Below are 55983 nucleotides of genomic sequence, written 5' to 3' on the forward strand. Positions count from 1 at the left end.
CCCGCGGCGCGGGCGTACCGGGCGCAGACGTCGGCGGCGAGGAACGGGCCGGCCAGGTGGCCGAGGTGCAGATCCCCGTTGGCGGTCGGGCCGGGGGCGATGACCAGTGTCCGCTCCATCAGGCGCTCCTGGATTCGGTGGCGCCGGCGCGGCGGGCGAGCAGGTCGGTGAGGATGTCCCGGGAGCGGTGGGCGAGGACGCTGATGAGGGAGTCCGCGATGCCGTGCGTCTCCTCGTTGACGCCCTGGAGGTAGACGGCGCCCCAGGCCGACTCGCCGAGCTCCACCCGGTGGGCCCGGCTGACCTCGACCTCGTCGACGCCGACGCGCGCCGCCAGCTCCCGTACGAGGGCGGGCTTGCGCGGGTCGTAGCCGGTGCCGAGGAGTACGAGGTCGCAGCGCAGGGGCTCGGTCTTGCCGTGCGCCCTGACTTCTGCCGGACTGTCGTAGAACTCGTCCACGAAGGAGGGGAAGAACAATTCGTTCACGAACTTGCTCGTCTGGTAGGTCTGCAGGCCGATCGACCGCACCAGCATCGTCACCCGGCTCTGCGGAAGGTTCTCGTGCAGCGCGTAGAACATCTCCGCCGCGCTCTGCGCCCCGCCGACCACCACGGCCCGCACCGGCTCGTCCCGTGAAATCCCCGCGATCCGGGTCCGGTACTGCGCACTGTGGATCAGCCGGTCGTCCGGAAGACCGGAGAACACTTCCGGTACGCGCGGATCGCGGCCGCCGCCGACGACGAGGTCCCGGCAGCGGATCTCGTCCCCGTCGGTCAGCAGCACGCTCCACCCGGACACCGAACCGTCCGCCCCGCACACCGGATCCACCTGCGCCGCCCGCGCGCCGTAGCGGATCTCCACCCGCTCCAACGACTTCGCGACCCACTGGAGATAGTCCGAGAACTCCCACCGGAACGGGTGGAAGGTTCCCAGGTTCACGAACTCGTCCAACCGCCCCTGCTCGTGGAGGAAATTGAGGAACGTGAACCTGCTCGACGGATTCCGCAACGTCACCAGGTCCTTCAGGAAGGACACCTGGCTGCGCGCCCACGGCATCAGCAGATCGCGCTGCCATGTGACGTCCGGACTCTGCTCCAACAACAGGGTTCCGTCCGCCAATTCGGCCGAACCCGACTCCTCGATGGCCACTGCGAGCGCCAAATTCGCCGGACCGGCACCGATCGCCAGAACACCGACCTCCCGAACAGCCACACTTCCCCCTCGAACGCAGTGATCCCAGTCGCGGACAGGCAGTTGCGAGGCTAGATTTCCGCCGTTCCCGAGAGATAGGGGAACTTGTCCCGTCGAGCGGGGAATCTGGGTGGGGAAGGGGTGAGCGGGGAGACCGGGGTGTCGGGTCAGGCCACCGGCGCGGGATCACTCCCCGTCGCGGTACGGGAGCCGGCCGGCGCGGCGCCCGTGGCCTCCGCCCGCTCCATGGAGTCCAACCGCCGCAGAGCGGTCCGCCGCTGGACGAGCGAGACCCCCGCGACGGCCGCCCCGAGCACCAGCCAGCCCGCCGGCCCGGCCGCCATCACCACGCCGGTCAGCAGCAGTGGCCCGGCCGACTTCTGGATGGACTGGGACATGCCCGCCACCCCCAGGTACGAGGCCCTCGCCTCCCGGGGTGCGAGGGAGACGGCCAGCTCCCAGGAGCCCACCGAGCGCAGCAGCTCCGCGGCCGTGGCCAGCACGGCGGCGGCCAGCAGGGCGATCGAGGCGGCCCAGGCCCCGTGTTCGGGGGTGAGGGCCAGGAGCGTGCAGCATCCGAGCAGGGTCAGCCCGTACAGCCGGGCCGCTCCGGCGGCCTGGCGCGGCCGCCGGACCCTCGCCGACACGGTCATCTGGAGGGCGACGACGAGCACGGTGTTGACGAAGAGGAAGGCCGGGACCACGGCGTGCGGGGCGTCGGTGTGCCCGACCAGCCACAGCGGCAGCCCGACCCCCAGGATCGAGTCGTCCAGGCACAGCGGGATGTCGAGGAGGACGAACCGGAGGTAGCCGCGGTCCCGCCACGGGTTCGCGACGCCCGGGCGGCCCGCTTCGGGCATGTCCGCGCGCTCCGCGGCGCCCGCCCGGTCCCCGCTCCCGAGCCCTTGCCCGAGCCCTTGCCCGGCCCCGTCCCCGTCTCCGGCCCCGTGTCCGTGCCGCTGTTCCCGGGTACGCCACACCAGCGCCGCGGCCAGGACGAACGACAGCGCGTTGCCGAGGATCAGGACCTGGTACGCCCCGCGCGTGCCCACCGCGAGGCCGATGGCGGCGAGTCCCGCGCCGAGCGCGTACCCGGCGTTCGCCACGCTGCGCGACAGCGCCTGGTACGTGCCGCGCTGCTCGCCCGCCGCCCGCGTGGCGAAGAGCATCTCCAGCATCTTGGCCGCCCGGTCGCCGAGCGAGGTGACGGCGACCACGAGCAGCAGCACCTCGAAGCGGGTGAACACGAGCAGCGCGCAGATCGCGGCCAGGCGCAGCAGGTGACAGCCGATCAGCAGCGTGCGTACGGGGAACCGGGCGGCCAGATGGCCCGCCAGCGGCGAGCCCGCGATGCCCGCCACACCCGCCGCGCCCAGCAGCAGGCCCAGCTGCCGCCCGTCCAGGCCGACCACGAAGGTGAAGAACAGGACGCAGGAGGCGGCCCACACCCCGGTCCCGGTGCGGTCCAGCAGCTGGGCGAAGAGCATGATCCGGGCGTCCCGCCCGCCGGGCGGACGGCGCAACTGCGCCAGCAGCCCGGTCCCGCCGTTCCGGACCCCCCGAGCCCCCCGGTCCCCCCGGTCCTCCCGCTCCCCCCGGTCCTTCCGCTTGCCCATGCCGCGCCGCCAGGTCATTCCGGGCCTCCGCATCCCCCGCCAAAGTATCTCGATGTCGAGATACCTCGCGGTAGCCTGCCCGAAATCAATCTTGACGTCAAGATAAATCCGCGGCCCCCGCCACATAGGCTGAGCGCACAGACGAGAGGAGCAGTCGTGACCGACCGCAAGCCACCGGGCGTCAGCTTCGAGTCCTGGGTGGACCGGCAGATCAGGGAGGCCGCCGAACGCGGCGAGTTCGAGCAGCTCCCGGGCTACGGCAAGCCCTTGGCCTCGATCGACGCCCCGTACGACGAGCTGTGGTGGATCAAGGGCAAGATGCACCGCGAGGGGTTCGCCGCCCTGCCGCCCGCGCTCGCCCTGCGCAAGGAGGCCGAGGACGCCCTGGAGGCGGTCCGCGCCGCCCGCTCGGAGCGCCAGGCGCGGTCCATCCTCGCCGCGATCAACGAAAAGATCCGCACGGCCCTGCGCCGCCCGCCGCCGGGACCGCCCCTCCACCTCACCGAATTCGACGTCGACGAGGTGCTCAGGACCTGGCGGGAGAGCCGGACCGACTGACGGCGCGCCCCGACGGCGCTCGCGGCTCTCCCGGCTGCGAACCACCGACAGTGCTACAAATGGTCTCGTGACCCATCCTTGCAACCCGTGCCGGGGACGTCGGTGCGGTCACTGAGCCAAAAGCGCCCGCGCAGCGTCGCCCGACAGGTATTCGTCCTTCAGGTGGCGATCGTGGTGCTGCTCGCCGCCGGTGCGGTACTGGCCCTCGTACTCCAGTCCCGGCACGACGTGGACCGGGAGGCCCGGACCCGCTCGGTGGCGGTCGCGCAGACCTTCGCCCATTCGCTCGGGCTGCGCCAGGCCCTCCTGACCCCCGACCCCTCCGCGATCCTCCAGCCGCTCACCGAGGTGACGCGCAAGGACGCCGGGGTGGACTTCATCGTCGTGATGAACGACCAGGGGATCCGCTACACCCATCCGCTCCCCGACCGCATCGGCAAACAGTTCGTGGGCACCATCGCGCCCTCACTGGCCGGCCAGGTGTACACCGAGAGCGTGAAGGGACCCCTGGGCCAGGAGATCCAGGCCGTGGTGCCCGTCTTCGCCGACCCCTACAAGGACGGCGGCCCGGTCGTGGCCCTGGTGTCGGCCGGCCTCACGGTGAAGAACGTCACCGGTGTGTTCCAGCGGCAGCTGCCCCTCATCCTCGGCACCAGCGCGGCCGGCCTCGCCCTGGCCACCGCCGGCGCCGCGCTGATCAGCCGGCGCCTGCGCCGCCAGACCCGCGGGCTCGGCCCCCTCGAGATGACCCGCATGTACGAGCACCACGACGCGGTGCTGCACTCCGTACGCGAAGGGGTGCTGATCACCGACGGCAGCGGCCGGCTCCTCCTCGCCAACGACGAGGCGAAACGTCTGCTCAGGCTGCCGCCCGATGCCGAGGGACAGCACATCCGGGAGCTGTCGGGGCTCGACAAGCAGATGGCCGACCTCCTGCTGTCCGGCCGGGAGGCCACCGACGAGGTGCACGAGGCCGGGGACCGGCTGCTGGTCGTCAACCAGCGTCCGACCCGTACCCGCGGCAGGTCCGAGGGCACGGCCGTCACCATCCGGGACTCCACCGAGATGCAGGTGCTCAGCACCCGGGCCGAGGCGGCCCGCAAACGGCTCCGGCTGCTGTACGACGCGGGGGTCGGCGTCGGTACCACCCTGGACGTGGAGCAGACGGCCCAGGAGCTCGCGGACGTGGCCGTACCGCGCTTCGCGGACTACGTCACCGTCGACCTGGCGGAACAGGTCCTCCTCGGCGACGAGCCCACCGCGGTCAAGGCCGACCTGCGGCGCACCGGGGTCAGCGGCATCCGGGACGACGTCCCGCTCTACCCGCGCGGCCGGCTGATCGACTTCGTGCCCTCCACGCCGCAGGCGCGCGGGCTCAACAGCGGCCGCGCCGAGATGGTGACCGATCTGGCCGACGCTCCGGGGTGGCACGCGCAGGACCCGCCCCGGGCCCGGGCCATCGTCGAGTTCGGCGTGCACTCCCTGATCACTGCTCCGGTCAAAGCCCGTGGGGTCGTCCTCGGTCTGGTCAACTTCTGGCGCTCCGAGAAGGAGCCCTTCGACGAGGAGGACCTGTCGCTGGCGGAGGAGCTCGTCGCCCGCGCCGGGGTCAGCATCGACAACGCGCGCCGCTACACGCGCGAGCACGCCCTGGCCGTGACCCTCCAGCGCAGCCTGCTGCCGCGCGATCTGCCCGAGCAGAGCGCCGTGGAGGTGGCGCACTACTACCTGCCCGCGCAGTCGGGGGTGGGCGGCGACTGGTTCGACGTGATCCCGCTCCCGGGCGCCCGCGTCGCCCTCGTCGTCGGCGACGTCGTCGGGCACGGCCTGCACGCCGCCGCGGCCATGGGCCGGCTCCGTACGGCCGTACTGAACTTCTCCTCCCTGGACCTGCCACCCGACGAGCTCCTGGCCCGCCTCGACGACCTCGTCCAGTACATCGACCAGAGCGTGGCGGGCGGCGACGGAGCCGAGGGCGGCCTGATCGGGGCCACCTGCCTGTACGCCGTGTACGACGCGGTGACCCAGCGCTGCACGGTGGCACGGGCCGGCCACATGCCGCCGGCGGTGGTGCGCCCGGACGGCACGGTGGAGATCCCGGAGCTGCCCGCGGGCGCGCCGCTGGGGCTCGGCGGGTTCCCCTTCGAGTCGGCGGAGCTGGACCTGAGCGAGGGCACCCAGCTGGTGCTGTACACCGACGGGCTGATCGAGGACCGGGCCCGCGACATCGACGAGGGGCTCGCACTGCTCCGCTCGGCCCTGGCGCACGCGGACCGCAGCCCGGAGGAGACCTGCCGGGAGGTCCTGGCGGAGCTGCTGCCGGTGCGTCCGCGCGACGACGTGGCGCTGCTGGTCGCGCGGACGTCGGCGCTGCCGGCGGACCGCATCGCCGAGTGGGAGGTCCCGTTCGAGCCGAGTGCGGTCGGGGCCATGCGGGCCGTCGCCATGGAGAAGCTGGAGGAGTGGGGCCTGTCGGAGCTCACCTTCGGTACGGAGCTGGTGCTGAGCGAGCTGATCACGAACGCGATCCGGCACGGCGCCGAGCCGGTCCGCGTACGGCTCCTGCACGACCGGGTGCTGACCTGCGAGGTCTTCGACGGCAGCAGCAGCTCGCCGCGGCTGCACTACGCCAAGACCACGGACGAGGGGGGCCGCGGCCTCTTCCTGGTGGCGCAGCTCAGCCGCCGCTGGGGAGCCCGCTACACGCCGGAGGGCAAGGTCATCTGGTCGGAGCAGTCGCTGCCGGACCCGGAGGAGACCGACCCGGCGTGACCGGGCCCGGCCCCCGGTCCGCCGGACACCCCTTCGGAGTCAGGCCAGGTCCAGGAGCTGCTCGTGGAAACCGCCGAATCCGTGCGGCCCGTCGACCAGATGGATCTCCAGGATCCAGTGGCAGCGCCACCCGGCCCGGTCGGTGCGGCGCAGCGGGGTGTCGTTGTCCGGAGCGATGTACGACTCCGCCCGGGCGCCGTCGATCGTCTCGTGCGGGAACTCCCCGACGAGGTGACCGGCGTGCCACCCGCCCAGCGTCCAGCCCGCCTCGGCGGCGAGCCGCTCCACCTGCGCGTACAGCTGCTTGCCGGTGATGTGCGGGTCGGCGCGGAAGGCGGCGCGCCCCGCCGCGAACACCGTGGCCAGGTCCTCCCTCAGCCGGTGCTTGACGGGGTCCGCCCCGAAGACGAAGGTGCGGCCGAAGTCCGCCTCGTACTCCTCGAAGATCGGACCGAAGTCGGCGAACGCGATGTCGTCCTCGCCGATGACCCGGTCCGGCGGGTTCTCCCGGTACGGGAGCAAGGTGTTCGGGCCGGAGCGGACGATCCGCTTGTGCCAGTGCTTCGTGGTCCCGAACATCTCGTTGGCCAGGTCCCGGATCCGGTCGCTGACCTCCCGCTCCGCGGCGCCGGGCGCCACCAGCCCGCGCGCCTCGATCTCGGCGAACAGGGCCTCGGCCTTGCGCTGGGCCTCGACCAGACCCAGGACGCGCAGTTGTTCGTCCATACGGTCAGGTACCTCCATCGTGGTGCTCCTCTGTCCGGTGCTCGGGTATCGCGCGCACGATGACGAGCGACCCCTCGTAGAACGGCCGGCTGCGCAGGTGGCCGAAGCGCTCGTCCCAGGCACCGGAGTCGAGGTCGTCCCGCAGCCGGGTGGTGAACCGCTCGCGCACTCCGTCGTCGACGAAGCTCCAGGCGGAGCAGGCCTGCCGGGCCGCGGGGTCCAGCAGCATCTCGGGGCGGCCGTAGTAGGCCTCGTTGAACCCGTCGGTGCAGTCCAGCGGGATCGGTACGGTCCGCACCGTCCCGGTGCCGCCGAGGGCCGCTGCCATCTTCTCGAGCGGCGGGTAGCGGCGGGCCTCGGTGTCGAGGACCTCGGGGGCGTACTCGTACAGCCAGAAGTCGCGTACGCGGTCGGGGTCGCAGGTCAGCACGACCGCCGGGCCGCGGGTCACCCGGCGCATCTCGCGCAGGCCCGCCTCGACGTCGCTCCACTGGTGCACGCTGAACAGGGTCATCGCCCCGTCGAACTCCCCGTCCGCGAACGGCAGGTCCTCCGCGACGGCGTCCACCGCCCGCGGCAGGGCCTCCGAGCGCTGGGCCCGCATCGACCGGGAGGGCTCCACGGGAGTCACCGCGGTGGCGGCGGACTCGTACGATCCGGACCCGGCGCCGATGTTGACCACGGTGCGGGCCCCTTCGAGCGCGTCGGCGATGACGCGGGCAATGCGGGGGTCGGGGCGGCGGAAGTCCGCGTAGCCGGAGCCGATGGCGCCGTAGTCGACATCGCCTGCGCTGCCGTCCCAGCTGCGTACATCCATGGATCCATACCTCGCCTCGTGAGCAGGAGTCGGGAGCGTTGCCGCCCGGGCGGTGGCCTCCCCCATAGTGCATCTGCAAGGTCACTCACGTAAATCGGTTGGCAGATGCCTGGCAAAACAAACAAGAGCCCCGCACATGTGGACATGGAGATCTGCTCAGCGGATCCGGTGCACCCGCTGGCTGGTGAGTTCGTACCGTGCTCCGACCACGGCCAGCCTGCCGGCCGCGACCCGGGCGGCGAGATCGGGTTCCGCCGCCAGCCGGGAGCGGACGAGCCGGACGTTCTGGGTGACCGCCGCATCGACGCGCGCGTCCCGGCTCAGCGAGCGGTCGACGGCCGGACGGATCTGCTCCGCCAGGTAGCGCAGGTGTCCGGGCAGCTGCTCCAGCCCCTCGGCGGCGCGGACCGCGGCGGTCACGGCCCCGCAGGACTGGTGCCCGAGGACCACCACCAGCGGAATGGCCAGCTCCACGACCCCGAACGCGATGCTTCCGAGCACGGCGTCGTCCAGCACCTCACCGGCCGACCGTACGGTCATCAGATCGCCCAGCCCCTGGTCGAAGACCAGCTCCGGCGGGACGCGGGAGTCGACGCAGCCCAGGATGACGGCGAACGGATGCTGTCCCCCGACCAGCGCCTGCCGTACGGTCCGGGTGGCGTCGGGATGCCGCTCGTGGAAGGTCCGCCAGCGGGCGTTCCCGGCCGACAGCTCCCGCAGCGCCGCCTCGGGCGTGCCGGGCCGCGGACCGTTCGGCCCGGTCCGGGCGGAACCGCCGGTGGAGCCGCCGCCGGCCGCCAGTCCGGCACCCAGGGCCAGGGCCCCGGTGAGGGCGCCCCGTACCAGGCGACGCCGCCCAGGAGTCCCGTCGGCCCGGTGCTGCTCGGCAAGGACGCTCATGCGGGCCCAAGCTAGGCCCCGCACGGCCGGGGACCCGGAGGCGGGCCCGCCCTTGGGGAACTCTTGGGCAAATGCCGGGGCCGGCGTGGCGGTTCAACGGCCCCACGACGTGCCCTGGCCCTGGTCGAAGTAGGCCGACAGGGCCGGATCGAGCGACGGTACCCGTCGGGGGGTGCCCCCGTCGCGCAGGGATTCCGTCGCCATGCAGCCCACCGCGACCGCCATCCGGGCGGCGACGGGCGAGGTGTCCGTCGCTCCCCCGTGGCGTACGAAGCGCAGGAACTCGTCGATCAGCAGCGGGTCGGCGCCCCCGTGCCCGCCCGTGCCCTCCGTATCGGGGACGGTGTACGAGGCGTCCGGCGCGGCCCGGTAGCCGGAGCGCCGGGCGTTCCAGACCCGGACCTCGGCGCCCGGGCCGTCGCCGAAGTTCTCCAGGCGGCCGGCGTCGCCGATGACGGTGTAGTTGCGCCAGTAGTCGGGGGTGAAATGGCACTGCTGATAGGCGGCGAGCACCCCGCCCGCGAGGCGGAGGTTGAGCAGCGAGACGTCCTCGACGTCGATGACGGGGTTGAGTCCGCGCTGGGTGTGCGGGGGCCAGTGGCCGTCCTGCGTGTACCAGTCGTCGGTCTTGGGTTCCCCGGGAGCGCGCCGGTGCGGGTTGTCCCCGTAGACGAGCAGGTCGCCCATCGCCTGGACGTCGTCGGTGTAGGCGCCGGCCAGCCAGTGCAGTACGTCGATGTCGTGCGCGGCCTTCTGGAGCAGCAGACTCGTGGTGTGGCGGCGCTCGGCGTGCCAGTCCTTGAAGTACCAGTCGCCGCCGTAGCCGACGAAGTGCCGGACCCAGACGGTCCTGACCCGCCCGATCGCACCGGCCGCGATCAGCTCGCGCATCGTCCGCACGACGGGCATGTGCCGCATGTTGTGCCCGACGTACAGGCGGGTGCCCGTCGCACGGGCGGTGCGCAGGATCTCGTCGCAGCCGTCGACGGTGATGGCGAGCGGCTTCTCGACGAAGACGGGCTTGCGGGCGACGAGCGTCCGGCGGGCCAGGTCGGCGTGGGTGTGGTCGGGGGTCAGGACGAGGACGGCGTCGACGTCCGGATCCTCGATCACGGCGGCGGGATCGGGGGTGGCGTACGCGCCCGGGAAGGCCGCGGCGGCCTCCGCCCGGGCCCGCGGATCGGGATCCGCGACGGCGGTGACGGTCGCGCCGCGGCCGGGCCGGTGTGCCGTCCGCGCGATGCTGCCGCGCAGCCCGTATCCGAGGACGCCGATGCGAAGGTCGGTGGTCATGGCGGAGTCCCTTCCCGGCGCGGCCGCGTTCATCCGCCCGGCCGAGCACCGGATGCCGCCCGCGCCCGGCCGGGGCAGGCTGTGGGCAAGGCAGTCACCACCGCACAGACGAGGACCGCGCCATGTCCCAGAGCCGGCGTATCGGCGTCATCACCGCGGCCGCAGCTCTGCTGCTGACCGCCACCGCCTGCTCGGGCCTGGGCCGGAGCACCGTCGGCATGCTGACGTTCCGCAGCCACGACTCGCCGGCGGAGCTGAGTTACTCGAACACCTCGGTGAACGGATGTCACAGGATCGCCCTCCCGAAGGGCGCCACCCACGTGGAGAACAACACCCTCGTCGACGTCGTGCTGTACAGGACGGCGGACTGCAGCACGCCCTTGGGGAACGAAGGCATCTACGTCGCCACCACGCTCTCGAACGTCACGGCCCCGGTCAGCCTCCCCTGGCGCAGCTTCAGCGTCATCCACTGACCCGGGATCCACGCCTCGGGAGGCCCCGGACCGACCGGTTCGGGGCTCTCCCGCGTTCCGGGGCGTCAGGCCGGGAGGGACTCGACCGTGGGGGCCACCGGGGCGAAGAGGTCGGCGATCGTGGTGAGGCTCGCCGACTGGAGGGTGGCGGCGGGGATCAGCGTGCCGTCGGGCGCCGTGAGGGTGCGCGTCGCGGTGGCCTCGGCGACGACGGTCGGGCGGTAGCCCAGGTTGAAGGCTCCCTGGGCCGTGAACGTGACGCACATGTGCGTCATGAACCCGGCGATCACCAGGTCGGGTCCGGCGCCCAGCTCCCCCAGGGTCTTCTCCAGCTCCGTGGCGTGGAAGGCGTTCGGGAACTGCTTGACCACGACCGGTTCGCCCTCGCGCGGCGCGACCTCGGCGCTGATGGCCCCGATCTCGGCCCGGATGTCGTACGGGGTTCCCTCGCCGCCGTCGTTGACGACGTGCACGACCGGCGTGCCGGCGGCGCGGGCCGCGGCCAGCAGGCGGGCGCCCGCCGCCAGGGCCGGTTCGGCGCCGTCCAGGGCCATCACACCGGAGCGGTAGGTGTTCTGGAAGTCGACCATGATCAGGACGGACTCGGCCAGGCGGGGCAGGGTGCCGGGCAGGCCGATGACATCGCGCAGGGTCTTGGGCGCGTTGGATGCGTTGGATGCGGTGGGTGCAGACATGGTGAAGGCGTCCTTCTCTTGGGAAATGGGCACGGCGAAGCCGTCGCCCGGCGTTCGATCGCGCCGGGCGGTCAGTGGGCGGTGCGGAAGCGGCGGCGGTATGCGGCCGGGGTCGTCGCGATCTGCTTGCGGAAGGCCCGGTGCAGGGTTTCCACCGAGCCCAGGCCCGCCGCCGCGGCGACCTGTTCCAGCGGCTGGTCGGTGGTCTCCAGCAGCCGGCGGGCGGCTTCCACCCGTACGGCCTCCACGTAGGCGGCGGGGCTGGTGCCCAGCTCCTTGCGGAACGTACGGGCGAAATGGCGCTCGCTCAGGCTCATCCGGGCCGCGAGCGCGGCCGCCGACAGGTCCGCGCCGAGGTGTTCGGTGATGTGGGCGCGCAGGGCGTCGATGTCCCTGCGGGAGGCCGCCGGGCGGCTGAGCGGCACGCTGAACTGGCTCTGGCCGCCCTGCCGCTTGAGGTACATGACCAGCTGCCTGGCCACCGCGAGGGCCAGTTCCTCGCCGTGGTCCTCGGCCACCAGAGCCAGCGTCAGGTCCATGCAGGCGCTGATCCCCGCCCCGGTCCACACCCGGCCGGACCGGACGAAGATCGGGTCCGGGTCGACCTCGACCCGCGGGTGCTCGGCGGCCAGTTGGCCGGCAGTGGACCAGTGGGTGGTGGCCCGGCGCCCGTCCAGCAGGCCGGCCGCCGCCAGCAGGTGGGCGCCGACGCACACCGAGGCCACGCGCCCTGCGTGCGGGGCGGTGGCGGCGATCCACCGCACCACCGCCTCGTCCACACGCGCGACCGGGCCTTCCCCCGCGAGTTCGACGGCGCCGGGCACCACGAGGGTGTCCACGGCGGCGCCGACCTCGGCGAAGGTGAGGTCGGTGACCAGCCGGACGCCGGCCGAGGTGGTGACCTGGCCGCCGTCCGGGCCCGCCAGGCGTACGTCGTACAGCCGACGCCCGGCCTCCCGGCTCGCGAGGGCGAAGACCTCGGCGGGGCCGGTGACGTCGAGCAGGTCGACGTCGGGGAAGACCGCGATCACGACGCGGTGGGGCGTGGACATGTGTCCATCCTGGCCGGACGGGCAGATGTCCGCAATGACGGTTGTCTGTCACATCCGGACACCACACCCCGTGGGCGCCGACTGGAGCCCGCCGCGTGCGGCGCGGATGATGGAGGGGCACAAGGTCCGGGGCCCGACGACGCCGGACACGGGACGGTGACGCAATCATGTCCGCGAACGCTTCCTACCACCGCTCGGTCAGGGTGAACGCCGACCTCGACAGCCCGCTGTCGCGCTGGCTCTGGCTGGTGAAGTGGATCCTCGCGATCCCCCACTACATCGTGCTGTTCTTCCTCTGGATCGCCTTCCTCGTGGTCAGCGTGATCGCCTTCTTCGCGATCCTGTTCACCGAGCGCTACCCGCGCGGCCTGTTCGACTTCAACGTCGGCGTGCTCCGCTGGTCGTGGCGGGTCTCGTTCTACGCGTACGGCGCCCTCGGCACCGACCGGTACCCGCCCTTCAGCCTGGGCCCGGAGCCCGGCTACCCGGCACGCCTGGAGATCGCCTACCCGGAGCGCCTGTCCCGGCCGCTGGTCCTGGTGAAGTGGTGGCTGCTGGCCATCCCGCACTACCTGATCATCGCCTTCTTCATCGGCGGCGGCATGCGCCACGGCTGGTGCGGAGGCGGCGGTCTGATCGCGCTGCTGACCCTGATCGCGGCGGTGGCGCTCGCCTTCACGGCGACGTACCCGCGTGGCCTGTTCGACCTGATCGTGGGGCTGCACCGGTGGGTGCTGCGCGTCGCCGCGTACGCCGCGCTGATGACGGACGAGTACCCGCCGTTCCGGCTCGACCAGGGCGGCACCGACCCGGCACCCGCCCCGGCCTCGGACCCGGCGCCCTCGCCCGATCTGACCTGATCCGACCTGTCCTGACCCGAACCGGAGCGGATCCGCCGCCCGCCGCCGGAACCGGGACCGCTCCGCGTCCGACCAACTCCGCGTGCCGGGAGCCACCCGGCACCGGACGACGGGAGGGCGCCGGATGGGCGGACTGGACGTACGCATGCGGGGGGTCGCCTGCCGCCACGGCCGGGTCGAGGCGGTCGCCGACGTGGACCTGGAGATCGCGGCGGGCGAGCGCGTCGCGCTGACCGGGACCAACGGCTCGGGCAAGACCACGCTGCTGCGCGCGGTCCTGGGGCTGCACCGCCAGGTGTCCGGGAGCATCCTGGTCGGCGGCCGCGGCACCGGCTCGGCCGCGGAATGGGCCTGGCGGCGGCGCTCCTGCGCCTGGATCCCGCAGAAGCCGGCGGCCGGCCGGTTCCCGCTCCTCGGGGACGAGCTGCTGGCCAGCGGCGGCGCACCGGCCGAAGCGGCCGAAGCGGCACGGAAACTGGGCGTCGGCGCACTGCTCGGCAGGCCGCTGCACACGCTGTCCGGCGGGCAGTTGCAGCGGATGTACCTGGCCCGGGCGATCGGAGCCGTGGCGGCGGGGGCCGAGGTGCTCCTCGCCGACGAGCCGACCGCCGCGCTCGATTTCGGCGGCCAGGAGGAGGCGGCCGACGTACTGGCAGCCCTGCCGGTGACCCTCGTCGTGGTGACGCACGACCGGGCGCTCGCGCAGCGCTGTGACCGCGTACTGGAGATGGCCGCGGGCCGGCTGCGGGAGGTCGCGTGATCCTCGCGGGCGCCGACCTCGGCGAACTGCTCCAGCTGGTCCCCGTACAGCGGGCGGGCTTCGCCCTGCTCCTGGCGGCGATCGGCCTGCCGGTGATCGGCGTGGTCATCGTCGGGCTCGACATCATGCCGGTGCGCTTCGCGATGATGCACGTCGCCCTGCTGGGCATCGCGGTCGGGCTGCTGACCGGGCTCGATCCGATGCTGTGCGCGCTCGTCGCCTGCGCCCTGGCCGGGGCCGGGGTGGCACCGCTCGCCCGTACCCCGGACGGGCTGTCCGGGGCGATGGGCCTGCTGATGAGCCTGGCCATCGCGGCCGCGCTGCTCGTCCTGGCCGTGTCGGGGGTCAACGCCTCCGGTGCGTTCGCCCTGCTGTGGGGTTCGATCCTGTCCGTGGGCACCGCCGACCTCGTGGTGCTCGGCGCGCTGGCGATCCTCGTACCGGGGCTGTTCTGGTGGCGGCGGCGCGATGTGGCCCTGCTGCTGTACGACCGTGAGCTGGCCCAGTGTTCGGGCGTCCCGGTCCAGGCGCTGACCGTCGTACTGCTGGTCCTGGTCGCGGTGGCGGTCGCCGGCGCGATCAAGCTCACCGGCGCACTGCTCGTCGACGCCCTCACCCTGCTGCCGGCACTCGCGGCACGCCGCCTGGGCACCTCGCTGCGGTCCATCACCCTGTGGGCGGTCGGCATCGGGGTGGCCGTGAACCTGACCGGGTTCCTCGTCGCCCTGCGGCTCGACTGGCCGCCGGGGCCCGTCCTCGTCCTCACCGCGGGGGCGCTCGTCCTCGCGGTCCATCTCATCCCCGAACGGAGCATCAGCACATGGCGCGCACCCGCGTCCGATTCGCATCCCTCCTCGCACTGACCGCGGCACTGACGGCCCTCGTCACCGGCTGCGGCAACGGCAATACCGGCACCTCCTCGAAGGGCGGCACGCCCGGCGACCACGGCGGGAAACCGGTCGTCGTGGTCACCACCACCTGGGAGGGCGCCTTCGCCAAGGCCGCCGGCGCCGAGGACGTCAAGGTGATCGTGCCGCAGTCGGTGCACCACGCCCCGGACTACGACCCCAAGCCCTCCGACCTCGCCGCCGTGGGCAAGGCCGACTTCGTGCTCTACGCGCCTTTCGAGCCGTACGCGGCGAAGATCAAGGAGGCGGCCGGCTCGAAGGCCGAACTGGTCGAGGTGAACCTCGACAACGACGCCGACAAGGTCAAGACCGAAGTGGCCAAGCTGGGCAAGCTGTTCGGCACCGAGGAAGCCGCCGCGCGGTGGACGGCGTCGTTCGACGCCGAGTACGCGAAGCTGTCGAAGGACGTCCAGGGTTCCTGGCCGGGCGGCAAGAGCCCGGCGGTCGTCAGCCAGGTGTTCACCACCTGGTCCGCGAAGCTGGCCGGGGCAGCGCCCGTCGGGACGTACGGCCCCGAGGCGGTCACCCCGGCGCAACTCGCCGAACTCTCCGGGAAGAAGCCCGCCCTGGTCCTGGACAACGCCCACATGTCGACCGGGACCGTCCTGCCCGATTCGGGCGCCCGGCAGATCGAGATCGTCAACTACCCGGGCGAGGATCTGGACTTGCTGCCCGTCTACCGCAACGCGGCGGCCGAGTTGAAGAAGGCCGCCGGCACTTCCTGACGCGCGTACGGAACACAGGGAGGGGGAGGGCAACTCCGGTTGCCCTCCCCCTCCCTGGTGTCCCCGGCGCCGCGGGTCCGCCCGCGCGTCAGCCCGCGTGGGCGAGGGGAGGGGCAGGAGCAGGGGCAGGGGCGGCCGACGTGGGGGCGGGGCGCGCGGGCTGCGCCAGCCGCTCGCGCAGGGCGGCGCGGTCGGGCTTGCCGGCCGGCGTGAGCGGGAGTTCCGCGAGCACCAGCAGCCGCTCGGGGTGCTTGCGCTGTTCGAGCCCGCGGCGGGTGAGGTGCTCGCCGAGCGAGTCCAGCGTGGGGGCCTGGGGGCCGCGCGGTACGACGCAGGCCGCCAGGCGCTCGCCCATCAGCCGGTCCGGGATGCCGACGCACACCACGTCCCGTACCCGGGGATGCGAGGCGAGCTCCCGCTCGACCTCGGCGGGGCTGATGTTGGCCCCGCCTCGGATCACGATGTCCTTGAGGCGGCCGACGAGGTGCAGGACCCCGTCCCGGTCGATCAGGCCGAGGTCTCCCGTACGGACCCAGCCCTCGGGGGTGCGGTAGCGGGCGTCCAGCTCCGGGGAGGCCACGTAGCACATCGGGGTCATGGGACCGCGGGCGATGATCTCGCCGATCTCGCCGTCCGGGAGCTGCTCGTGCGTGTCGGGGTCGGTGATGTGGATGTCCGCGACCCGGGGGTCGGGGCGGCCGGCCACCACTCCCGTGGCGTTCGCCTCGGCCTCCGTGACCTCCTCGCCGAGCCCGGTGTGGCAGTTGACCCCGTCGGCCGAGCCGTAGAGGTTGACGACCGGGCAGCCGAAGGCGCGGGCGGCGTCCTCGGCCGTGGTCTCGTCCAGGGCCGAGCCGCCGAGGACCAGCGCGGTGGGCGCGGGCAGTTCGCCCGCGCCGGGGTCGGGGCCTTCCAGCCGGTCCAGCATCATGCGGACCATCGTCGGGACGCCGAGGATGTGCGTCGGCCGGTGCTCGCGTACGGCGGCGAGGGCGGCCTCCGGGGTGAAGTGCTCGAGCAGGATCAGCGTTCCGCCGTGCCGGGCGAGCGTGACGGCGGTGCCGTTGGACCCGAACGCGGACCCGAGCGGCACGAGGAACAGGCAGCGCGGCGGGGTCCCTTCGGGCATGAGCGAGGCGAGGAAGTTGCCCCGGCCCCCGGCGAGCGCGTTGTGGGAGTACGCGACCATCTTCGGCTCCGCCTCCGAGCCGGAGGAGACGAGGATGCGGGCGGCGCTGTCGGGGTCGGGCCGGGCGGGCACGAACGCGGCCGGGTCGGAGCGCAGCAGTCCGGAGAGCGGAATCGTTCCTTCGGGCTCACTGCCGACCCGCCCGGCGGCGATGACGTGGCGCAGCTCCGGCAGGGCCGGGACCAGGGCCCGCAGCTCGGCGGCAGGCCGGCTGCCCCGGTGTTCGACGGGGGCGATGACCGCGACGGCCTCCGCCCTGCGCAGCAGGGCTTGTGCCTCCAGGCTCCCCCGGCCGACCGGGAAGGGCAGCGCCACCGCGCCTACGGCGGCCAGGGCCAGATCGGCGATGACCGCGCCCCGGCCGTTGGGGAGTTGGACGCCGACGACCTCGCCGGGGCGTATGCCGAGGCCGGCGAGGCCGGCGGCCAGACATCGCACCTTGCGGTCCAGCGCGGTGTAGCAGAGCTTGCCCTTGGCGTCGACGACGGCGGTGGCGTGCAGGTCGGCGATCTGCCGGGCCCGGAACAGGCTGTAGAGGTCGAGGTCGGGGCAGATCCCGTCGGCCGCCCAGCCGCGGCGGAGGCCGGCGGGCAGCAGGTCGTGCAGGGCGACGGTCATAGGAAGCTCCAGGGGTCGGGAACGGCGGGGGCACCGTGCGCGTCGCGGCTGATCGAGCCGGGGAAGCGCGGGTCGTGGTGCAGGTCGGCCGGATCGGCGGTGACGGCGGTCGCGGACAGCCCGTGGCCGCGCAGCTGCGCCAGGGCCTCCGCGGTGGGCAGTTCGCGCAGGTCGTACGAGGCGGCCGCGGGCGCGCAGGTGTCGGTGGGGGCGATCCAGCCGTCCGCGGTGCGCAGCGGCCGCCGGAAGCCGGCCGGCCGGCGCGGGTCCTCCCCGCGCCGCGCCCGGCGCAGGGCCGGGGCGGTGAGCGCGTCGGCGGCTCCGAGCAGCGAGGAGTCGACGCGGACGCCCGCTCCACCGCTCCGCTCGCGCAGGAGCAGCCCCGCCAGTACGGCCTCGGCGCCCAGGAGTCCGCCCAGCACGTCGAGCAGGGTCATCAGCGAGGGCGCGGGTGCCTCGTCCTGCGGGCGGGCGGCTTCGCCGACGCCGGTGCGGGCCTGGACCATGAAGTCCGTGCCCATCGGGGCGCCGGGGATCCGGCCCGCCCAGCCGCCCGTGTAGGTGTAGACGAGCCCGGGGTTGACGGCGGCCAGATGGACGGAGTCGAGTCCCAGAGCGGCCGCCTTGCCGGGGGCCCAGTTGTGCAGGAAGACGTCGGCGTCGGCGGCCATCTCGCGCAGTCGGCGCCGGCCGGCGGCGGACTTGATGTCCAGCTCGACGGCCCGCTTGCCGCGGTTCAGCGCGAGCCAGCGGGCGGAGATCCCGGAGCAGGCGGGCGGCATTCCGCGCAGCGGGTCTCCGCCCGGGGGCTCGATCCGGACGACATCGGCGCCGAGGAGGCCCAGCAGGTGGGCGGCGAGGGGGGCCTGGATCCGGCGGCCCGCTTCGAGCACGGTCAGCCCTGCCAGCGGCCGGGCGGGGTCGGGGCCCGCGGGGTCGTGGTGCGTGGCGCGGGGCCGGTGGCCGAATCCGTACGGGGCCAGGGTCCAGGGCGCGGCGCCGTCGTGTTCGGCCGCGCGCTCGGCGAGGGTCCGCAGTCGGCAGACCTCGGCGCCGGAGGCCGCGGCCGCCGCCTCGATCCGCCGCCAGGAGTGCGTACGGGCCGTGCCGTGCAGGGCCGTCGGGAAGGGTGCGCAGGCGGTGGCGTACCGGAACTGGAACGGCCGCCACCCGGCTCGCACGGCGTCGAAGGGAGCCTCCAGGGCCCGCCAGAACGCGGCCCAGGCACCCGGGTCGAGGGTCTCGAGCTCGAAGAGGATTCCGTCGGCTGACGTGAACGGCGGCCCGCCGGGGGCCAGTTCGGCGGCCTCACCCTCGTCGGCCCCGGCCGCGGCGAGGTACTGGGAGACCGCCAGCAGCCCGGCCCGGTCGGCGCTCGTGGCCACCCCGGTGGCCCGACCGCCCCTGGCCTGGGCCAGCAGCCCGGCGAGCAGCCCCTGTACGGCGAGCACGCCCGTGGCGATGGCGGCGTAGTCCACGGCCAGGCCGCGGGGCGCGCCGTCGCGCCGCCCGTGCACGGCCATGATGCCGGTGGCCGCCTGGACGGTGGCCTCGTCGGTCATACCGCTCGCCCGGTGCGCCGACCAGCGGACGGTCGCGTCCTGCCGGTCGAAGCCGCTGCCGGACAGGGCGATGTGCGCCGTACGGCCGTCATGAGGGCCGCCACTGGGGCCGCCATGGGGGCCGTCACGGGGTTCGACCGGCTCCGGTCTCGCTCCCGTTTCCACTCTCGCGCCGAGGAGCTCGAGGTGCTCCAGGGCCGGGCCGGTCAGCCCGGGCGGTCCCGAGGCGGCGAGGTGCAGTCCTTCGAGCGGCCGGACCGTGCGGGTGAGGGCTGGTGAAGCCATGCCTCTCCTCTTCTCGGATGTGCGCGTCGCGGGAACCGGGTCGGGTGCGCACCCGACCAGTTCCTCGGGGAGGCAGTCGGACTGTCGTTCCCACGGGTTCCCGGCATGTTGGAGGAAAGTGGTGCAGAGCCACGGAGACACCGATCGCGTCCATCCCGAACTCCGTTCTGGAGATGGGCAGTTGAGGGATCGGGTCGCGGACTTCATCCGGAGCCGGGTCATGCCCTGCGAGCCCGTGCTCGACGCGGGCGGCCCGCACGCCGCGGCGACCCTGCGGGAGTTGCAGGCCCAGGCGAAGCAGGAGGGCCTCTGGGCACTGCCGCTCCCCGCCGAACTCGGCGGCCAGGGCCTCCCCTTCGCGCGCTACGCGCTGCTCGCCGAGGCCGAAGGGGCGAGCGACCACGGTCCGGCGGCGCTCGGCTCCGCGCCCCTGCTCGACGCGACCATGCTGTGGAAGCACGGCGGCGACCAGGTTCGCGACCGGTACCCCGGGCGGCTGGCCGCCGGGGAGCTGCGCGCCTGCTACGCCATGACGGAACCGGACACCCCGGGCACCGATCCGTTCGGTACCGCGACCCGCGCCGAGGAGCAGCCCGACGGCAGTTGGCGCGTCAGCGGCCGCAAGTGGTTCGTCTCGGGAGCGGCCGGCGCCGGTCTGGTGACCGTCCTCGCCCGGACCGACGGGGAGCCGGGGGACCGCGAGGGCCTGTCCCTCCTGCTGGTCGCCACCGACTCCCCCGGTTTCCGCGTCGTACGCGAACTGCCCGTGTTCGGAGCCTGCGGCCAGTGGGAGATCGACTTCGACCAGGTCGGGGTGGACGCCGACCACCTCCTCGGCCGGCGCGGACAGGCCCTGGCCATCGCCGCCGAACGGCTCCAGCTGGGACGCACCCTGCGCTGTCTGCGCTGGCTCGGCCAGGCCCAGCGCGCCTTCGACCTCATGTGCGCACGCGCCAACTCCCGTACGGGATCACGCGGTCCGCTGGCCGGCCACCAGCTCGTCCAGCAGCACGTCTTCGAGGCGCTGCTCGCGCTGCGCACCACCCGCCCCCTGGTCCACGAGGCCGCGGCGAAGATCGCCGCCGGCCTGGACGCTCACGTGGAGGTGGGGCTGGCCAAGGTCGCCGCGGCCCGGATGCTCCAGCAGGTCGCGGACGCGGCCATCCAGGTCCACGGCGCGGCCGGGCTCGGCCCCGACACCCCGCTGCCGGCGCTCTTCCGCACCGGCCGAGCGGCCCGCATCCTCGACGGCCCGGACGAGCTCCACATCACCTCGGTGGCCCGCCGGGTGCTCCGTGCATACGAGTACGAGGAGTAGGGCCCCTAGACCTCCCCGACCTCGACCAGCCCGGTCAGCGCCGCCAGTCCGAGCGCCAGGAAGAAGTCGCCCCACACCAGCTCGTGCCGTACCGCGACGCCCTTCCCGGCGTCGTAGCAGCCGTCCAGCAGCATGCCCCGGGTCAGGTGCTCGCCCACCAGGCGCTCCAGGATCGCGGCGGCCCGGTACGCGTACTGCGCCGCGGCCGGGCAGCCCGGCACCCGGGCGAGTTTCAGCAGCGCGACGGCCGCGATGGCGGCGGCGGAGGTGTCCAGGGGGCCGGCGGGCCGCGCCTCGTCCGCCAGGGGGACGAACGGGGTGCAGGGCCGCGTCCACGCGTCGGCCAGCCGCTGCGCCGCCGCCTCCAGCCGGTCCGGGGCGCTGCGGGCGACCTCGGGGCGGTGCAGGGCGTCGGCCACCGCCAGGAGCAGCCAGGCGCTGCCCCGGCTCCAGCCGGGCGAAGGTTCCCCGCATGCCCGCCAGCCCGCTTCGGCGTCGAACTCCCAGGCCGGTACGGTGCGTCCGCCCGCGCCGAGGCAGAGGTCGAGATGCCGGTGGAGGTGGGAGGCGGCGGCCCGTTCGCCCTCCGGGCCCCCCGCGGCGAGCAGCGCCACCATGCCGGGTACGCCGTCGACCCGGGCCAGCAGCCGGGGGCCGCCGAAGGCCGACCCCCAGGGCACCAGCCCGAGTTCAGGGTCCAGCGCGGCCAGCGCGGCCTTGGCCGCCCGGGTCCGCAGCTTCCGCGCCCCGGCGTCGGCGCCGGCGAGGGCCGTCCCGTACCAGAGGATCAGCCCGCGCGTCGCGGTGTCGGCCTCGACCCAGTCGGCCAGCCGTGCCGTGCACGCGGCGGCGGCCGCCCGGTCGTCCGCGTCCCCGGTGTGCCGGGCCCGCAGCCACAGCAGCCCGGCCCAGAACCCACCGGTCCACGCCCCGCGGCCGGTGGTCGTCCAGCGGCCGGTGTCCGGGTCGGCGTACAGCGGGAACCGGTCGCCGGTCTCGGTACGGGTGGCGGCGGCCCGGTCGAGTACGTCGGCCAGCGCCCGCCCGGCCCAGTTCACCGGGGTCACGCCGGGACCTCCGTACGCGGACCGCGCCGCCGTTCCCGTACGGCCCAGGCCGTCGCGACGGCGGCGGCCGCGCCGAACTCGGCGGCGACCAGCAGCCAGCCCGGCCCGTACCGGCCCGCTTGGGCCAGCAGTCCGAACAGCGGCGGCCCGACCGCGAACCCGGCGAAGAAACCGGCGGCGACGAGCGCGGAGTCCTGGCCGGCCCGGCCCGGGGCGGCCCGCTGCATCACCAGCACCATCGAGACGGCGTTGCCGGACACGGCGAAGACCCCGACGGCGACGGCGGCGACCCAGACGAGCGGCCGCGCGTACAGCGCGGCTGCCAGCAGGCAGGCGGCCAGTACGGCGCCTGCCGCCAGGGCGCCGGGCAGCCACTCGGCCCGACCCGGCCGGGCCGCCTTCGACCAGCCCACCCGGCCGGCGATGCCCGCGACACCGAGGACCGCCACCAGGGCCGCGGCCTCGGTCGGCCCCATGCCGAGTTTCTGGACGCCGAAAAGAGCCACGTACGTATTGACCGAGGCGATTCCGCAGCCCAGGAAGAGGGAGAAGACCGCGAGCCAGGCGATGGCGCCTCGCGGGATGAGCGAAGCGCCCGGCGCCGCGGCCTTCGCCGGCGGATCGGCGGGCAGGGCGCGCTGTGCCCAGAGGGCGGCCAGCGCGGCCGCGGCGGCGGCCGTCCATACGGCGCCCCGCCAGCCGACGCCCCCGGCCAGCGCCGCCAGCGGCAAGCCTGCGGCGAACGCGCCGAGTTGGACCCCGGACTGCTTCATCCCGGTCACCGATCCGCGCCGGGCGGGCGCAACGGCGGCCAGGATCGCCTTGTTGGTCGCCGGATTGGCGAGCGCCTGCGGCAGTCCGCCCAGCGCCACGGCGGCGAGGAGGAACCCCGGGCGGGGCGCTGCGCCGATCAGTGCGAGCGCGGCCGCGGACACCAGCAGCAGGGCGACGAGGGAGCGGCGCGGGCCCGTCCGGTCCACCATGCGGCCGCCCAGCGGCGAGAGCACGGCCGCCGTTCCGAAGCCGATCGTGGTCGTCAGGCCGAGGAGGGTCGGTGAGACCCCCAGTTCGTCCACGAGGCGCGGGCCGAACGCGCCGAGCAGGAACAGCTGGAGCATCGAGAAGGCCATCGCACTCGTGAGCAGCGCCGTCAGCCGGCCGTCCGCGGCCACCTCGGCGGTCTTCTCCGATACCGTCCGCTCCCCCACCACCGACTCCGTTCCGCTGGCCGCCATTTCGGTCCAGGGCAGGAGTCGGAGCGGTGAACCAGTGGGTTCCCGGGCCCTGTTGTGGCGTGCGACACATATGGTTTTGTCCGGTCGTGCCAATTCCCGGCGCCCCTCTGTGGCCGTCTTGAGAGGGGTGCGACGATGAGCCCGCCATGACTCCCGGTCGATGTTGCCGCGCATTCAGGGCCGCGTTGTTCGCGGCCATCTGCGTGCTGCTCGCGTCCCTCGGCCACCTCCTCATGTCGGGGACGACCGTCCCCTGGTGGGCGATGGCAGCAGCCGTGGCGGCCACCGGAGCGGTCGCGTGGTTCCTCGCCGGTCGCGAACGCGGCCTCCTGGCCGTCACCTCCGCGACCGTCGCCGTCCAGGCCGCCCTGCACACCGGGTTCTCGCTGGCCCAGGCAGCGGCCCGCCCGTCGATGGACCGGCCACTGCCGCCCGGCACGGGCGGGCACGCCCACCACGCCGCGCACGCGATGGCCGACGGCGGCATGACCATGCACACGCAGATGCCGATGCCGATGCACATGCCCGCCGGCCACGGCATCGGCTCCACGTCATCGACCGGCATGCTGGCCGCACACCTCCTCGCCGCCCTGCTCTGCGGGCTCTGGCTCGCGTACGGGGAGCAGGGCGCGTTCCGCGTCCTGCGCGCCCTGGCCGGACTGCTGCTCGTACCGCTGCGGTGGGCCTTCCGGCTCCCCGTGCCGGCCGACCGGCCGCGCCCGCGCGTGGGCCCCGACCTCCGCGCCCGGCCGCTGCGCGGGCTGCTCCTCGTCCACGCCATCACCTCACGGGGTCCGCCTCCCGGGACCGCTGTCATCTGACAGCCGGTTCACCGACGCGCGCGACGCCGCTCCGCCGCGCGCCTCGGTCATCGGCCTCGCCGTCCGGCGGGCCGTACCCCTCACCGGCCCGCTCACCGGCCCGCCGCGCCACGCAGTGCGCAGGCGGCGCCGGACCCGGGTCCCGGATTCCCAGAAGGACATCAGGCGATGACCCCTGCCCTGCTTCCCCGTCCGACCGCCGCCGAGACGGCACCCGCACGCCACACCGGCGGCCCGGACGAGTCGACGACCCTGCTGGCGCTCGCCGCGCGCGACGGCGACCCCGACGCGGTGGACCGCTTCGTCCGCGCCCTGCACCACGACGTCCGGCGCTACGTGGCCTACCTCAGCGCCGATCCGCAGTCGGCGGACGATCTGACGCAGGAGACCTTCCTGCGCGCCCTGGGCAGCCTGCACCGCTTCGAAGGCCGCTCCTCCGCCCGTACGTGGCTGCTCTCGATCGCCCGGCGCACGGTCATCGACAGCCTCCGCCACAAGGCGGCCCGCCCCAAGATCTCGGACCGGGACGACTGGCAGACCGCCGCGGAACGGGCCCAGCCGCGCGATCTGCCCGGCTTCGAGGACGGGATCGCCCTCGCGGAGCTGCTGGGAACGATCCCCGCCGAGCGCCGCGAGGTCTTCGTCCTCACCCAGGTCCTGGGGCTCCCGTACGCCGAGGCGGCGAGCGCGCTCGGCTGCCCGATCGGCACGGTCCGCTCCCGCGTCGCGCGCGCCCGCACCTCGCTCGTGGAGCTCCTCACGGACGCCGAAACCGACACGGATGCCGACGCCGGAGCCGAAGCTCCGGCCCTCGCGGGTTCGGCCGCCGCCTGACCCGCGGCTCCGGGGCGGGGCGAACCGGGGCGGGGCGGGGCTTCGAAGCTCCGACCCGGCCCTATCCCCCGCCCTTGAGCCGGCGGATGACCTCGTCGGACACGCGCCGTTGGAGGTCGGCGAGTTGCTCGGGGGTGTACGCGGTGAGGTCGCCCGGGTCCTTGGCGGCGCCGCCCGGGCTCTGGCCCGCCTGTTGCTGTTTCTGTTTCTCCTGTTCCCTGCGCTGGAGTTCCTGCTCCTCCGGCGATCCGGGCGCCGCGTACGCGCACTTGATGAGGGCTCCGTCGGCGGCCTTCAGGCAGGTGGCCTCGCGTCCGCCTACCTGGCCCCGGCCCTCCACCCGGTACCGGATGTTCTGCTCGCTGCCGATCGTGGCGGTCCAGGTGCTGCCGCCGGTCGGCACGACCTCGAACACCTGGTCGTCGTTGTAGCAGCAGACGTCCCGGTACTCGGCCTTGATCAGTGCGACGAGCGCCTTCGGTGACGACCAGGTCGGATCGAGCCGGTGGACGGTCATCGGGGCGAGTCCGCCGCCCTGGTGCCGGGTCGGCACGGTCGACACGGCGACCACCGAGCTGGCCTCCCCCTGCGGGGTGAGGGGGGTGACGTACGCGCTGCGCCCGCTCCCGTCGCGGTACTGGAGGGTGAACTCCGACTCGTTGCCCGCATTGGCCCCGTCCTCGGACGCGTCCCAGCCGCTGCGCTCGAACCACCAGTCGCTGAAGCTGCCGACGGCGGCGGTTCCCTCCCGCTGCCGGGACGCGAGACTGAGCGGATAGGACGGGCCGGGTACCTCGGCCGTATCGGTGGTGATCGTGAGCTTCCCGGTCCGCCCGTCGTAGAGCGCGAGTCCGGCGGGCCGTTCGGTCACCACCAGGATCCCGGTCTGGCGCTTGAGGGGCACGACCACGATCGGGGTGGTGCCCGAACAGGTCACGTACGCGTCGTCGGCGTCGAAGCGCACCCAGCGCTGCCGGGCCGAGATCTGCCGGCCCAGGTTGTGGCCGAACCAGCCGCCGATCCGCGCGTCGGCCTTGTCGATGTCGAACGAACAGCGTTGCTGGTTACGGCTGTTGCCGCCGAGCGGGATGTCCTGCTCCAGGCCGACTTCGTACCCGGAGAGCCAGCCGCGCCGCTCGACGAGGGTCGCGAACCGGTCCGAGTCGGGCAGGTACGTGATGTCGGAGATCTCCCCGGTGACGTCGCCGAGGTGCGGGGCGGCCTGCGCCTTGCCGACCACATAGGGCGCGCGGGCGGCCAGTTCGGGCACCGGCTCGCTCACGATCTGCACGTTCTGCATGTACGCCCGGTCCTGGAGGTACGACCCGTACACCAGCCACCAGATCCCGATGCCCAGCCCGAGGACGGCGCACAGCCATCCGAGGACCACCCCGGCGCTCCCGCCGCCCGCCCCTGAGCCCCTCTTGCGCCGGACGAGCTTCACCGCCAGCCCGGCCAGCAGGAGGAGGGCGACGAGCAGCAGCGGGGCGGCCAGCCAGGACAGGAGCTTGCGGCCCTCCCAGACGATGATCGTGGTGGCGTACGAGGCCCACCAGAAGAACAGCCCCGCGAGAAGAACGGGTATCCCCACCCACAATGCGCGCGCCACCTGCGATGCCCGCGATGCCTGCCCCATGACCGCCCCCCGACGTCAGCCTGCCCAATTCTGTACCGGGCACGGGAAGTTGTCAGCCAGTCGACGGCTTCGGGGCCGGATCACCGGGCGGCGGCAGGGGCCGGACACCTCGGGAGCGGCGGGCGGTCCTTCGTGCGTACGGCCGGCAGCCAGGCGATGGCCCCCGGGTCGGCGCTCGGCAGGTGGACCCGGAACCAGTGCGTGGAGCGCGTGTCCGACTCGTCGATGACCACCTCGCCGCGCAGCAGTTGGCAGTCGGCGTCGAGGACGTCGGCGTGCCAGACCCGGGTCGGCACGACGTTCCCGGCGATGTACGGCCGCATGGGGTCGATGGCCAGGCCCAGACTGCACCGCGGGTCCCGGTCGGTACGCTCCTGGCAGACCTTCTCGGCATTGAACACCCGTACCTGGAGCGGCGGTTCGGCAGTCCCGACCTGCGCGGCTCCATCCCCCTCCCGGCCGGCCTGCCCCGCGTACGACCAGATCGCGGAACCGACCGCGCCGCACGCCGCGAGGGCGAGGAGGGCGATCCGCGTTGTCCGCCGAAGGCGGCGCGTCCGGGTCCGGGCGGCGGTCCGGCCCTCCTGCCGGGCCGCGATGCGCTCCAGCAGGCTCTCGGCGGTGTGCGCGGCCCGCGCGGCATGCGTCGGGGCGAGGCAGTCGGTGGCCAGCACACGCCAGAACTCGGGGACCCCGTTGGCCATGCGCAGGGGCGCGCGCCCCGCCGCGTACTCCTGCACGGCGGCGCCCCGCGCCACCGGCGTGGCGCCGGAGAACAGCGGGGCACCCGAGGCGAACACCTCGTGGATCACGATGCCCAGGGCCCAGATGTCCGCGCTCGGTCGGATCTCCACGCCCAACTCCCCCAGCGGGGCCCGCCAGCGCTCGGGCGGGAGGTAGTCCAGGGTGCCCATCGGGGGCCCGTGACCGTGCGTACCGGTGGTCAGCTCGGCGGCCAGCCCGAAGTCCGAGAGCTTGACCGAACCGTCCTCGCCGATGAGGACGTTCTCGGGCTTGAGGTCGGCGTGCACCCAGCCGGCGCCGTGCAGATGGGCCAGCCCCTCGCAGATCCCGGCGATCAGCCGGGCGCCTTCGGCCTCGCTCACCCCGGCGTCGAGCAGATCGCGCAGGCTGCCCTTCGCCCGCTCCATGACCAGGACGATGGCGCCGTCCAGCGCCGGGTGGTCCGGTGCGCTGAGGACGGTGCTGTCCAGCAGCCGGATGAGCCGCGGATGCCCTGCCCGTACCCCGATCTCGACCTCGCGCCGGGCCGCCTCGGCGACGTTGCGGGCCTGGCGCGGAGCGAGTCCGGAGGTCGGCATGATCTTGAGGGCGACCTCGGCGGGCTCCGTGACCACCGCTCCCTGCCCTCGCCCGCCGGCCGCCCGGCCCGCGTACACGGTGGCCCAACCCCCGGACCCGATCGGCTCGGTGACCACCCACTCGCCCACCCGGTGGCCCACGGGCAGCAGTTCGGTGTGGCTGCTGTCCCACGAGGCCCCGGCACCGCCCGGACCCTGCACCCGCATCACGTCGCCTACCGCCCCCGCGCGCCCGCTTCGGCCCGGGGCGGCAGCAGCGCGAGGTGCTCCTCCCGTACGATGCCGAACTTCAGCGCGAGCCCGACGACCGCGTCCCGCTTGCCGTTGCGGCGGTCCGCGCCACCCGTGCCGCCACCCGCCCCACCGCCCGCACCGGCCTCGGGCGCGGCGCCCGCGACACCGATCCGCAGCTTCTCGTCGGCCAGGTAGTCGATGTGCGAGCTGACCGCGCGTGCCGTCAGCCTGCCGCCGGTGGCATGGCCCCGCAGCCGCTCGACGACCTGCGGGGTGGTGGGCACCGCGACCGGCGACTGGTCGCGCAGCCAGGGTTCGCAGAGCGCGACGAGCACCAGGAAGTACGTGGCCGTCTCGTCCAGGGAGTACGCCGTGACGGTGCGGCTCGCCCAGGAGCCGCCGGTGCCGGGCGGGTCCAGATAGACGTGGTCGGGCGCGAACACCTGGAAGGAGACGGTGGTGCCGCGGCGCGTGGGCAGCACCACCCGGGAGAACTCGAACGGGATGGGCGCCCCGGCTCGCCGCGGCGACACCCGCAGGTACTCGCCGGCCCCCTCCGGGTTCTCCACGAGATAGCTCTGGGTCGTGCTGTGGTTGGTCAGCTGCCAGTGGTCGTCGGTGACCCGGATCTCCCCGGCCAGCCGGGAGATCGCCTCGTCGGCGAGCCGCAGTTCGACCGGGGTCGCCGACGAACCGCGCCCGAACCGCGCGACCTCGCCCGGCCCGAGCCGTAACGTCACCGCGCCACCGCCCGGCTCCCCGTCGGCGCCGCCGCCGCTCCCCTGCGGCAGATGGACGACTATGCCGCTCACCACTCCCCCTGTACGACGCGTGCTGACAAGACGTCGTACAGGGAACGTTACCGGTTGAAAGCCTGACCACAGGGGGGTACACCGGCCATTTACGGGGCCCCGCGAGCGCGGCCTCAGTACCCCGCGGTGCCTGCCGGGAGCGGCGCGACCAGGCGTTCCCCGAAGGCGTTCCACGCTCCCCAGCCGCCGCTGGGCCGCTCCTGGACGCGGGTACGGATCCGGCCATCGGCGGTGACGGCGAAGACGTGGATGCGGCCGGTGGCGTCGGCCGCGGCCGTGGGGGTGACGGCGAGCGGCACTCCGGGCTCGCCGAATTCCTCGGCCACGGCCCAGGTTCCGCCGGAGTCGGCGTACCAGCGGTGATCGAGCCGGGCCCCGCCGGGCGACAGGGCGAAGGCCTCCAGCCTGCCGTCCGCGCTGGGCGCGAGCGCCGGGGCCGCGGCCGACCAGCCGAACAGGTGCTGCCATTCGCCCCAGCCGCCGCTGGGTACGCTCTGCCGCCGGTGGAACGTGGCCAGGCCGGAGGGGGCGACGGCGGCGACGGTGAGCCTGCCCGTACCGTCCCGTGCCGCGCGCGGCGCGCCGCCGGCCGCCGTACCGAACGCCTGCCATCCCGCGGCCCAGGCTCCGCCCGGGGCCTCCTGCCAGCGGTGGCGGATCGCGGAGCCGCCCGGCGCGAGGGCGAACACCTCCAGCCGCCCGTCCGCGTTGGCGGCGACGGCCGGGGGCGCGCCGACCGGTCCGCCGAACGCCCCGTCCCACGCCTCCCAGACCAGTGAGCCGGGCGACCCTTGCCTGCGCCGCGCGAGGGAGGCGCCGCCGGGGGCCGGAGCGAAGACCTCCAGCCGGCCGTCGGCGCCCCGGGCGACGGCGGGGGCGGCTCCCGCCGGGCCGCCGAACTCCTCCCAGTCGTACCAGCCGCCGTCGGGCCGCTGCACCCGGTGGTGCAGGTTGGCGCCGCCCGGGGCGAGGGAGAAGACCTCCAGCCGGCCGTCGGCGTTCCGGCCGAGCGTGGGGACCGCCCCGGCCGGCCCGCCGAAGGACTCCCACGGCGACCACGCGCCCGGCTCCGGGCCGAGCTGGACGCGCCGCAGCATCGACCGGTCACCGGCATCGAGCGCGAACACGGTCAGCCGGCCGTCCACGTCGAGTCCGGCGACCGGGTTGTCCATGCTCTGCCACGGCGGCGGTGCGTCGTCCCGCCAGAGCAGGGGTGCCACGTAGAGGCCTTGGCGGAACCAGCCCGCGGCGCTCGCGTACCACTCCTGCCCGTCGGAGACCACCTCGACGGCGTGGCCGGGGACATGGCCCGCGTAACCGCCCTGGCCGAAGCGGAACGGGTCCCGGGACGCGAACACGTCCGTACCCTCGTAGCCGCCACGCGGCCCGATGAACAGGTGGTACCAGCCGTCCCGTTCGACCACGCACGGCGACTCGGTGACCGACAGCGTCGCGTCGGTGCTCGCGTCGGTGAAGGCGGTCTCCGGCGCGCTCCAGTGCACCAGGTCGGCGGAGCGGCGTACGGCCACGATGTGGCGGCCGTGCGGGGCGGACAGCTCGGTGTAGTACATCACCCACTCGTCGGCGATCCGCAGCACCATCGGATCGCGTGCCGCGAGCCCCCGGAAGAGGGGGCCGGACGGGACGCGGGTCCAGGTGAAGAGGTCGGTGGACGTCGCGAGGTTGATCGCGGCGCCGCCGCGGCCGCCGGCGGCGTAGAACATCCAGTACGTCCCGCCCGCCTCGACGACGTACGGGGCCCACAGGTGCTCCTCGCCGAAGTAGGACCGGTCGACGGTCAGCGCGTCGGCGTGGGTGGTCCACGGCCCGTACGGATCCGGGGCGGAGGCGTGGGCGAACGCGACCTCGTCCGCGCTGTCCGGGGATTCACCGGGCCGTGCGCTGTCGCCGACGATGCCGAACAGGTGCCACCGCCCGGAGGCCTTGATCAGCGTGTGGTCGTTGAGGTAGCGCGGCCGGCCGGGGACGGACGGATCGTGGACGTGGGTGAACGGCCCGGCGCCGATCCACCGGTGCGGTGGGCCGTCCGCGGCCGCGCTGCCCGTCCCCGGCAGCGCGAGCGCGCCCGCGACGGCGGCCGCACCCCGCAACACGCGCCGTCTGCTGATCGGATGCACAGGTCCCTCCGGGGTCAGTTGACGGCGGGGCCGGAGGTGCCGCTCACCCAAGCCCATTCGGACCATGTGGTGAATCCGGTCTGCCATTTGTGGTGGACGCCGGCGCTGCTGGTCCCGAACACCTCGATGCGGCCGTCGGCGTTGGCGGTGGCGCTGATTTCGGTACCTCCACCGCCGAACTCGGCCCACTGTTCGTACGGGGCGTTGACCCCGCTCTGCCAGATGTGCTGGGCGGTGGTCGCGTTGATGGCGAAGACCTCGACGCGGCCGTCCGGGGACCGTTCACTGGTGAGCTGGGCGTCGGCCGGGCCCCCCGTGGGCTCCCAGCCGGACCAGCCCGACGCACCGGTCTGGTATTTGTGGAAGACGCCGACCGGTCCGGAGGCGAAGACCTCCAGGCGGCCGTCCTGGTTGTGGTCCACGGTCAGGTCGCGACCGCCGCCGCCGAAGTCCTCCCAGGCCGACCAGCCGCCGCTGACCGCCGTCTGGTAGAGGTGCTGGAAGGTGTCGCCGTTCAGGGCGAAGACCTCCAGACGCCCGTCGAGGGACTTCTCCATCTCGATCCGGCTGTTGGCCGGACCGCCGCCGGCGGGCTCCCATTCGGACCAGCCGCCGTTCGGCGCGCTCTGGTACCTGTGGAACACCCCGACCGGACCGGAGGCGAACACCTCCAGACGCCCGTCGCCGTTCGCGCCGACCGCGATGTCCTTGCCGCCCCCGCCGAAGGACTCCCAGCCGGACCAGCCGCCCGAGGGCTGGAGCTGGTAACGGTGGGAGAAGGTGTTGCCGTTGATGGCGAACAACTCCAGCCGGCCGTCGGCGTTGGGGCCGATCGCCAGCTCCGCACCGCCCGGGCCGCCCAGGGCCTCCCACTCGGACCACGAGCCGTTCACCGTGTTCTGCCAGGCGTGGTGGATGCCGTCGGCCCCGGCCGCGAAGACCTCCAGCCGGCCGTCCGCCGACCGGGCCGACACCACCCGGCCCGACTCCGCCGGATACGTCAGCGGGCCCGGTCCGGGTTCGTGGTGACCGAGCCGGTCGACCGCGGCCCGGGCCTCGTCCATGTGCCGCCAGTGCACGCCCGCGGTATATGTGGACCAGGGCTGCCAGTTCGTACCCCCGGCGGAGATCTTGAAGGCCGCGTTCGCGTTGCACTGGGCGTCGTAGGCGCAGGTGTCGTCGACCTCGGAGTGCCAGTAGTCGTTGATCTGCCACAGGCCGCGGTCCCTGGACGGCGGCTGATTGTTCTGGACGTTGGTCGCCGCCGGGTTGCAGCTGGACTCCGCGAGGGCTACGGCGACGGCGGTCACCAGGCCGTCGCCGCGGAAGCCCGCGTTGTAGCCGGTCTGTGCGCACAGATCGCTCGACGCGGCGGATGCGGGCGTGGCTCCGGCGACCGGTCCCGCCACGCCGAGCAGCACGGCCAGCGCCGGTGCGGCCAGGCGGCGGGCGGTGCGGCTCCGCGGTGACGACGTCGTGCCGGTGGGTAAGGAGCGCTGGGTTCTGGACAACTGCTTCCCCCTTCGGGCGTGCTGGGTGCAGGGCAGTGAGCTCGGGTCAGTTGACCGCGGGGCCCGCGGTGTCGGTCACCCACGCCCATTCGGACCAGGTGGAGAATCCGGTCTGCCATTTGTGGAAGACGCCGGAGCCGCTCGTACCGAACACCTCGAGACGCCCGTCGGCATTGGTGGCGGCGGTGACCTCGGTTCCGCCGCGGCCGAACTCGGCCCACTGGCTGTACGGGGCGTTGAGCCCGGTCTGCCATGTCTGCATGGCCACGGTGTTGTTGATGGCGAAGACCTCGACCCGGCCGTCGGCGGTGCGTTCGCTCGTCAGCTGTGCGTCGGCGGGTCCGCCGGAGGGCTCCCATTCGGACCAACTGGACGCACTGGTCTGATACTTGTGGAAGACGCCCACGGGACCCGAGGCGAAGACCTCCAGCCGCCCGTCGGCGTTGTGGTCGACGGTCAGATCGCGTCCGCCACCGCCGAAGTTGTCCCAGGAGGACCAACCGCCGTTGACCGCGGTCTGGTACTGGTGCTGGAAGGTGTCGCCGTTGATCGCGAACACCTCCAGCCGCCCGTCCGGGGACTTCTCCATCTCGATCCGGCCCTGCGCCGGCCCGCCGCCGGTGGGCTCCCACTCGGACCAGCCTCCACTGGGCGCGTTCTGGTACCGGTGGAAGATCCCCGCCGGACCCGAGGCGAACACCTCGATCCGGCCGTCGGCATTGGTGCCGGCGGCGATGTCGCGTCCGCCACCGCCGAAGCCTTCCCAGCCCGACCATCCCGCGGAGGGCGCGGTCTGGTAGCGGTGCTGGAAGGTGTTGCCGTTGATGGCGAGCAGTTCGAGCCGGCCGTCCGCGTTGGGGGCGATGGCCAGTTCGGCGTTGCCGGGGCCGCCGAGGGCTTCCCAGGCGGACCAGCCGCCGTTGGCGGTGGTCTGCCAGGCGTGGTGCACGCCGTCGGCCCCCGCCGCGAACACCTCCAGCCGGCCGTCCGCCGACCGGGCCGACACCACCCGGCCCGACTCCACCGGATGCACCACGGGAGCAGGCCCGGGTCCGGGACCCTGGCCCGGCATGCAGGGGAAGGTCACCCCGCGTTCCGCGAGGTACGGCTCGGGGTCGGTGCGGACGCTCGCGTTCGGGTCGCCCCAGATCCGCAGGTGGAGGTGGGGCCCCTCGGACTGGCCTTCGCTGCCCACGAGCGCGATCTGCTGCCCGGCCGTGACGTGGTCGCCGGTGGCGACGTCCCGCCGCTGCATGTGCCCGTACTCGGATATCGTCCCGTCGCCGTGCAGGATGCGGATCCACTGGCCGTAGCCGTCTGCGGGACCCGAGTTGATCACCTTGCCGTCGCCCACGGCGTAGATCGGGGTGCCGTAGTCGCTCGCGATGTCTATGCCGTTGTGCTCTTGGCTGTAGTGCTGGATTATCCAACCGGAATTCGGGCACGAGGCGGCGAAGCCGGCGGCCCGGGCAGCCGCGGTGGACGGGGCCACCAGCGGCGGCAGTACGGCGGCTGTCGCCGCCAGGACCAGCCCCAACGCGCGTCGCGAAAGACCGAGAACCACGTGACGTTCCTCCCCCTGGTCGTCAAGCCGGGACGTACGGGAACGTAGCAACGGCCCGGGACCAGGGGATCCGGAACATTCCGGAATGACACGCGAGCGCGGCTCGGGTAGGGCTGGACGCCCCTGCTTGCGCTCAGCCGGCGGTCAGCCGGCGGTCAGCCGGCGGTCAGGGCCTCCACCTCGGCCGCGTAGAGCCGGGCGGGGTCCAGGCCCATGCCCGTGAAGTGGCCCGCCAGTTCGAGGGACAGCACGCCGTGCAGACGGCTCCAGAAGGCCAGCGCCAGGCGCAGGGCGGACGGCGGGGCGTCGGGGTGGCTGCCGGCCCAGTCCCGGTGGCCGGCCAGGTGCTCCTCGAAGCCCCCCTCCCCCTCCCCCTGTTCGGCGGCCACACAGGCGTCGAGCAGGACGGACATCATCTCGGCGGTGATCGCGGTGGTGTCCTGCGGCGCGTGGTAGCCGGGTACCGGGGTGCCGTAGACGAGGAAATAGCGGTGCGGGTCCTCCAGGGCCCAGCGGCGCAGCACCTTCGCCAGTGCGGCGAGGCCGGGCCGGCCCCCTCCCGCGTCGCCGGCGGCGGCGAAGGCGTCGGCGAGGCTGCGGTACGCGTCCCGGATGAGCTCGGTGATCAGCTCGTCGCGATTGGCGAAGTACCGGTACAGCGCCGGTCCGCTCATCCCCATCTGTTTGGCGATGGCGTTGAGGGACAGCGCGGAGGCGCCGGAGCCGGCGATCTGCTGCCAGGCCTTCTCCTTGACCTCCTCGCGCACCTGCTGCCGGTACCGCTCGCGAGGGGTCTCCGTACGTCCGGTCGTGCCCATGCCCGCCACCTCTCTTCGCCCGCCACATCCGTATCGAGTTAGAAGCTATCACTAACGGCAAGTCCCCTCACGATCGGACGAACGATTCGCTTGACATCCTCGATATGCCCGCTCATTCTAGTTACAGCTTCTAACAAACACGAGAAGCCGAAACAACAGCCGAGGCAACGAGCCCCTTCTGGAGGTCATGGTGAACACCGTCGAGCGCGTGGAGATCGTTCTGCCGGGCAAGGTCGAGCCCGAGGGCCTGGAGCTGCACCGGGGCCCGGTCCCGGCGCCCGCGGCCGGACAGGTGGTGGTCGCGATGGAGGCGACGGGAGTCTCCTTCGCCGAGCAGCAGATGCGCCGCGGCCGCTACTACGACCAGCCCCCGTTCCCCTTCGTCCCCGGATACGACCTGGTCGGGACGGTGCAGGCGGTGGGTGAAGGCGTCGGCTCCGGCCTCCTCGGCCGGCGGGTGGCCGCCCTGACGAAGACCGGAGGCTGGGCGAGCCACATCGCGCTCGACGCCGCCGACGTGGTGGAGGTCCCCGACGGAGTCGGCGCGGTGGACGCCGAGACGGCGGTCGTCAACGGCATCACCGCCTGGCAGATGCTCCACCGCAAGGCCCGGGTGCGCGCCGGCCAGACCGTCCTGGTCCACGGCGCGAACGGCGGCGTCGGATCGGTCCTCGTCCAGCTGGCGCTCGCCGCGGGGGTCAGCGTGATCGGCACCGCCTCCACCCGCCACCACGACGGACTGCGCGCACTCGGGGTGATCCCCATCGACTACCGCTCCGGCAACGTCTCCGCACGGGTACGGTCGCTCGCGCCCGGCGGGGTGGACGCGGTCTTCGACCACGTCGGCGGCGAGGGCATCGTCGATTCCTGGCGGCTGCTGGCCCCCGGCGGCACCCTCGTCTCGTACGGCACCGCCGCCACCCGCGACGACCAGGGCTCCGGCTCGTGGCCGGTGCTCAAGCTGCTGGGCCGGGTGTGGGTGTGGAACGCGCTGCCCAACGGCCGCCGCGCGTACTTCTTCAACGTGTGGGCCGGGCGCGCCTACGCCAAGAACCGCTTCCGGGCACGGCTGCGCTCCGACCTGACCCAGGTGTTCACGGCCCTGCAGCGCGGCGAGATCACGGCCAAGGTCGCCGCCGAGATCCCGCTGACCCGCGCCGCCGAGGCGATGCGCCTGGCCGAGTCGGGCACGGTCGCCGGAAAGGTGGTCCTGGTCCCCTGATCCGGCGACCGGTGCGGCAACCCGCCGCGCACCGCACCATCCCCCACCGCACGCCCACGCCCACGCCCACGCCCACGCCTTCGCCTACGCCTCCAGGAGACCCGTCATGCTGACCGCCCTGCTCGCCAAGACCGCAGCCCTGCCCGTCGCTCTCACGATCGGCATCTCCGGTACCGCCCGGCACCACCCCGTGGAGATCGACCGCGACGCCCCGGTCATCACGCGCGACGACATCGTCATCCACGCACCGCTGGAGCGGATCTGGAAGATCCAGACCGACGTCGAGGGCTGGCCGGCCTGGCAGCCCGAGGTCATCGAGGCGACCAAGCGCACGCCCGGCCCGCTGCGGCCCGGGTCCGTGTTCCGCTGGTCCGTCCACGGCCTCGCCGACATCGACTCCACCGTCAAGCAGGTCGTGCCGCAGCGCCGTATCGCCTGGGGCGGACCGGCGCAGGGGATCACCGCGGTCCACGTGTGGACCTTCACGCCGTGCAAGGACGGGGTGCGCGTCCACACGGAGGAGTCCTGGTCCGGCGCCCCGGTCGAAGCCAACGCGCCCGCCCTCCAGCAGGCCCTCGACACCTCGCTCGACACCTGGCTGCACCGCCTGAAGGCCGAGGCCGAGAGCCGGTCCTGAGAGGGGTGCCCCCCGGCCCGGCCGGGGTGTCAGCCGGCGGACGGCAGCAGCGCGCGCAGCCCGACGGTGTCGATGACATGGGCCCGGGCCGGGAACACCCTGTCGAGCAGCACCCGATGGGCCTCGGGGTCGCGGTCGGCGACCCCGTCGGACAGGACGTAGACGCGGTAGTCGCGGTCCACGGCGTCGACGAGCGTGGACAGGACGACGCCGCTGGTGCTGATCCCGGCGAGGACCAGCGTGTCGATACCGCGGTCGCCCAGCTGCCGGTGGAGGTCGGTGGTGGAGCCCGCGCCGATGCGAACCTTTCGTACGACGATGTCGCCGTCCTCGGGGGCGATCCGCTCGTCGATCCGGGTGGCAACGTCCTCGTGGTGCAACAGCTTCGCCGCGGCGATCGGGCTGAAGGTCTTGTTGGCCTCCGGAACCGCCGCCCAGTCCTCCTCCGTGAAGGCCACGCGGACGTAGCCGATGGTGCCGCCGGCGGCACGGACGCCGGCGATGGCGTCCTTGACCCGCTCGACGAGCGTGTCGGGCTCGGGTGTGCTCGCGACGATCCCGTTCTGGAAGTCCATGACGAGCAGGGCGGTCCGCTCGGGGACGAGGGTCGGGAGGGTGATGGCGTTCACGCGGGGGTCTCCTTGGCGTCAGGGGTACGGGAGATACGGGCCGGGCGGCTCGTCCCGCGGGCCGTCAGCCGGCGGTCGAACACGGCGAGCAGCAGGGCCGCGAGGCCCGCGACGACCAGCACGAGGCCGAGGACGTGCAGGCCGTGGTCGCTCGCCCCGCCGCGGAAGACGAGGCTGCCGATCACGGCGGAGGCTATGGATCCGAGGTATCCGCAGGTCCGGAGCAGCCCGGAGGCGGTGCCGATCTGGTCGGGCGGCGCCGCGAGGTAGAGGGCGGTCTGGTTCCCGACCGTGGTGGTGGCGGTCGTGATGCCGAAGACCAGGGTGACGAGCACGATGGCGATCGCAGGGCTGTGGGAGGTCAGCAGCATGATGCCGACCGAGCCGAGCAGCATGGTCAGCGCCGAGGCGATCACCGGTCCGCGCACCAGGTTGCGGCGGGCGAGCGGGCGGGCGAACAGCGCGGACACGGCCCCCATCGGCAGCAGCAGGAGTCCGGCCTCCAGGGTGGACAGCCCGTGTGCGGCCTCCATCCACTGGGTCATTCCGTACATCACGGAGTAGACGCCGAGCAGGATGAGTGCCTGCCGCAGGTACGTACGGGCGAGGGCGCCGTTGGCGGCGAGGCCTCGGAAGTCGAAGAACGGCGACGCTTTCCGCAACTCCCATATGACGGTGGGTACGGCGACCAGTACGAAGGCGGCGAGCGCGGCCCACCGGACCTGCGGAAGGCCCGTCAGGAAGACGACGAGCGCGCTCGTCGACGCGGCGAAGCCGAGGATGCCGGGCAGGTCGATCCGGCCGGCGAGCTCACGGAAACGGTTCTGCCCGCCGCCGAGTGCAGGATCCGCGGGATTCGCAGGATTCGCGGGCAGCACGGGATCCTGGGGAAGCCAACGCACGGCCACCGTCATCGCGATCACGGTGACCGGGATGTTGATCAGGAAGGCCCAGCGCCAGCCCGCGGTGCCGACCAGAAGGCCGCCGATCGGCGGTCCGACGGCGGCGGTGGCCATGCCCGCGATCGCGAGGCCGCCGAGCACCGCGCCCGGCGGGGCGCCGAGGCCCGCCTCGTCGGCACGGCGCCGGATCAGCACCATGGCACAGGGAAAGGCGGCCGAGGTGCCGATGCCGACCAGGACGCGGGCGACGGTCAGCATCGCGAGGTTCCGGCCGAAGCCGCCGACCAAGCCGCCGAACAGCACGAGCACGATGCCCGCGAGGAAGATCCGGCGCGCGCCGATGACCTCCGCCAGCTTGCCCGCGGTGGGCTGGGCGACGGCGCTGGCCAGGTAGAGCGAGGTGATCAGCACGGCGGTGCTGCCCACCGGGACGTGCAGCTCGGCGGCGATCGGCACCAGGGCGGTCGCGATGATGGAGCTGTTGACGGCGTTGAGACTGGAGCCCACGTAGAGCGGGGCCGTGAACGTCCACGCGAACGGCTTGCGGGCGAGGCCGGATGCCGTCGCGGTGGCCCGGCGGGTGCCGGTCCTCATGCGCTGCCGTCGCTCGGGTCGGCCGGTTCGGCCGGGGCGGCCGGTTCGGCCGGGGCGGCCGGTTCGGCCGGGGCGGCCGGGCCGCCGGTCAGGTCGGCCGCGGCCAGTCGCTCCAGCAGCTCGACGGCCTTCTCCACGTCCTCCAGCCGGTCCGGTGGGACGAGCCGGTCGATGGCACGGGCCAGATAGGCCGCGCGCCCCGCGAGCAGCTTGTCGATCAGCTCGGTGGCGGCGGGATCGGCGCTCATCAGCTTCCGGCGGCCGTCCTGCGGGTCCGGCTCGCCGTGGATCAGGCCTGCGGCCTTGAGGACCGCCAGGCTCTGCGCGATGGACTGCGGACTGACGTGCTCCAGCGAAGCGAGCCGGGCCGCGGTGACCGGGCCCTCCCGTACGACGCTCGCCAGGACGGTGAGCTGCGTGACGGTCAGGCCGGTCGCGTCCTGCCCCGATTCCGCGCGCAGGCGGGCGCGCAGCCGCTTGATCGCATCGTTGAGGCGCTGCGCGGTCGCAGCGGACGCCCGCGGCCCGGGGTTCGTGGTCATGCCTCCACCGTAAAACTCCACAAGCAACTTTGCCAAGTTACTTGTCGAATTCAGTAAGTGGATCGAATTATCCACTTACTGCTACGGTGGAGGCTCGCTCGTCGACGAAGAGGAGTCCCGATGCCGCGCAGGGTTTGGCTGCCACTGGCAGCGGTCGTCCTGATCGTGAACGCGGCGCAGTGGGTGATCGCCGAAGCGATCGCCGCGACGTCCTGGACCGATCCGACGTACAGCTATGCGACGAACTACATCAGCGATCTCGGCGTGCCCGACTGCGGCGCCTGGTTCCAGGGGCGCGAGATCTGTTCTCCGGCGCATCAGCTGATGAACGCGTCGTTCGCGATCCAGGGGATCCTGTTCGCGACGGCGGTGGTGCTGCTGGCCCGCCTGGTCGAGGGCCGCGCCCGGCGCGTCGTCCTCGCCCTCGCGATCGCGCACGGCGGGGCGTTCGTCCTGGTCGGCCTGTTCCACGGCTCGGCGGATGCCCCGGACCACACCCTGGCCATCCACGTCGTCGCGGCGGCGGCCGGCATCCTGTGCGCGAACACGGTCGCCATCCTGGCGGGCTCACTGCGGAGCCTCGAACTGCCGACCGCGTACCGCGTCTTCAGCATCGCGGTCGGCGTACTGGGCCTGCTGAGCGAGGTCTTGGTCGGCATGTCCGCACGTACGGCGGGGGTGTTCGAGCGCGGTGGCGTCTACTCGTGGCTGCTGTGGAGCGCCGTGACGGGCGCACTGCTCCTGGCCAGGTACGTACGCACCCCGGCCGTGATGAAGAATGTCCCGGTGTGACCCGGGAAACGCAACGCCCGCTGCGCGCGGACGCGGAACGAAATCGCCAGCTCATCATGGAGACGGCGGACCGCATGTTCGCGCGGCGAGGAGCCGCCGTCACCCTCAACGAGATCGCCCGCGAGGCGGGCATCGGGGTCGGCACGGTCTACCGGCGCTTCCCCGATCTGCAGGCGCTGATCGACGCCCTGTTCACCGAGCGCTTCACCACTTTCCTGGACCTCGCGGCAGCGGCCGAAGGGCAGTCGGACCCGGGGCAGGCACTGCGCCACTACCTGCTGGAGGCGGCGGAGTGGCGGGCCCGGGACCGCGCGCTGGAGGTCATCCTCGCCCACGCGAGCATCGAGGCGGGGCCGATCGCCCGGATGCGCGACGACCTCGGCGTCCACGTGGAAGGCCTGGTGGAACGGGCCGTGGCGGCGGGCGCGGTCCGCGAGGACTTCGCCGGCGCCGACGTGTACGCCTTCCTCTACATGATCGGCGCCGTCGCCGACCGAACCCACGGCATCGACCCCGAAGCGTGGCGCCGCTACGCCGAGGCCCTGCTGATCGGCTTCGGCCTGGACCGGGCACCGGCAGCCCACACCTCGGCGATGACCGACGCCCAGATCCGCCGCACCTGGCCCGAACCCGCCGCGCACCAGGGACGGCGGCCCGGCCGGGACCCCGAGGGGCCGGCCGGGCGCGCCCCGGGGCTCAGCTGACCGGCGCCGTCCTGCGGCGTCCGGCGCGGTGCGGCCGCGGCTGCTGGAGGGGCAGCGTCGACGGTTGCACGGTCGTCGGGTACATCGCGACGGCCTGACGGGCCACGTACACGCGGGCGATGAGCTCGTCGCGGTCGGTCTCCGGCACCTCCATGCCGAACAGGTCGCGCAGGAGGCCCGGGATCTCCTCCGGGGTGTAGGTCTGCGCGGTGGCCGTGCCGTCGGGCCGGGTCCGGGTGAGGACGCTGCCGTCGAGGAAGACGTGCTCCCGCTCGTGCATCTGCTGGACGAGGAGCCGGCCCGCGAACGGCGAACGGGCGTGCGTGGACAGGAAGTGGTTGGCCACCATCCAGTCCTGCGGATAGCGCTGGTCGAGGGTGAAGGCGTGCAGGTCGTACCAGCCGTCGGCGCCCCGCGTCCGCATCGCGTACAGCCGGTCGCCGGTCTCGGTGGTCGAGCCCTCCAGCCGGAAGCCCCAGCCGCTGAACGAGGTCTCGGCGCCGTCCGCGAGCTCGATGGGCTCGATGGGGTTGCGGCCGAAACCGGGGTCGCACACCCACACCTTGCCGGTCTCGGGGGTCTCGGCCGTCTCCACGCGCAGCATCGCGTGCGTGGCCGCACGGACCACCCCCTCGGAACCGATGCGGACCCGCGAGGCGAGACCGGTCACCCGGAAGCCGACGCGTTCCAGCACCGCCGCGAGCAGCACGGTGTGCTCGTAGCAGTAGCCGCCGCGGCGTCCGTGGACCAACTTGTCCTGAAGGTCCTGCAGTTCGAGGGAGATCGGCCGGCCGAGCACGATCTCGACGGTCTCGAAGGGTATCGAGGTGATGTGCGCACGCGTCAGCGCCCGCAGAACGTCGAGGGTGGGCGCGAGCTCTCCGTCATAGCCGGTACGCCGGAGGTACGCATCCAGGTCGAGGCTGCCGCCCTGCCAGGCCGTGGCATCGTCGTTCGTCGTCATGGCAGACATGGTGCATAGAAAACCGGTCATGGCCGGAGAGCCCGGGTAAGAGAAAGTCACGTCCGCGGGATCCCCGGGAAACCCGGGAATCCCGCGCGGCCGTGTCAGGGCCAGGTACGGGAGCAGAGCACCAGCCGGTAGCCGTCCGGGTCGGCGACGGTGACTCCGTGCTCGTCCCAGTAGGGGTTGTGCGCGGTGACGCGCGTGCCGCCGTGCTCGACGAGCCGCTGGACGAGCTCCTCGTCGGGCGCGGCGCCCAGGTAGACGACGAACAGGTCGTCCACGGTGGGGACGGGCACGATCGGGTTGTCGGGGTCGTGGGTGAGCTCGAAGTGCCATCCGCCGGCGGCCGGTCCGACCATGAGCAGATCGTGCGCGCCTGGCGTGCGTTCGGCACTGCGCCACTGCACTTCCAGGCCGAGCCCTTCGACGTAGAACCGCTCGGCGGCCTTCAGGTCGAGGGAGGGGCGGGCGACGCGGACATGGGTACGTGAATCGATCATGGGGCAGAGGGTACGGGCGCACCTGGGCCCGGGCCAGAGGGCCCGGGCAGGGTGTGGCAGGTCGGGGGGCGCGGTCAGCGCAGGTTCATGGAGACGTGATGGGCGTCGATCCGGAAGCCGTTGCGCAGGTAGGTCCGGTGGGCGGCGTGGCGCTGGTGGCCCGTGTCGAGGTGGAACTCCTCGCATCCCTCGTCCGTTGCGACGGCCTTCAGGGCGGTGAGCATCAGGCTGCCGAGGCCCCGGCCGCGGACGGCCTCGTCGGCGACGAGGTCGTCGAGGTACAGGATGCGGCCCGAGATCATCGTGTGCATGATGCGGAAGCCCGCGACGACGCACACCTCGCCGTCCTCCTCCAGGTAGACGATGCGGTAGCCCTCCGCGGTCTGCGTCCGCCAGCGCTCGGCGAACCCGTCCTCGTCCAAGTGGGGCCGCAGCTGCGAGAAGACGGGCCAGCAGCGGCGTACGGCACTCTCGTCCTCGGCAAAGATCACATCCATGGCTGAAGGGTCGCACGCCGCCGCCGGCTCCCCGCCACCACGGACCCGATCCGACCCCGTAGCCGTCAAGTCCCGTGTGCGGCCGGGAATATACGGGCGCCCCGCGTCGTGTTCCGGCCCTTCCGGGGGCGCGGCGCATGGAGCGGCGGGTGGCGGGGCACCGATGCCCGCGTGCACCTTGCAGACGGGGCACACCGCCGGCCGGCGGACTGACCGGGCCCCGCCGAACGGCCCCGGGGCCGAAGGAGGCGTCACATGCCGTCCGGCTCACCTCCCCCGTCCCGGGCCGTCGCCAGGGACGCCTGCCCGCACGGCACGTGGGAAGTGGTGCGCAGCCTGCCTCATCCGGGGCTCCGGCCGGGTGTGCGCGGGTACCGGGGCTACCGCATGGATCTCGGGTACGGGCGCCGGCGGCTGGAGGTGCCGGACGCCTGTGTCTCGCTGGTCTTCAACCTCGCCGACCCGGTGTGGGTGACGCTCGGCACGCAGCGCGACGCGACCGCCCGCCCGTACACCGCGCTGCTCTCCGGCCTCCAGACCCGGCCCACGCTCGGTGAACACGCGGGCCGGGTGGAGGGCGTGGAGGTGCTCCTCGCGCCGTGGGCGGCGTTCGGGCTCCTCGGTCAGCCCATGAGCGACCTGGCCGACCGGATGGCCGAGCCGGGTGAACTCCTCGGCCGGCGGGCCGATCTGCTGGCCGAGGCCCTGTACGACGCGGTCGGGTGGGAGCCGCGGTTCGCCTTGCTCGACGACACGCTCCGCACCTGGACCGAGGCGACCGGTGCGTGTGCCGCCGAGCCGCTGCGCCGTGCGTGGGGGGAGTTGGTCCGCAGCGGTGGCAGCCTCCCGGTCGGAGAACTGGCGGTACGCACCGGCCGCGGCACGCGGCGGCTGGAGTACCTCTTCCGGGAGCAGATCGGTCTGACGCCGAAGACCGCGGCGCGCGTGCTGCGCTTCCAGCGCGCCCTGTGGCTGGTCAACCACGGCGGCCGTCCGCTCGCCGACGTGGCCGCGGCCTGCGGGTTCAGCGACCAGGCCCACATGAACCGGGAGTTCAAGGCGATGAGCGGGCGCTCGCCGCGGCGGTTCCGGTCGGAGCGCGGCGCCGACCTGCCCGGCCCGGCCGGGGTCGACCGGGTGACCGGGCAGGTGACCAGCATCGTGCTGCCCGGCCGGGTCAGTCGATCTTGATGGAGCTGACCCGGTTGTCCCAGCCGCTGCGCATCGAGTTCTCGATGTGGTTGGGGCCGGTGTTGCCCGGGTACCAGTACCCGCCGCCGCCCGCGTTCTCCGCGAGGTGCGCCGTGCAGGCGCCGGTCCAGTAGGAGGACGTGGAGTTGTCGAAGCTGTACGCGGAGAGGTTCTGCCAGTACCCGCGGTCGTAGAACTTCAGGTCGCGGCCCCCCTTGTCCGTGTACTGGTACAGGTCCAGCGGGGTGGAGCAGGCGGCGAGGACCTGCCGCGTGGTGGCGGTGGCGCGCAACTGCCCGGCCCGCGCCTCCTGTTCGGCGGCCGTACGGAAGCACTCCACCGCCCCGCGGCCCTGCCACACCATGCAGACCCTGGCCTCGCCCCAGTCGCCGGACAGGTCCAGGGTCCGTCCCTCGAACGAGGCGTGGCGGGCCGTGGCGTCGGCGACGGGGGCGGTGGCCGCTCCGGCGGGTGTGCCGAGGAGCGCGGAAGCCGCGAGCGTTCCTGCCGCGACGACGCCGAACGTCGCCTTGCGCGTGTCGAACACGGGATGCGTCCCTTCACGAGGTACCGCCCGGCGGCTGCCGGGACGCCCCCATCCTGGAACCGCCTCCGCGCCCGCTTCTTGAACAAACGCGCACCCGCACTCTCCCGAACCCGCGACGGGTGTCCGTCGGGAACGGGACGCGGCCCCGCGACGCCGAGGCGCCGGGGGCCGCGTCCTTGCTCACCCGCGAGGCCGAGGGCGCTCGCCGGGCGGCGTCAGGTCTTGTCGCGCAGGGAGTCCTGGATGCCGCGGGCGCGCTTCTCGGCCTCGCTCAGGGCTTCCTTCGTCTTGCCCTTGGCTTGGTCCGTCTTGCCCTCGGCCTTCATCCGGTCGTTGCCGGTGACCTTGCCGACGGCCTCCTTGGCCTTGCCCTTGGCCTGGTCCATCTTTCCCTTGTCAGCCATGGTGAACTCCTTGGTGCGGGAATGAAATCTCGACGGTCCCCAAACTAGGCGAAACCGGACCATCCCGCGCGGCGGTGCCCAGGGTTTGCCGTGGCCATGCCGGAAGGTGCCGGCATGGCGCAGGCCGGGCGCCGCATTTTCCCCGGTTCTTCTTGTTTGAGCCTCCGGCCATGGGCCATACGCGTGAACGTCGGCGGGTCGCCGTTTCGAGCGGGGCGGCGACCCGCCGAGATCGGCGGCCGCGCGCCGGCGTCCCGTCCCCCCGGGCGCCGGCGCACGGTCGCCGCGCGTGGCGCACGACCTCCCGGCGTCAGAACGCGTAGACCGGGTTGCCGTTCAGGGTCGCGGACATCGCGCACGCGTTGGGGAAGGTGTGCTTCCACGCGACGTGGGCACCGCGCCATACGCCGTCCGCGGTGACGGTGACGGGGTCGTAGTGCATCGGGCACGCCCGGTCCGGATTCGGAGCGGCCAGCAGGCGGTTGAACTCGCCGCCGGTGGCGCCCAGGGCGTCGCAGGCGGCCCTGGGGGCGGGGTGCGTGCCCTCGGCGGTGTAGGCGCAGCTGAGGACGGTCGCCCGCAGGACCGTACCCGTGGCGGCGGCGTCCCCCTGGGTGATGGCGAAGACCATGGCGGAGGGGGCGTACAGGCTCGCAGGGCTCGCCTCCGCCACACCCGTGGCGCCGGCGAAGCAGAGGAGAGCGGCGGCGGAGACGGTGGCTAAGCGGTGACGCATGAGACGACTCACTTTCGATTCGAAGGCATTCGGATGCACTACGGCTTTCATGCATCGCTCAACTGGGGCTGACCCTGCCAGGTGTGAAGGCCCGCCGCACATCGGCGGTCGATTTACGGACAGTTCGTTCGCATATCGGTTACGTGAGGGGTATTCGCGCAGCTCCCGCCGAGTGCCCGCAGGCCCACGCCGTGCGGGAGCGCGGTGCGTGGACCGGCGTGACGCGACCTCCCGGACCTGCCGCCCAGGTCGCGGCCACCCCCCGTTTGCCGAACGGTCCGCCAGGGTGACCGGATCGATGCGGCTCCGCAGGATCCGTCATCGCGCGGCGCGGAGGGTGAGGATGTACGTCGCGGTGAGCGCGACGGCCGGGTCTTCGTCGTGTGAGAGGCCGGTGAGAGCGCGCGTGGCGGTGGTTCCCGGGATGTCCGCGAGGGCCTGGGTGAGCCGTCGGCGCGCGGGTGATGCGTCGGCGCCGTACGGGAGGCGGGCAACGAGTGCGGTGGCGATCCGTTCGGCCGGCTCGGGGCGGCCGGCCAGCGCGCTCAGCGCGTCGGCCGCATCGACGTCGCTCGTACCCTCGACGATCATGTCGACGAGTACGGGGATCACCTCGGCTGCTCCGGCTGCATCGCCCGCTCCGGCCGCTGCGAGCGCGAGGGCCGCATGGCTGCGGACCGTGGTGTCGGGGCTCGTGAGGGCGCCCCGCAGCAGAGTGACCGCCTGTTCGCCCGGAATCTCCGCGATGGACCGGACCGCCCGCTCCCGTACCTCGGCCGCCGGCGAGGCCAGGCCCTGCGCCAGCAGCTCCAGCGCGCCATCGCCCGATTGGGCCACGGCCCAGCGAAGGGCTCCGGCGACGTTCGGATCCGTCTCGCCGAGCGCCGCCTCGACGAGGGCATCCACCGGCAGCGGCGCCGCTTCGGCCCACGTCAGCGCCGCGCGCTGGCGTTTCCCGGCGTTCTCCGAGCCCAGCGCGTGCAGGAGCGCGACGGTCTGGAGAGCCTCCTCCCAGCCGGCCGGTTCCGCGGCGCCGATCCGGCGCAGGCGCGTGAGCAGCGCCGTCTCGACGGCGATGCGTTCCCGGGTCTGGCGGATGAGGTCGTCCACGAGGTCCGAGGGCCGGAACCCCGGGTCGTCCAGAGCGCGGGCGACGTCGCGCAGCGACAGGCCCAGGGAGCGCAGGCTCTCGACGTGGAAGATCCGCCGGATGTCCTCGTCGGAGTACTCCCGGTACCCGGAGCCGGTGCGTCCCGTCGGCCGCACCAGGCCCAGCGAGTCGTAGTGCCTGAGCATGCGGGCGCTGACCCCCGACCGCCTGGCCACCTCACCGATCAACAACGCCCACTCCCCTCATGCCCGGACCCCTGCCGGGCCAGGCCGTACCCGACCGCAGTGAAGACCTTGTCACCGTGTCAAGGTCAAACAGGTCAAACGAGGCCACGCCACGAAAGCACACCCTGCACCGCCGCTGACCTGCCTGCGGCATCGCCGCACGTCAGGAGCCCGTCAGGAGCCCGTCGGAAGCCCGTCAAGGCCAGGCCCGGCTTCTTGCCCGGAGCCGTGCCGATCCGCTGGGATGGGGCCATGAACAGCGGTCCGCGCCACGAAGACCGGCCACCGAATACGGTGCCGCCGGCAGCGCCCGCTGCCCGCACGGCCGTCTGAATCCGGCCGCGCGTCATCCACTCCACGTACCTGACTCGGGCCCGATGAAGCCCGTGGCGGCGGCGCCGTAGGAGTCCACCCTTTCCCCGCATGACCTGAGCCCACGCCCCACGCCCCGCGCTCCACGCCGGTGCCGGGTGCCGGGCGTCTGCGTCATGCCTGCATCCAGGAATCACACATGTCCTCCACCCTGTCCGGCCGTACCGTCCTCGTCACCGGGGCCACCTCCGGCATCGGCTTCGAAGCCGCCCGCATGCTCGCCGAGAGCGGCGCCTGCGTCCTCCTCCACGGGCGCACCCCCGAGGAGGCCCGGGCCGCCGCCGACCGCCTGATCGCCACGGCGGGCATCGACGGCGCTCTCCTGCACCCGCTCGCCGCCGACTTCTCCCGCCTGGAGGAGGTCGAGAACATGGCCCACGCGGTCGTACGGAACCACCCCCTGCTGCACGCGCTGGTCAACAACGCCGCCATGGCCGCCCCCGAACGGCACACGCTCACGACGGACGGCAACGAGATCGCCTTCCAGGTCAATTTCCTGGCCCACTACCTCCTCACCAACCTCCTGGAGCCGGCCCTGACCAGTGACCCCGGCGGCCGGGTCGTCAACGTATCCTCCTCGCTCCACCGCACCGGCGCGATCCAGTGGAACGACCCGCAGCGCATGCGCCGTTACGCCCGCCTCGCCGCGTACGCGCAGTCGCAGCTGGCGCTGACCGTCTTCGCCGCCGACCCGCGCGTCACCGCCGTCTCCGTGAACCCGGGCGTCTGCGAGACCGGCCTCCTCCCCCTCTACGGACACGAAGGCGCGCCGGCCGCCGAGGGCGCGGCCCACGTCGTACGCCTCTGCGACCCGGCGACCGAGATCGTCAACGGCGCGTACTACGACCGCTCCGAGCGCGTCGCCCCGGCCCCGGCCGCCACCGAGGACCGCACGGTCAAGCGCCTCAACAAGCTCGCCGGCCTCCTCGTCGGCCACACCGCCTGAAGGGATCCCCTACCTTCCCTCCCCGCGGGGCGGCCCTCCGTCCAGGCCGCCCCGCCGGATCGCAAACCCGGCGAACGGTGCGCCGGGCGGGATCCGGACCGCTCAGGCGGTGCCGAGTGCGGTGCGCAGGGTGCTGACGGCCTGGCTGATGGCGGCTTCGGCGGCGCGGGTCTCGCGCAGGGAGTCGAGCATGACGAAGTCGTGGATGATGCCCTTCTGGCGGCCGGCGGTGACGGGGACTCCGGCGCCGCGCAGCTTGTCGGCGTAGGCCTCGCCCTCGTCGCGCAGGACGTCGGCCTCCGCGGTGATGACCAGGGCCGGGGGCAGGCCGGTGAGCTGCCCGGTGGTGGCGCGCAGGGGTGAGGCGGTGATCTGGGCGCGCTCGGCGGGGTCGGTGGTGTACTGGTCCCAGAACCACTGCATGCCGTCGCGGCGCAGGTAGTGGCCCTCGGCGAACTGGTGGTAGGAGCCCGTGTCGAAGGCGGCGTCGGTGACGGGGTAGAAGAGGACCTGCTGACGCAGGTCCAGCCCCCCGCGTTCCTTGGCCATCAGGGTCAGGGCGATGGCCATGTTCCCGCCGACCGAATCGCCTGCGACGGCGATCCGGGTGGCGTCGAGGCCGTGCGCCGCCCCGTCGGTGACGACCCAGCGGGCGACGGTCCAGTTCTGCTCGATCGCGACGGGGTAGCGGTGCTCGGGCGAGAGGTCGTACTCGGGGAAGACCACGGCGGCGCCGGTTCCGACCGCGAGCTCACGGACGAGGCGGTCGTGGGTGTGGGCGTTGCCGAACACCCAGCCGGCGCCGTGGATGTAGACGATCACCGGCAGCGGGCCGGACGCCCCCGGCGGGCGGACGATCCGCGCCTTCACCTCGCCGGTGGGGCCGCCGGGGACGGTCACCCATTCCTCGTCCACATCGGGCTTGGCGATTTCACCCGATTGGAGTTCGTCCAAGGCCTTGCGGCCCTCGGCCGGCGGCAGCTGGAACAGGAACGGCGGATTCGCCGTGGCCTGCGCGAGGGCGGTGGCAGCGGGCTCCAGGACGGGAGGGGCACTCTTCTCGGTCATGTCGGGCTTCTCCGGTTCGCGGGAGGTCGAGGTCAGGCGGCAGTCCTCGACGTTCGCCATACCCGCAGGCCGGCAAGACGTACCAGAAGCGTCACGCTGCGCTACCGGCATGCAGTACGTGGGTGGTCCAGGTCCGGAACCTCCGCAGACCCCTGCGCACGGCGCGGTACAGGCCCTTGCGGCAGCGGCTCGCGCCGCCGCGAACGCCTCGGCCAGGGAGAGGCTGCGCTCTCCGGACTGGGGGGCCGCGGTGTGCGTGGAGGTGGTCACGGCCGGTCCCGTCTGCCGGGCGGACGGGGGCCGCGGCGGGCGGCGCCCGGCGCGGCCCGCGGGCCGCGTTTCCACTGGCTGCGGACTGGGGAGTGCGTCAGCTCGGCCAATCGCGGCAGCGCCCCGCGCGGTGCCGTCGGCCCCGTGGCCCTATCCTCCCTGCGGGCCGGGATCACGAGGCGGCCAGGTCACTTCCCGCAGCGCCGCGATCGCGTGCAGCGTCCCGTCCGTACGACCGGCGAGCAGGCCCCGCGGAGTGTGAACGCTCCAGAGGGCGCCCGAACTCTGCTCGGCCCTGCCCAGGGGAAGCGGGTGGGTGATGTCCGTGACGTCCTGGATGACGACCGCGCCGCCGGATCTCGCCGCACTGTAGCTGCGGCCCATGCACTTCAAGACCGTAGGCCGCGAAGTGATCTCATCGAGTCCCAGAGGGGGAACCCCCTGCTCGAACTCCCCGCCGGACAATGGACCGCGCATGACGCCTCCGTTACAGCACGCGACCGATCAAACGCCCATGGTAGCCACGGCAGGGCGACGAGCTCACCGCCGGACCGGCCCACCCGGTCCGTTCCCAGGAGCGCGGTACCCCCTGCGGCACGGCCTTCCACGGATACGGCGCGGGATCGAGTCTCATGGTGACGGTTCGTCGGCCGGCTCCGGTCGACAGGAAGAGGAGGTGGCACACGCATGGCGTTGCTCGGTTCGTACGTCACGCTCGGCTGCTCGGGGCTGAGGGTGAGTCCTCTGGCGCTGGGCGCGATGACGTTCGGCGACGAAAGCTGGGGGTCCTCTCAGGAGGAGTCCTTCGCGATCACCGACCGCTATCTGGAGGAGGGCGGGAACTTCATCGACACCGCGAACCAGTACAACGGCGGGGCGTCCGAGGAGACGCTCGGCTCGTACTTCGCGGGCCGGCCCGGGGTCCGCGACCGCGTGGTGCTGGCCACCAAGTTCGGCGCGACGCCTGACCCCTCGGACCCGAACGCGGGCGGCGCCGGGCGCAAGGCCGTCCTCGCGCAGTTGGACGCGTCGCTCCGGCGCCTGCGCACCGACTACGTGGACGTGTACTGGATGCACATGTGGGACCGGCACACTCCCTTGGAGGAGACGCTGTCGACCCTGAACGACCTGGTCCGTGCGGGCAAGGTCCGCGCCGTCGGACTGTCGAACACGCCCGCCTGGTGGGTGGCCCAGGCCGCGACGACCGCGCGGCTGCGCGGCTGGGAGTGCGTGGCCGCGCTCCAGGTCGAGTACTCGCTGCTGGCGCGTACCGTGGAGGGCGAGCAGTTCGGCGCCGCCCGCGCGTTCGGGCTGGGCATCACCCCCTGGAGCCCGCTCGCCTCCGGGGTGCTGTCGGGAAAGTACTCCCGTACCCGCACCACGGCTCCGGGATCCGGGCGGGCCGGCTACGCGGCTCCGCTGCTGACCGAGGACACCTTCGCGGTACTGGACGTTCTGGAGCGCATCGCGCACGACCTCGGTACGACGGTCGCCGCGGCGGCCCTGGCCTGGGTGCGCCAACAGCAGCCGGTCACCTCGGTGCTGGTCGGAGCACGGAACCTCGACCAGCTGGAGAAGAACATGGCCTCGGCGGCCGTGACCCTGGAGCCGTCCCAGCTCGCCGAGCTGAGCGCCCTGACCGCGCCGGAACTCAACTATCCGTATCCGCTCACGGAGTCGGTCGGCATCGGATTCCAGCAGGGTGACACCACGGTCAACGGTGTCACGTCGACGGCGTTCCGCCGGGCCTGAGCCGACGACCGTGTCACCGGGGCGGCGGTTCGTGCACTCCCGCCCGGGCCGTGGGCCGGTCGGTCCCGTTCTCCCCGAGGAAGTCCGCCACTGCCATCACGAAGAGGAACACGAGTGCGATGCCGACGATGACCCAGCCGGTCGGGTAGTTCCACAGCACGAGGGTCAGCACGGCCGCGGCGACCAGGATCCAGGTGATCCACGTGCGGTAACGGCGGACGAACGGGCCCACCGGGCCGGTCCGCAGGCCCGCCCGGTCCGCCGTGGAGCGGGCGGCGCCGATGCCCGAGTGCCACATCTGCCGTACGAACGTGGCCCAGCGGCCGGGGCCGGTCAGCCAGGCGGCCAGCGCGATCACCACGCCGAGCGTCACGGCCATCCGGACCGTCGTGCGGAGGTAGTGCGTCAACGCGTCGTACACACTGCCGGCCGCGGGCTGCGAGACGCTGTCCGGCAGCGCGTTCAGGTACACCACGCGGAAGACGGTCAGAGCGACCCCGAGCATGAGCGTGGCGAAGGCGAAGGCGAGCGCCGCCGTCACGAGAACGCGGCGCCGGTGGCGGGAGAGGAGCACACCGGCGGCGATCAGCAGCACCGAGAGCACCGGCAGCCAGTTGCCGGCGATCTGCAGGAGACGGAAATAGGTCTTGACCTTGCCGATGTCGTCCGCCCGCAGGACGGTGAAGTCGGTGTGCACCTCGGGGATCTTCGCGGCCACCGTCATTCCCTCGTCGACGAGGCGTTGTTTCACCTGGTCGACGACCGGGCCCAGGTCGACGGTCACCGAGTCGTTGTTGATCTTCACGGCGCCCCCGCCGCTGCCCGTGAGGGCCTTGTCGACCGCGGTGTGGATCCGGCGGTTGGCCTCGGTCCAGATCCGCTCGAAGGTCTCGGAGGCGATGACGTCCTGCGCCTTGTCGTGGACGAAGCTGCGGACGGCGTTCTCCAGCGAGTCGCCGAGTTTGCCGAGTGCCTTCTCCACGAGTGGCCGGTCGTCGGGCCCGACGCCTTCCAGCAGGGACTTGAGGTCGATGTGCTCCATCACCGCGTTGGTGACCCTGTTGGCCGCCGCGGCCTGGACGTCCGGGTCGGAGGCGAGCGGGGCGACCGTCGCCACGTAGCGGTCCGTGTCGCCGACCACGCTCGACGTCCACGCCGCGACGGCCGCGAGCGGGGCGAGCACACAGCCGATGACGATGAGCAGGGCGGCGAAGAACGACTTCCACCGGTGCCGGGGCGCGCGGGCCGCCTTGTCGGCCTTGTCGGCCTCCAGCGCCGCCACCCGGGCGCGCAGCCGTTCGAGTTCAGAGCGCTCCGCGTCCGAGCCGGGCTCGCGTGGGGGCTCCCCGCCGGGGGCGCTGGCACCTTCGTCCGTCATGACACGTCCTCTCCTGCCCATGAGGGTTCACCTTGCAGCGGACCCCGCGGAGCGGCCGGGCGCGAGCATTACGCGTCCGGACGAGTGAACGGCCGGCTCATCGGGAGGGTCCGCTCCGGGGACGCCGCCCACCGCCGACGCCCTGCCGGTCGGCGGTCTGCGCGGCGGCGCGCCGGGCGGGGTCGGTGAACGTCCGCCGGACGGCTTCGTCGAGGAGGACGAGCTGTGCGCGTACGGCCGGCAGGCGCTCCGCCGACTGGGTCTCCAGCAGGTCCTCCAGCAGCGCGCGGAGCCGCCTGCACACCTGGAGGGACGTGGCCCCGTACTCGCGGATCTCGGTGACACCGACCTGGAGGTAGTCCTCCCAGGTGCGGCCCGGCACCACCAGCCGCGGCCGGCCCTGGTCGTCGCCGAGCACGTACTGATCGCGCAACCGGGCCCGGCCGACCGTGTGCAGGAACGTGTCGATGTGGTTGAGCACCTGTACGGCGGTCGTGGGGTCGTTCACGGCGGGAGAGAGGGCGCGGATGGCGATGTCGACGAGGATGCGCAGGGCGAAGGCGGGGTCCTGCTCGATGGTGCGCTCGGTCCCGAGGGCGACGAGTCCGGTCACCCGGCGCGGATCGGGCGACGGCGCGGAGCCGTGCACCTCCACCAGGGTGGTGCCGGGCGGTACGAAGTCGCCGATCTGGTGGGCCAGTACGAGGACGCAGTCGTCGCGGGAGGCGGCGGCGATCAGCCCCGCCGCGTCGAACGCCTGGATCACTCCGCCGCGTTCGGAGCGGATGGGGGTCACCGGACCGGCGTGCGGCAGGGAGGCCCCCTCGCGCGCCGCATGGCGACGGAGGCGCTCCGTACCCTGGCCGAGCACCTTCTCGCCCAGACGCCCCACCAGGTCGGCGATGGCCACGGGCCGGAGGTTGTGGGTGAACCGGTTGAGGTAGATGAGCAGCAGCATGAGGCTGACGGAGACGGCCACGCCGGACAGGCTCACCCCCAGGTTGGGGACGGAGTCCGACTCGATGCCGCGCAGGAGGGAGTAGGCGAAGGCGAACGTCCCGGTGAACGTGGCCAGCACGGCCTTCTGCAGCCGGTCTCGGTACCACAGGCGCATGTAGCGCGGGGACAGGGTTCCCGTGGCCTGCTGGACGACGAGTACGCCGATGGTCACGACGAACCCCAGCAGCGCGACCATGGACCCGACGACCGAGCTGAGCACCGTGCTCGCCGTCGAGGCTGAGTACTGCCAGGTGCCCGGCAGCCAGCCCGCTCCGTCCACGCCGGCGACCCATTCGGCGAGCAGGGCCCCCAGCAGGAGCCCGATCAGGGGGACGATCCACAGGCTCGCCTTGGCGTACTGCCGCAACCGGAAGCGGGCCGCCCAGGACATCATCGTCCGCACCCGTGAATGATAAAGCCGTTTCCCGGCGGGTGCAGGGGCGGCCCGCTCGGCAGGCCCGCCGGGAATCCTGTGCTTACGCTGATGGGGTGGCGTCGGAAGGGGTTCTCCCATGGCTGACTACCCGCTGATCGAAAACCATGGCCTGATCGGTGATCTGCAGACTGCGGCGTTGGTGACCACGGACGGAACGATCGACTGGTTCTGCTGTCCGCGTTTCGATTCACCCAGCGTGTTCGGTGCTCTTCTCGACTGGGAGAAGGGCGGCCATTTCACCGTCAAACCGACGGAAAGCACGTACACCACGAAGCAGTTGTACCTCCCGGACACCGCGATCCTCGTGACGCGGTTCATGACCGAGGCCGGTGCCGGCGAGGTGGTCGACTTCATGCCGGTGACCGGGACGACAGCCACCGACCGCCACCGCCTGGTGCGCATGCTCCGCTGCGTACGGGGCAGCATGACCTTCCAAGTCGACATCGCGCCACGGTTCGACTACGGCCGCAAGCCCCACACGCTGCACGTCACCGCGAACGGAGCGGTGTTCGCCTCGGACGACCTGGAACTCACCCTCAGCGTGGTGCGGGAGCCCGAGGACGACCGGCTGGTACACACCGTCACCGGCGAACAAGACCTGCGCGTCGAGCTCGGGCTCGAGGCCGGACAGCAGCGGGGGCTGGTCATGGAGTCGGCGGCGGACGGGCCGCCGCGCGAGATCCGGGTCGCCGAGTTCACGGAGCTCTTCGCCGCCACCAGGGAGTACTGGCGGTCGTGGCTGCGCCAGTCCCGGTACACGGGCCGGTGGCGCGAGACCGTGGAGCGCTCCGCCGTGACGCTGAAGCTGATGACGTACGCGCCCAGCGGCGCCCTGGTGGCGGCCCCCACGGCGGGGCTGCCGGAGCAGCTGGGCGGCGAGCGCAACTGGGACTACCGGTTCACCTGGATCCGAGACGCGTCCTTCTCCGTCTACGCCCTGCTGGGACTGGGGTTCACCGATGAGGCGAGGGCGTTCATCGGCTGGCTGAGCGACCGGGTGAAGGAGAAGGCCGGGCGCGACACCGACACGGGACCGCTGAACATCATGTACCGGGTGGACGGTTCCTCCGACCTCTACGAGGAGACCCTGGACCACTGGGAGGGGTACCAGGGATCCGCCCCGGTGCGCATAGGCAACGGCGCGGCGACACAGTTGCAGCTGGACATCTACGGTGAGGCGCTCGACAGCATCTCCTTCGCCCACCAGCACGGCATCCACCTGGACGTCCACGGCTGGTCATCGCTGCGCACGCTGCTCGAATGGCTCGTGGACCACTGGGACCAGGCCGGTGAGGGGCTGTGGGAGACCCGCGGCGGGCGCCAGCACTTCACCTACGGCCGGGTGATGTCCTGGGTCGCGTTCGACCGCGCGCTGCGGCTGGCGGTCGCCCACGGCCGGCCGGCCGAGAGCGCCCGCTGGGCCGCCGAGCGCGACAACATTTACGAACAGGTCCTGGCGAAGGGCTGGGACCCGGGCCGCAAGGCGTTCGTCCAGCACTACGGGAGCGATGTGCTCGACTCCTCGCTGCTGCGGATGCCGACGGTCGGGTTCATCACGCCCGAGGACCCGATGTGGACGTCCACTTTGGATGCGATGGACCGGGAGCTGGTCACCGACAGCCTGGTCTACCGCTACAACCCCGAGGCCTCCCCCGACGGGCTGCGGGGATCCGAGGGGACCTTCTCCCTGTGCACCTTCATGTACGTCGACGCCCTGGCGCGGGCCGGGCGGGCCGATCAGGCCAGGCTGGTGCTCGAGAAGATGATGACGTACGCCAACCACCTGGGGCTGTTCTCCGAGGAGATCGCCCTGACGGGCCGTCAGCTCGGCAACTTCCCGCAGGCCTTCACCCATCTCGCGCTCATCGATGCGGCCATCACGCTGGACGACACCCTGAACCGCTTGCAACAGGGCGCCGGCTAGGCGGCGACTAGGGGGTGTCCGGCGGAACGGGGCCGAGCAGGACCGCGAGGTCGCCCTCGTGCGGGGGCACGGGCTGCGTCTCGTCGACCGGATCCAGCCGGCCCCCGGCGGTGACCACGAACAGCTTCTCGTGCCCCGGCGGGACGGGATCGGAGGCGGGCCGCACCAGGAACCGCGCGCCCCGTTCGTACCGCGCCGCCAGGACGTGTCTGACGAGTGAGCCGCCGAACAGGACGGCGCCGCCCGTGTAGGGCGCGACGACACCGTGGCTCTCGTGCGGCGGTCCCACCCGGTAGACGGGGCCCTCGACGTTGTCCTGGACCACCAC

General features: G+C 73.0%; 53 protein-coding genes (2 of these 53 cut by a window edge). 18 read left to right on the top strand and 35 right to left on the bottom strand.

Annotation, left to right across the window (positions count from 1 at the left end):
* From IF02_RS0105740 to IF02_RS0105750, 3 genes are all read right to left on the bottom strand, one after another.
* A protein-coding gene (locus IF02_RS0105740; protein WP_030154155.1) for a class I tRNA ligase family protein crosses the window boundary here: on the bottom strand, nucleotides 1-119 show its 5' portion. The gene continues 1423 nt to the left of window position 1, outside the view; the window shows 119 of its 1542 coding nt (coding positions 1-119); the start codon lies at nucleotides 117-119; the stop codon falls past the left edge of the window.
* A complete protein-coding gene (locus tag IF02_RS0105745) occupies nucleotides 119-1213 on the bottom strand; it encodes a SidA/IucD/PvdA family monooxygenase (RefSeq protein ID WP_030154156.1) in 1095 nt (364 codons plus the stop codon). Before IF02_RS0105745 ends, IF02_RS0105740 begins: the two co-directional genes overlap by 1 nt.
* 146 nt (nucleotides 1214-1359) lie before the next feature.
* Complete coding sequence (locus tag IF02_RS0105750; protein WP_234318097.1) at nucleotides 1360-2826, bottom strand: MFS transporter; 1467 nt, start codon at nucleotides 2824-2826, stop codon at nucleotides 1360-1362.
* 138 nt (nucleotides 2827-2964) lie between these two features.
* Here IF02_RS0105750 and IF02_RS0105755 point away from each other — a divergent pair, with 138 nt between their 5' ends.
* Together IF02_RS0105755 and IF02_RS0105760 are read left to right on the top strand one after the other, a co-directional pair.
* A complete protein-coding gene (locus tag IF02_RS0105755) occupies nucleotides 2965-3366 on the top strand; it encodes a DUF1992 domain-containing protein (RefSeq protein ID WP_030154158.1) in 402 nt (133 codons plus the stop codon).
* 111 nt (nucleotides 3367-3477) lie between these two features.
* The gene (locus IF02_RS0105760; protein WP_106977227.1) at nucleotides 3478-6138 is read left to right on the top strand and encodes a SpoIIE family protein phosphatase/ATP-binding protein; all 2661 of its coding nucleotides are present in this window, start codon (nucleotides 3478-3480) and stop codon (nucleotides 6136-6138) included.
* 39 nt (nucleotides 6139-6177) lie between these two features.
* Here the strand turns inward: IF02_RS0105760 and IF02_RS0105765 are convergent, their stop codons facing one another.
* From IF02_RS0105765 to IF02_RS0105780, 4 genes are all read right to left on the bottom strand, one after another.
* Nucleotides 6178-6882 carry a M24 family metallopeptidase gene (locus IF02_RS0105765; RefSeq protein WP_234318098.1) on the bottom strand — a complete coding sequence of 235 codons (705 nt, stop codon included), beginning with the start codon at nucleotides 6880-6882 and terminating at the stop codon, nucleotides 6178-6180.
* Nucleotides 6869-7681: a class I SAM-dependent methyltransferase gene (locus IF02_RS0105770; protein ID WP_030154161.1), complete on the bottom strand. Its 813-nt coding sequence runs from the start codon at nucleotides 7679-7681 to the stop codon at nucleotides 6869-6871. The genes IF02_RS0105765 and IF02_RS0105770 overlap by 14 nt, the downstream gene beginning before the upstream one ends.
* Nucleotides 7682-7837: 156 nt before the next feature.
* Complete coding sequence (locus IF02_RS0105775; protein ID WP_030154162.1) at nucleotides 7838-8581, bottom strand: carbonic anhydrase; 744 nt, start codon at nucleotides 8579-8581, stop codon at nucleotides 7838-7840.
* Nucleotides 8582-8674: 93 nt separating this feature from the next.
* Complete coding sequence (locus tag IF02_RS0105780) at nucleotides 8675-9874, bottom strand: Gfo/Idh/MocA family protein (protein ID WP_030154163.1); 1200 nt, start codon at nucleotides 9872-9874, stop codon at nucleotides 8675-8677.
* 122 nt (nucleotides 9875-9996) lie between these two features.
* Between IF02_RS0105780 and IF02_RS0105785 the strand changes: the two genes are divergently transcribed.
* A complete protein-coding gene (locus IF02_RS0105785; protein ID WP_030154164.1) occupies nucleotides 9997-10347 on the top strand; it encodes a hypothetical protein in 351 nt (116 codons plus the stop codon).
* A 65-nt stretch (nucleotides 10348-10412) separates the two neighbouring features.
* Here the strand turns inward: IF02_RS0105785 and IF02_RS0105790 are convergent, their stop codons facing one another.
* Entirely contained in the window at nucleotides 10413-11042 is a 630-nt protein-coding gene (locus IF02_RS0105790; RefSeq protein ID WP_051695848.1) for an isochorismatase family protein, read from the bottom strand.
* Between the two features lie 71 nt (nucleotides 11043-11113).
* Nucleotides 11114-12094 (bottom strand): GlxA family transcriptional regulator, encoded by a 981-nt coding sequence (locus tag IF02_RS0105795; protein WP_030154166.1) that lies wholly within the window; start codon nucleotides 12092-12094, stop codon nucleotides 11114-11116.
* Nucleotides 12095-12261: 167 nt separating this feature from the next.
* Between IF02_RS0105795 and IF02_RS0105800 the strand changes: the two genes are divergently transcribed.
* The 4 genes from IF02_RS0105800 (at nucleotide 12262) to IF02_RS0105815 (ending at nucleotide 15347) form a co-directional block, all read left to right on the top strand.
* Nucleotides 12262-12954 (top strand): DUF4389 domain-containing protein, encoded by a 693-nt coding sequence (locus IF02_RS0105800; protein ID WP_037835533.1) that lies wholly within the window; start codon nucleotides 12262-12264, stop codon nucleotides 12952-12954.
* A gap of 124 nt (nucleotides 12955-13078) precedes the next feature.
* On the top strand, nucleotides 13079-13714 hold the full coding sequence (locus IF02_RS0105805) for a metal ABC transporter ATP-binding protein (RefSeq protein WP_030154168.1): 636 nt from the start codon (nucleotides 13079-13081) through the stop codon (nucleotides 13712-13714).
* A complete protein-coding gene (locus IF02_RS0105810) occupies nucleotides 13711-14577 on the top strand; it encodes a metal ABC transporter permease (protein WP_030154169.1) in 867 nt (288 codons plus the stop codon). Before IF02_RS0105805 ends, IF02_RS0105810 begins: the two co-directional genes overlap by 4 nt.
* The gene (locus IF02_RS0105815) at nucleotides 14535-15347 is read left to right on the top strand and encodes a metal ABC transporter solute-binding protein, Zn/Mn family (protein WP_030154170.1); all 813 of its coding nucleotides are present in this window, start codon (nucleotides 14535-14537) and stop codon (nucleotides 15345-15347) included. Before IF02_RS0105810 ends, IF02_RS0105815 begins: the two co-directional genes overlap by 43 nt.
* An 88-nt stretch (nucleotides 15348-15435) precedes the next feature.
* On the opposite strand, the gene IF02_RS0105820 is transcribed toward IF02_RS0105815, so the two are convergent.
* Both IF02_RS0105820 and IF02_RS0105825 read right to left on the bottom strand, forming a co-directional pair.
* Nucleotides 15436-17154, bottom strand: a complete 1719-nt coding sequence (locus tag IF02_RS0105820) for a class I adenylate-forming enzyme family protein (protein WP_051695851.1) — start codon at nucleotides 17152-17154, stop codon at nucleotides 15436-15438.
* Nucleotides 17151-19001, bottom strand: coding sequence for a CoA transferase (locus tag IF02_RS0105825; protein ID WP_030154172.1), 1851 nt, complete (start codon nucleotides 18999-19001; stop codon nucleotides 17151-17153). Before IF02_RS0105825 ends, IF02_RS0105820 begins: the two co-directional genes overlap by 4 nt.
* 181 nt (nucleotides 19002-19182) lie before the next feature.
* Here IF02_RS0105825 and IF02_RS0105830 point away from each other — a divergent pair, with 181 nt between their 5' ends.
* Nucleotides 19183-20319, top strand: a complete 1137-nt coding sequence (locus IF02_RS0105830; RefSeq protein WP_267880908.1) for an acyl-CoA dehydrogenase family protein — start codon at nucleotides 19183-19185, stop codon at nucleotides 20317-20319.
* Between the two features lie 5 nt (nucleotides 20320-20324).
* Here the strand turns inward: IF02_RS0105830 and IF02_RS0105835 are convergent, their stop codons facing one another.
* Nucleotides 20325-21386: a sugar ABC transporter permease gene (locus IF02_RS0105835; RefSeq protein WP_324603754.1), complete on the bottom strand. Its 1062-nt coding sequence runs from the start codon at nucleotides 21384-21386 to the stop codon at nucleotides 20325-20327.
* Nucleotides 21383-22516 carry an MFS transporter gene (locus tag IF02_RS0105840; RefSeq protein ID WP_106977228.1) on the bottom strand — a complete coding sequence of 378 codons (1134 nt, stop codon included), beginning with the start codon at nucleotides 22514-22516 and terminating at the stop codon, nucleotides 21383-21385. The genes IF02_RS0105835 and IF02_RS0105840 overlap by 4 nt, the downstream gene beginning before the upstream one ends.
* A gap of 251 nt (nucleotides 22517-22767) precedes the next feature.
* On the opposite strand from IF02_RS0105840, the gene IF02_RS0105845 reads away from it, so the two are divergent.
* Both IF02_RS0105845 and IF02_RS0105850 read left to right on the top strand, forming a co-directional pair.
* On the top strand, nucleotides 22768-23442 hold the full coding sequence (locus IF02_RS0105845) for a hypothetical protein (protein ID WP_030154176.1): 675 nt from the start codon (nucleotides 22768-22770) through the stop codon (nucleotides 23440-23442).
* Nucleotides 23443-23610: 168 nt separating this feature from the next.
* Entirely contained in the window at nucleotides 23611-24276 is a 666-nt protein-coding gene (locus IF02_RS0105850) for a sigma-70 family RNA polymerase sigma factor (RefSeq protein ID WP_078621896.1), read from the top strand.
* A 61-nt stretch (nucleotides 24277-24337) separates the two neighbouring features.
* Here IF02_RS0105850 and IF02_RS0105855 read toward each other — a convergent pair whose 3' ends face one another.
* The 7 genes from IF02_RS0105855 to IF02_RS0105885 form a co-directional block, all read right to left on the bottom strand.
* Entirely contained in the window at nucleotides 24338-25912 is a 1575-nt protein-coding gene (locus IF02_RS0105855) for a hypothetical protein (protein WP_234318100.1), read from the bottom strand.
* Nucleotides 25913-25992: 80 nt separating this feature from the next.
* Nucleotides 25993-27441 carry a serine/threonine-protein kinase gene (locus IF02_RS0105860; protein ID WP_030154179.1) on the bottom strand — a complete coding sequence of 483 codons (1449 nt, stop codon included), beginning with the start codon at nucleotides 27439-27441 and terminating at the stop codon, nucleotides 25993-25995.
* An 8-nt stretch (nucleotides 27442-27449) separates the two neighbouring features.
* On the bottom strand, nucleotides 27450-28280 hold the full coding sequence (locus IF02_RS0105865) for a hypothetical protein (protein WP_030154180.1): 831 nt from the start codon (nucleotides 28278-28280) through the stop codon (nucleotides 27450-27452).
* Between the two features lie 113 nt (nucleotides 28281-28393).
* Nucleotides 28394-30418, bottom strand: coding sequence for a family 43 glycosylhydrolase (locus tag IF02_RS0105870; protein WP_030154181.1), 2025 nt, complete (start codon nucleotides 30416-30418; stop codon nucleotides 28394-28396).
* Between the two features lie 14 nt (nucleotides 30419-30432).
* The gene (locus IF02_RS0105875) at nucleotides 30433-31929 is read right to left on the bottom strand and encodes a hypothetical protein (protein WP_234318101.1); all 1497 of its coding nucleotides are present in this window, start codon (nucleotides 31927-31929) and stop codon (nucleotides 30433-30435) included.
* Between the two features lie 46 nt (nucleotides 31930-31975).
* Nucleotides 31976-33493 carry a peptidoglycan DD-metalloendopeptidase family protein gene (locus IF02_RS0105880; protein WP_030154183.1) on the bottom strand — a complete coding sequence of 506 codons (1518 nt, stop codon included), beginning with the start codon at nucleotides 33491-33493 and terminating at the stop codon, nucleotides 31976-31978.
* A gap of 155 nt (nucleotides 33494-33648) precedes the next feature.
* Nucleotides 33649-34311, bottom strand: a complete 663-nt coding sequence (locus tag IF02_RS0105885) for a TetR/AcrR family transcriptional regulator (protein ID WP_030154184.1) — start codon at nucleotides 34309-34311, stop codon at nucleotides 33649-33651.
* Between the two features lie 187 nt (nucleotides 34312-34498).
* Between IF02_RS0105885 and IF02_RS0105890 the strand changes: the two genes are divergently transcribed.
* On the top strand, nucleotides 34499-35533 hold the full coding sequence (locus tag IF02_RS0105890) for a medium chain dehydrogenase/reductase family protein (protein WP_030154185.1): 1035 nt from the start codon (nucleotides 34499-34501) through the stop codon (nucleotides 35531-35533).
* Nucleotides 35534-35639: 106 nt separating this feature from the next.
* Nucleotides 35640-36170 (top strand): SRPBCC family protein, encoded by a 531-nt coding sequence (locus tag IF02_RS0105895; RefSeq protein ID WP_030154186.1) that lies wholly within the window; start codon nucleotides 35640-35642, stop codon nucleotides 36168-36170.
* A 29-nt stretch (nucleotides 36171-36199) separates the two neighbouring features.
* Here the strand turns inward: IF02_RS0105895 and IF02_RS0105900 are convergent, their stop codons facing one another.
* Genes IF02_RS0105900 through IF02_RS0105910 form a run of 3 tightly spaced genes read right to left on the bottom strand, consistent with a single transcriptional unit; the run spans nucleotide 36200 to nucleotide 38837 of the window.
* Nucleotides 36200-36799: a cysteine hydrolase family protein gene (locus tag IF02_RS0105900; RefSeq protein WP_030154187.1), complete on the bottom strand. Its 600-nt coding sequence runs from the start codon at nucleotides 36797-36799 to the stop codon at nucleotides 36200-36202.
* On the bottom strand, nucleotides 36796-38295 hold the full coding sequence (locus tag IF02_RS0105905) for an MFS transporter (RefSeq protein WP_051695855.1): 1500 nt from the start codon (nucleotides 38293-38295) through the stop codon (nucleotides 36796-36798). Before IF02_RS0105905 ends, IF02_RS0105900 begins: the two co-directional genes overlap by 4 nt.
* Nucleotides 38292-38837, bottom strand: coding sequence for a MarR family winged helix-turn-helix transcriptional regulator (locus IF02_RS0105910; RefSeq protein ID WP_078621897.1), 546 nt, complete (start codon nucleotides 38835-38837; stop codon nucleotides 38292-38294). Before IF02_RS0105910 ends, IF02_RS0105905 begins: the two co-directional genes overlap by 4 nt.
* A 120-nt stretch (nucleotides 38838-38957) precedes the next feature.
* Between IF02_RS0105910 and IF02_RS0105915 the strand changes: the two genes are divergently transcribed.
* Both IF02_RS0105915 and IF02_RS0105920 read left to right on the top strand, forming a co-directional pair.
* Nucleotides 38958-39629 carry a DUF998 domain-containing protein gene (locus IF02_RS0105915; protein ID WP_030154190.1) on the top strand — a complete coding sequence of 224 codons (672 nt, stop codon included), beginning with the start codon at nucleotides 38958-38960 and terminating at the stop codon, nucleotides 39627-39629.
* Entirely contained in the window at nucleotides 39626-40333 is a 708-nt protein-coding gene (locus IF02_RS0105920) for a TetR/AcrR family transcriptional regulator (RefSeq protein ID WP_234318102.1), read from the top strand. Before IF02_RS0105915 ends, IF02_RS0105920 begins: the two co-directional genes overlap by 4 nt.
* On the opposite strand, the gene IF02_RS0105925 is transcribed toward IF02_RS0105920, so the two are convergent.
* The 3 genes from IF02_RS0105925 to IF02_RS0105935 form a co-directional block, all read right to left on the bottom strand.
* Nucleotides 40326-41297, bottom strand: coding sequence for an arylamine N-acetyltransferase family protein (locus tag IF02_RS0105925; RefSeq protein ID WP_078621899.1), 972 nt, complete (start codon nucleotides 41295-41297; stop codon nucleotides 40326-40328). The genes IF02_RS0105920 and IF02_RS0105925 overlap by 8 nt on opposite strands.
* A 104-nt stretch (nucleotides 41298-41401) precedes the next feature.
* Nucleotides 41402-41800: a VOC family protein gene (locus IF02_RS0105930; protein ID WP_030154193.1), complete on the bottom strand. Its 399-nt coding sequence runs from the start codon at nucleotides 41798-41800 to the stop codon at nucleotides 41402-41404.
* Between the two features lie 74 nt (nucleotides 41801-41874).
* Nucleotides 41875-42297, bottom strand: coding sequence for a GNAT family N-acetyltransferase (locus IF02_RS0105935; protein WP_030154194.1), 423 nt, complete (start codon nucleotides 42295-42297; stop codon nucleotides 41875-41877).
* A 255-nt stretch (nucleotides 42298-42552) separates the two neighbouring features.
* Between IF02_RS0105935 and IF02_RS35385 the strand changes: the two genes are divergently transcribed.
* Nucleotides 42553-43488 (top strand): helix-turn-helix domain-containing protein, encoded by a 936-nt coding sequence (locus IF02_RS35385; protein ID WP_051695856.1) that lies wholly within the window; start codon nucleotides 42553-42555, stop codon nucleotides 43486-43488.
* On the opposite strand, the gene IF02_RS0105945 is transcribed toward IF02_RS35385, so the two are convergent.
* The 4 genes from IF02_RS0105945 to IF02_RS0105960 form a co-directional block, all read right to left on the bottom strand.
* Nucleotides 43475-44035 carry a hypothetical protein gene (locus IF02_RS0105945; RefSeq protein ID WP_030154196.1) on the bottom strand — a complete coding sequence of 187 codons (561 nt, stop codon included), beginning with the start codon at nucleotides 44033-44035 and terminating at the stop codon, nucleotides 43475-43477. The two genes, IF02_RS35385 and IF02_RS0105945, sit on opposite strands and share 14 nt — an antisense overlap.
* Before the next feature lie 215 nt (nucleotides 44036-44250).
* Nucleotides 44251-44439, bottom strand: a complete 189-nt coding sequence (locus IF02_RS0105950) for a CsbD family protein (RefSeq protein ID WP_030154197.1) — start codon at nucleotides 44437-44439, stop codon at nucleotides 44251-44253.
* Nucleotides 44440-44749: 310 nt separating this feature from the next.
* Nucleotides 44750-45175, bottom strand: coding sequence for a subtilase-type protease inhibitor (locus IF02_RS0105955; protein ID WP_030154198.1), 426 nt, complete (start codon nucleotides 45173-45175; stop codon nucleotides 44750-44752).
* 318 nt (nucleotides 45176-45493) lie between these two features.
* Nucleotides 45494-46516: a MerR family transcriptional regulator gene (locus IF02_RS0105960; protein WP_030154199.1), complete on the bottom strand. Its 1023-nt coding sequence runs from the start codon at nucleotides 46514-46516 to the stop codon at nucleotides 45494-45496.
* A 505-nt stretch (nucleotides 46517-47021) separates the two neighbouring features.
* On the opposite strand from IF02_RS0105960, the gene IF02_RS0105970 reads away from it, so the two are divergent.
* On the top strand, nucleotides 47022-47828 hold the full coding sequence (locus tag IF02_RS0105970; protein WP_030154200.1) for an SDR family NAD(P)-dependent oxidoreductase: 807 nt from the start codon (nucleotides 47022-47024) through the stop codon (nucleotides 47826-47828).
* 102 nt (nucleotides 47829-47930) lie between these two features.
* Here the strand turns inward: IF02_RS0105970 and IF02_RS0105975 are convergent, their stop codons facing one another.
* Both IF02_RS0105975 and IF02_RS0105980 read right to left on the bottom strand, forming a co-directional pair.
* Entirely contained in the window at nucleotides 47931-48896 is a 966-nt protein-coding gene (locus tag IF02_RS0105975) for an alpha/beta hydrolase (protein WP_030154201.1), read from the bottom strand.
* 420 nt (nucleotides 48897-49316) lie between these two features.
* A complete protein-coding gene (locus IF02_RS0105980; RefSeq protein ID WP_158708460.1) occupies nucleotides 49317-49550 on the bottom strand; it encodes a hypothetical protein in 234 nt (77 codons plus the stop codon).
* Between the two features lie 303 nt (nucleotides 49551-49853).
* On the opposite strand from IF02_RS0105980, the gene IF02_RS0105985 reads away from it, so the two are divergent.
* A complete protein-coding gene (locus tag IF02_RS0105985) occupies nucleotides 49854-50918 on the top strand; it encodes an aldo/keto reductase (protein ID WP_030154203.1) in 1065 nt (354 codons plus the stop codon).
* A 13-nt stretch (nucleotides 50919-50931) separates the two neighbouring features.
* Here the strand turns inward: IF02_RS0105985 and IF02_RS0105990 are convergent, their stop codons facing one another.
* Nucleotides 50932-52296 carry a hypothetical protein gene (locus IF02_RS0105990; protein ID WP_234318103.1) on the bottom strand — a complete coding sequence of 455 codons (1365 nt, stop codon included), beginning with the start codon at nucleotides 52294-52296 and terminating at the stop codon, nucleotides 50932-50934.
* A 97-nt stretch (nucleotides 52297-52393) separates the two neighbouring features.
* Complete coding sequence (locus tag IF02_RS0105995) at nucleotides 52394-53689, bottom strand: DUF2254 domain-containing protein (protein ID WP_030154205.1); 1296 nt, start codon at nucleotides 53687-53689, stop codon at nucleotides 52394-52396.
* A gap of 118 nt (nucleotides 53690-53807) precedes the next feature.
* Here IF02_RS0105995 and IF02_RS0106000 point away from each other — a divergent pair, with 118 nt between their 5' ends.
* Nucleotides 53808-55655: a glycoside hydrolase family 15 protein gene (locus IF02_RS0106000; protein WP_030154206.1), complete on the top strand. Its 1848-nt coding sequence runs from the start codon at nucleotides 53808-53810 to the stop codon at nucleotides 55653-55655.
* Between the two features lie 7 nt (nucleotides 55656-55662).
* On the opposite strand, the gene IF02_RS0106005 is transcribed toward IF02_RS0106000, so the two are convergent.
* Nucleotides 55663-55983, bottom strand: the 3' end of a protein-coding gene (locus tag IF02_RS0106005) for a cation:proton antiporter (RefSeq protein ID WP_030154207.1). 1452 nt of this gene lie beyond the right edge of the window; the window shows 321 of its 1773 coding nt (coding positions 1453-1773); its start codon lies beyond the right edge, outside the window; the stop codon is at nucleotides 55663-55665.

Origin of the sequence: Streptomyces sp. NRRL S-244 (assembly GCF_000717915.1) — a bacterium.
Taxonomy (GTDB): domain Bacteria; phylum Actinomycetota; class Actinomycetes; order Streptomycetales; family Streptomycetaceae; genus Streptomyces.

Coding starts and splice junctions, on each gene's coding strand:
- IF02_RS0105750 (WP_234318097.1), bottom strand. CDS start 2,826: ATGACCTGGCGGCGCGGCATGGGCAAGCGGAAGGACCGGGGGGAGCGG.
- IF02_RS0105765 (WP_234318098.1), bottom strand. CDS start 6,882: ATGGAGGTACCTGACCGTATGGACGAACAACTGCGCGTCCTGGGTCTG.
- IF02_RS0105770 (WP_030154161.1), bottom strand. CDS start 7,681: ATGGATGTACGCAGCTGGGACGGCAGCGCAGGCGATGTCGACTACGGC.
- IF02_RS0105775 (WP_030154162.1), bottom strand. CDS start 8,581: ATGAGCGTCCTTGCCGAGCAGCACCGGGCCGACGGGACTCCTGGGCGG.
- IF02_RS0105780 (WP_030154163.1), bottom strand. CDS start 9,874: ATGACCACCGACCTTCGCATCGGCGTCCTCGGATACGGGCTGCGCGGC.
- IF02_RS0105785 (WP_030154164.1), top strand. CDS start 9,997: ATGTCCCAGAGCCGGCGTATCGGCGTCATCACCGCGGCCGCAGCTCTG.
- IF02_RS0105790 (WP_051695848.1), bottom strand. CDS start 11,042: ATGTCTGCACCCACCGCATCCAACGCATCCAACGCGCCCAAGACCCTG.
- IF02_RS0105795 (WP_030154166.1), bottom strand. CDS start 12,094: ATGTCCACGCCCCACCGCGTCGTGATCGCGGTCTTCCCCGACGTCGAC.
- IF02_RS0105800 (WP_037835533.1), top strand. CDS start 12,262: ATGTCCGCGAACGCTTCCTACCACCGCTCGGTCAGGGTGAACGCCGAC.
- IF02_RS0105805 (WP_030154168.1), top strand. CDS start 13,079: ATGGGCGGACTGGACGTACGCATGCGGGGGGTCGCCTGCCGCCACGGC.
- IF02_RS0105815 (WP_030154170.1), top strand. CDS start 14,535: ATGGCGCGCACCCGCGTCCGATTCGCATCCCTCCTCGCACTGACCGCG.
- IF02_RS0105820 (WP_051695851.1), bottom strand. CDS start 17,154: ATGACCGTCGCCCTGCACGACCTGCTGCCCGCCGGCCTCCGCCGCGGC.
- IF02_RS0105825 (WP_030154172.1), bottom strand. CDS start 19,001: ATGGCTTCACCAGCCCTCACCCGCACGGTCCGGCCGCTCGAAGGACTG.
- IF02_RS0105840 (WP_106977228.1), bottom strand. CDS start 22,516: ATGGCCTTCTCGATGCTCCAGCTGTTCCTGCTCGGCGCGTTCGGCCCG.
- IF02_RS0105845 (WP_030154176.1), top strand. CDS start 22,768: ATGACTCCCGGTCGATGTTGCCGCGCATTCAGGGCCGCGTTGTTCGCG.
- IF02_RS0105850 (WP_078621896.1), top strand. CDS start 23,611: ATGACCCCTGCCCTGCTTCCCCGTCCGACCGCCGCCGAGACGGCACCC.
- IF02_RS0105855 (WP_234318100.1), bottom strand. CDS start 25,912: ATGGGGCAGGCATCGCGGGCATCGCAGGTGGCGCGCGCATTGTGGGTG.
- IF02_RS0105860 (WP_030154179.1), bottom strand. CDS start 27,441: ATGCGGGTGCAGGGTCCGGGCGGTGCCGGGGCCTCGTGGGACAGCAGC.
- IF02_RS0105885 (WP_030154184.1), bottom strand. CDS start 34,311: ATGGGCACGACCGGACGTACGGAGACCCCTCGCGAGCGGTACCGGCAG.
- IF02_RS0105890 (WP_030154185.1), top strand. CDS start 34,499: ATGGTGAACACCGTCGAGCGCGTGGAGATCGTTCTGCCGGGCAAGGTC.
- IF02_RS0105895 (WP_030154186.1), top strand. CDS start 35,640: ATGCTGACCGCCCTGCTCGCCAAGACCGCAGCCCTGCCCGTCGCTCTC.
- IF02_RS0105905 (WP_051695855.1), bottom strand. CDS start 38,295: ATGAGGACCGGCACCCGCCGGGCCACCGCGACGGCATCCGGCCTCGCC.
- IF02_RS0105910 (WP_078621897.1), bottom strand. CDS start 38,837: ATGACCACGAACCCCGGGCCGCGGGCGTCCGCTGCGACCGCGCAGCGC.
- IF02_RS0105915 (WP_030154190.1), top strand. CDS start 38,958: ATGCCGCGCAGGGTTTGGCTGCCACTGGCAGCGGTCGTCCTGATCGTG.
- IF02_RS0105925 (WP_078621899.1), bottom strand. CDS start 41,297: ATGACGACGAACGACGATGCCACGGCCTGGCAGGGCGGCAGCCTCGAC.
- IF02_RS0105930 (WP_030154193.1), bottom strand. CDS start 41,800: ATGATCGATTCACGTACCCATGTCCGCGTCGCCCGCCCCTCCCTCGAC.
- IF02_RS0105935 (WP_030154194.1), bottom strand. CDS start 42,297: ATGGATGTGATCTTTGCCGAGGACGAGAGTGCCGTACGCCGCTGCTGG.
- IF02_RS35385 (WP_051695856.1), top strand. CDS start 42,553: ATGCCGTCCGGCTCACCTCCCCCGTCCCGGGCCGTCGCCAGGGACGCC.
- IF02_RS0105950 (WP_030154197.1), bottom strand. CDS start 44,439: ATGGCTGACAAGGGAAAGATGGACCAGGCCAAGGGCAAGGCCAAGGAG.
- IF02_RS0105955 (WP_030154198.1), bottom strand. CDS start 45,175: ATGCGTCACCGCTTAGCCACCGTCTCCGCCGCCGCTCTCCTCTGCTTC.
- IF02_RS0105970 (WP_030154200.1), top strand. CDS start 47,022: ATGTCCTCCACCCTGTCCGGCCGTACCGTCCTCGTCACCGGGGCCACC.
- IF02_RS0105975 (WP_030154201.1), bottom strand. CDS start 48,896: ATGACCGAGAAGAGTGCCCCTCCCGTCCTGGAGCCCGCTGCCACCGCC.
- IF02_RS0105980 (WP_158708460.1), bottom strand. CDS start 49,550: ATGGGCCGCAGCTACAGTGCGGCGAGATCCGGCGGCGCGGTCGTCATC.
- IF02_RS0105985 (WP_030154203.1), top strand. CDS start 49,854: ATGGCGTTGCTCGGTTCGTACGTCACGCTCGGCTGCTCGGGGCTGAGG.
- IF02_RS0105990 (WP_234318103.1), bottom strand. CDS start 52,296: ATGACGGACGAAGGTGCCAGCGCCCCCGGCGGGGAGCCCCCACGCGAG.
- IF02_RS0105995 (WP_030154205.1), bottom strand. CDS start 53,689: ATGATGTCCTGGGCGGCCCGCTTCCGGTTGCGGCAGTACGCCAAGGCG.
- IF02_RS0106000 (WP_030154206.1), top strand. CDS start 53,808: ATGGCTGACTACCCGCTGATCGAAAACCATGGCCTGATCGGTGATCTG.